At 69.3% G+C, this 57,373-nt stretch carries 47 protein-coding genes and 1 pseudogene (1 of these 48 running past the window's edge); 23 read left to right on the top strand and 25 right to left on the bottom strand.

The window, feature by feature from the left end:
* From VGZ32_RS23775 to VGZ32_RS23765, 3 genes are all read right to left on the bottom strand, one after another.
* Window positions 1-159, bottom strand: the beginning of a protein-coding gene (locus tag VGZ32_RS23775; RefSeq protein WP_326888393.1) for an ABC transporter permease. Its footprint begins 555 nt before the window's first position; only the first 159 of its 714 coding nucleotides appear in the window; its start codon is at window positions 157-159; its stop codon lies beyond the left edge, outside the window.
* Window positions 160-323: 164 nt separating this feature from the next.
* Window positions 324-1,937: an ABC transporter permease subunit gene (locus VGZ32_RS23770; RefSeq protein WP_326888392.1), complete on the bottom strand. Its 1,614-nt coding sequence runs from the start codon at window positions 1,935-1,937 to the stop codon at window positions 324-326.
* The gene (locus tag VGZ32_RS23765) at window positions 1,934-2,878 is read right to left on the bottom strand and encodes an ABC transporter ATP-binding protein (protein ID WP_326888391.1); all 945 of its coding nucleotides are present in this window, start codon (window positions 2,876-2,878) and stop codon (window positions 1,934-1,936) included. Before VGZ32_RS23765 ends, VGZ32_RS23770 begins: the two co-directional genes overlap by 4 nt.
* Before the next feature lie 281 nt (window positions 2,879-3,159).
* Here VGZ32_RS23765 and VGZ32_RS23760 point away from each other — a divergent pair, with 281 nt between their 5' ends.
* Together VGZ32_RS23760 and VGZ32_RS23755 are read left to right on the top strand one after the other, a co-directional pair.
* A complete protein-coding gene (locus VGZ32_RS23760; protein ID WP_326888390.1) occupies window positions 3,160-4,386 on the top strand; it encodes a sensor histidine kinase in 1,227 nt (408 codons plus the stop codon).
* Complete coding sequence (locus VGZ32_RS23755) at window positions 4,383-5,168, top strand: response regulator transcription factor (RefSeq protein WP_326888389.1); 786 nt, start codon at window positions 4,383-4,385, stop codon at window positions 5,166-5,168. Before VGZ32_RS23760 ends, VGZ32_RS23755 begins: the two co-directional genes overlap by 4 nt.
* A gap of 88 nt (window positions 5,169-5,256) precedes the next feature.
* Here VGZ32_RS23755 and VGZ32_RS23750 read toward each other — a convergent pair whose 3' ends face one another.
* The 3 genes from VGZ32_RS23750 to VGZ32_RS23740 form a co-directional block, all read right to left on the bottom strand.
* Window positions 5,257-5,772 (bottom strand): AAA family ATPase, encoded by a 516-nt coding sequence (locus VGZ32_RS23750; protein ID WP_326888388.1) that lies wholly within the window; start codon window positions 5,770-5,772, stop codon window positions 5,257-5,259.
* 40 nt (window positions 5,773-5,812) lie between these two features.
* The gene (locus tag VGZ32_RS23745; RefSeq protein WP_326888387.1) at window positions 5,813-6,670 is read right to left on the bottom strand and encodes a hypothetical protein; all 858 of its coding nucleotides are present in this window, start codon (window positions 6,668-6,670) and stop codon (window positions 5,813-5,815) included.
* Window positions 6,671-6,821: 151 nt separating this feature from the next.
* Entirely contained in the window at window positions 6,822-7,313 is a 492-nt protein-coding gene (locus VGZ32_RS23740; protein ID WP_326888386.1) for a MarR family winged helix-turn-helix transcriptional regulator, read from the bottom strand.
* 153 nt (window positions 7,314-7,466) lie between these two features.
* Between VGZ32_RS23740 and VGZ32_RS23735 the strand changes: the two genes are divergently transcribed.
* The gene (locus tag VGZ32_RS23735) at window positions 7,467-7,973 is read left to right on the top strand and encodes a carboxymuconolactone decarboxylase family protein (protein ID WP_326888385.1); all 507 of its coding nucleotides are present in this window, start codon (window positions 7,467-7,469) and stop codon (window positions 7,971-7,973) included.
* Between the two features lie 223 nt (window positions 7,974-8,196).
* On the opposite strand, the gene VGZ32_RS23730 is transcribed toward VGZ32_RS23735, so the two are convergent.
* From VGZ32_RS23730 to VGZ32_RS23710, 5 genes are all read right to left on the bottom strand, one after another.
* A complete protein-coding gene (locus VGZ32_RS23730; protein WP_326888384.1) occupies window positions 8,197-8,589 on the bottom strand; it encodes a type II toxin-antitoxin system VapC family toxin in 393 nt (130 codons plus the stop codon).
* An 8-nt stretch (window positions 8,590-8,597) separates the two neighbouring features.
* The gene (locus VGZ32_RS23725; RefSeq protein WP_326888383.1) at window positions 8,598-8,834 is read right to left on the bottom strand and encodes a FitA-like ribbon-helix-helix domain-containing protein; all 237 of its coding nucleotides are present in this window, start codon (window positions 8,832-8,834) and stop codon (window positions 8,598-8,600) included.
* Window positions 8,835-8,933: 99 nt separating this feature from the next.
* Window positions 8,934-10,472 (bottom strand): flavin-containing monooxygenase, encoded by a 1,539-nt coding sequence (locus VGZ32_RS23720; RefSeq protein ID WP_326888382.1) that lies wholly within the window; start codon window positions 10,470-10,472, stop codon window positions 8,934-8,936.
* Window positions 10,469-12,769 carry an MMPL family transporter gene (locus tag VGZ32_RS23715; RefSeq protein ID WP_326888381.1) on the bottom strand — a complete coding sequence of 767 codons (2,301 nt, stop codon included), beginning with the start codon at window positions 12,767-12,769 and terminating at the stop codon, window positions 10,469-10,471. Before VGZ32_RS23715 ends, VGZ32_RS23720 begins: the two co-directional genes overlap by 4 nt.
* A 27-nt stretch (window positions 12,770-12,796) precedes the next feature.
* On the bottom strand, window positions 12,797-13,018 hold the full coding sequence (locus tag VGZ32_RS23710; protein WP_326888380.1) for a hypothetical protein: 222 nt from the start codon (window positions 13,016-13,018) through the stop codon (window positions 12,797-12,799).
* A gap of 124 nt (window positions 13,019-13,142) precedes the next feature.
* On the opposite strand from VGZ32_RS23710, the gene VGZ32_RS23705 reads away from it, so the two are divergent.
* Window positions 13,143-15,464, top strand: a complete 2,322-nt coding sequence (locus VGZ32_RS23705) for a LuxR C-terminal-related transcriptional regulator (RefSeq protein WP_326888379.1) — start codon at window positions 13,143-13,145, stop codon at window positions 15,462-15,464.
* Window positions 15,465-15,525: 61 nt separating this feature from the next.
* On the opposite strand, the gene VGZ32_RS23700 is transcribed toward VGZ32_RS23705, so the two are convergent.
* Entirely contained in the window at window positions 15,526-16,020 is a 495-nt protein-coding gene (locus VGZ32_RS23700; protein WP_326888378.1) for a pyridoxamine 5'-phosphate oxidase family protein, read from the bottom strand.
* Between the two features lie 79 nt (window positions 16,021-16,099).
* Here VGZ32_RS23700 and VGZ32_RS28910 point away from each other — a divergent pair.
* From VGZ32_RS28910 to VGZ32_RS23690, 3 genes and pseudogenes are all read left to right on the top strand, one after another.
* Window positions 16,100-16,243: pseudogene (locus tag VGZ32_RS28910) on the top strand (VapC toxin family PIN domain ribonuclease); the annotation flags it as partial.
* Window positions 16,244-16,312: 69 nt separating this feature from the next.
* Window positions 16,313-16,549 (top strand): type II toxin-antitoxin system VapB family antitoxin, encoded by a 237-nt coding sequence (locus VGZ32_RS23695; RefSeq protein ID WP_326888377.1) that lies wholly within the window; start codon window positions 16,313-16,315, stop codon window positions 16,547-16,549.
* Window positions 16,546-16,989 (top strand): PIN domain-containing protein, encoded by a 444-nt coding sequence (locus tag VGZ32_RS23690; protein ID WP_326888376.1) that lies wholly within the window; start codon window positions 16,546-16,548, stop codon window positions 16,987-16,989. Before VGZ32_RS23695 ends, VGZ32_RS23690 begins: the two co-directional genes overlap by 4 nt.
* A gap of 119 nt (window positions 16,990-17,108) precedes the next feature.
* Here the strand turns inward: VGZ32_RS23690 and VGZ32_RS23685 are convergent, their stop codons facing one another.
* Window positions 17,109-18,152, bottom strand: coding sequence for a C40 family peptidase (locus VGZ32_RS23685; protein WP_326888375.1), 1,044 nt, complete (start codon window positions 18,150-18,152; stop codon window positions 17,109-17,111).
* 508 nt (window positions 18,153-18,660) lie between these two features.
* On the opposite strand from VGZ32_RS23685, the gene VGZ32_RS23680 reads away from it, so the two are divergent.
* Window positions 18,661-19,668, top strand: a complete 1,008-nt coding sequence (locus VGZ32_RS23680) for a hypothetical protein (protein WP_326888374.1) — start codon at window positions 18,661-18,663, stop codon at window positions 19,666-19,668.
* A 123-nt stretch (window positions 19,669-19,791) separates the two neighbouring features.
* On the opposite strand, the gene VGZ32_RS23675 is transcribed toward VGZ32_RS23680, so the two are convergent.
* Window positions 19,792-22,593: an ATP-binding protein gene (locus tag VGZ32_RS23675; RefSeq protein ID WP_326888373.1), complete on the bottom strand. Its 2,802-nt coding sequence runs from the start codon at window positions 22,591-22,593 to the stop codon at window positions 19,792-19,794.
* Window positions 22,594-22,983: 390 nt separating this feature from the next.
* Window positions 22,984-23,589, bottom strand: coding sequence for a hypothetical protein (locus tag VGZ32_RS23670; RefSeq protein ID WP_326888372.1), 606 nt, complete (start codon window positions 23,587-23,589; stop codon window positions 22,984-22,986).
* Between the two features lie 218 nt (window positions 23,590-23,807).
* On the opposite strand from VGZ32_RS23670, the gene VGZ32_RS23665 reads away from it, so the two are divergent.
* Window positions 23,808-24,551, top strand: coding sequence for an AfsR/SARP family transcriptional regulator (locus VGZ32_RS23665; RefSeq protein ID WP_326888371.1), 744 nt, complete (start codon window positions 23,808-23,810; stop codon window positions 24,549-24,551).
* A 137-nt stretch (window positions 24,552-24,688) separates the two neighbouring features.
* Here the strand turns inward: VGZ32_RS23665 and VGZ32_RS23660 are convergent, their stop codons facing one another.
* The 6 genes from VGZ32_RS23660 to VGZ32_RS23635 all read right to left on the bottom strand — a co-directional run bounded on the left by VGZ32_RS23660 (window position 24,689) and on the right by VGZ32_RS23635 (window position 30,706).
* Entirely contained in the window at window positions 24,689-25,789 is a 1,101-nt protein-coding gene (locus VGZ32_RS23660) for a Gfo/Idh/MocA family oxidoreductase (RefSeq protein WP_326888370.1), read from the bottom strand.
* Window positions 25,774-26,508 carry a ThuA domain-containing protein gene (locus VGZ32_RS23655; RefSeq protein ID WP_326888369.1) on the bottom strand — a complete coding sequence of 245 codons (735 nt, stop codon included), beginning with the start codon at window positions 26,506-26,508 and terminating at the stop codon, window positions 25,774-25,776. Before VGZ32_RS23655 ends, VGZ32_RS23660 begins: the two co-directional genes overlap by 16 nt.
* Window positions 26,495-27,364 (bottom strand): NAD(P)-dependent oxidoreductase, encoded by an 870-nt coding sequence (locus VGZ32_RS23650; RefSeq protein ID WP_326888368.1) that lies wholly within the window; start codon window positions 27,362-27,364, stop codon window positions 26,495-26,497. The genes VGZ32_RS23655 and VGZ32_RS23650 overlap by 14 nt, the downstream gene beginning before the upstream one ends.
* Before the next feature lie 4 nt (window positions 27,365-27,368).
* Window positions 27,369-28,274 carry a carbohydrate ABC transporter permease gene (locus VGZ32_RS23645; RefSeq protein ID WP_326888367.1) on the bottom strand — a complete coding sequence of 302 codons (906 nt, stop codon included), beginning with the start codon at window positions 28,272-28,274 and terminating at the stop codon, window positions 27,369-27,371.
* A complete protein-coding gene (locus VGZ32_RS23640) occupies window positions 28,271-29,248 on the bottom strand; it encodes a sugar ABC transporter permease (RefSeq protein WP_326888366.1) in 978 nt (325 codons plus the stop codon). Before VGZ32_RS23640 ends, VGZ32_RS23645 begins: the two co-directional genes overlap by 4 nt.
* Window positions 29,249-29,329: 81 nt before the next feature.
* Window positions 29,330-30,706 carry a hypothetical protein gene (locus tag VGZ32_RS23635; RefSeq protein ID WP_326888365.1) on the bottom strand — a complete coding sequence of 459 codons (1,377 nt, stop codon included), beginning with the start codon at window positions 30,704-30,706 and terminating at the stop codon, window positions 29,330-29,332.
* 229 nt (window positions 30,707-30,935) lie between these two features.
* Here VGZ32_RS23635 and VGZ32_RS23630 point away from each other — a divergent pair, with 229 nt between their 5' ends.
* The 3 genes from VGZ32_RS23630 to VGZ32_RS23620 all read left to right on the top strand — a co-directional run bounded on the left by VGZ32_RS23630 (window position 30,936) and on the right by VGZ32_RS23620 (window position 33,785).
* Window positions 30,936-32,096: a GntR family transcriptional regulator gene (locus VGZ32_RS23630; RefSeq protein WP_326888364.1), complete on the top strand. Its 1,161-nt coding sequence runs from the start codon at window positions 30,936-30,938 to the stop codon at window positions 32,094-32,096.
* Between the two features lie 159 nt (window positions 32,097-32,255).
* Window positions 32,256-33,494 (top strand): enolase C-terminal domain-like protein, encoded by a 1,239-nt coding sequence (locus VGZ32_RS23625; RefSeq protein WP_349263724.1) that lies wholly within the window; start codon window positions 32,256-32,258, stop codon window positions 33,492-33,494.
* 102 nt (window positions 33,495-33,596) lie between these two features.
* Window positions 33,597-33,785: a hypothetical protein gene (locus tag VGZ32_RS23620; protein ID WP_326888362.1), complete on the top strand. Its 189-nt coding sequence runs from the start codon at window positions 33,597-33,599 to the stop codon at window positions 33,783-33,785.
* A gap of 20 nt (window positions 33,786-33,805) precedes the next feature.
* Here the strand turns inward: VGZ32_RS23620 and VGZ32_RS23615 are convergent, their stop codons facing one another.
* The gene (locus tag VGZ32_RS23615; protein ID WP_326888361.1) at window positions 33,806-34,204 is read right to left on the bottom strand and encodes a hypothetical protein; all 399 of its coding nucleotides are present in this window, start codon (window positions 34,202-34,204) and stop codon (window positions 33,806-33,808) included.
* Window positions 34,205-34,496: 292 nt separating this feature from the next.
* On the opposite strand from VGZ32_RS23615, the gene VGZ32_RS23610 reads away from it, so the two are divergent.
* The 8 genes from VGZ32_RS23610 (at window position 34,497) to VGZ32_RS23575 (ending at window position 45,901) form a co-directional block, all read left to right on the top strand.
* Complete coding sequence (locus tag VGZ32_RS23610) at window positions 34,497-35,915, top strand: family 2B encapsulin nanocompartment shell protein (protein WP_326888360.1); 1,419 nt, start codon at window positions 34,497-34,499, stop codon at window positions 35,913-35,915.
* Between the two features lie 73 nt (window positions 35,916-35,988).
* Entirely contained in the window at window positions 35,989-37,224 is a 1,236-nt protein-coding gene (locus tag VGZ32_RS23605; RefSeq protein WP_326888359.1) for a family 2 encapsulin nanocompartment cargo protein terpene cyclase, read from the top strand.
* Window positions 37,221-38,126 carry a geranyl diphosphate 2-C-methyltransferase gene (locus VGZ32_RS23600; RefSeq protein WP_326888358.1) on the top strand — a complete coding sequence of 302 codons (906 nt, stop codon included), beginning with the start codon at window positions 37,221-37,223 and terminating at the stop codon, window positions 38,124-38,126. Before VGZ32_RS23605 ends, VGZ32_RS23600 begins: the two co-directional genes overlap by 4 nt.
* A 235-nt stretch (window positions 38,127-38,361) precedes the next feature.
* Complete coding sequence (locus tag VGZ32_RS23595; RefSeq protein ID WP_326888357.1) at window positions 38,362-39,807, top strand: glycosyl hydrolase family 79 C-terminal domain-containing protein; 1,446 nt, start codon at window positions 38,362-38,364, stop codon at window positions 39,805-39,807.
* Window positions 39,808-39,991: 184 nt separating this feature from the next.
* Window positions 39,992-42,046 (top strand): acyl-CoA dehydrogenase family protein, encoded by a 2,055-nt coding sequence (locus tag VGZ32_RS23590; protein ID WP_326888355.1) that lies wholly within the window; start codon window positions 39,992-39,994, stop codon window positions 42,044-42,046.
* Between the two features lie 265 nt (window positions 42,047-42,311).
* On the top strand, window positions 42,312-43,475 hold the full coding sequence (locus VGZ32_RS23585; RefSeq protein WP_326888354.1) for an alpha/beta hydrolase: 1,164 nt from the start codon (window positions 42,312-42,314) through the stop codon (window positions 43,473-43,475).
* A gap of 7 nt (window positions 43,476-43,482) precedes the next feature.
* On the top strand, window positions 43,483-44,805 hold the full coding sequence (locus tag VGZ32_RS23580) for a glycosyltransferase family 2 protein (protein WP_326888353.1): 1,323 nt from the start codon (window positions 43,483-43,485) through the stop codon (window positions 44,803-44,805).
* Window positions 44,798-45,901 (top strand): glycoside hydrolase family 26 protein, encoded by a 1,104-nt coding sequence (locus VGZ32_RS23575; protein WP_326888352.1) that lies wholly within the window; start codon window positions 44,798-44,800, stop codon window positions 45,899-45,901. Before VGZ32_RS23580 ends, VGZ32_RS23575 begins: the two co-directional genes overlap by 8 nt.
* Here VGZ32_RS23575 and VGZ32_RS23570 read toward each other — a convergent pair.
* The 3 genes from VGZ32_RS23570 to VGZ32_RS23560 all read right to left on the bottom strand — a co-directional run bounded on the left by VGZ32_RS23570 (window position 45,848) and on the right by VGZ32_RS23560 (window position 52,752).
* Window positions 45,848-47,122: a hypothetical protein gene (locus VGZ32_RS23570; protein WP_326888351.1), complete on the bottom strand. Its 1,275-nt coding sequence runs from the start codon at window positions 47,120-47,122 to the stop codon at window positions 45,848-45,850. The genes VGZ32_RS23575 and VGZ32_RS23570 overlap by 54 nt on opposite strands.
* A 175-nt stretch (window positions 47,123-47,297) precedes the next feature.
* Complete coding sequence (locus VGZ32_RS23565; RefSeq protein WP_349263723.1) at window positions 47,298-51,449, bottom strand: bifunctional nitrate reductase/sulfite reductase flavoprotein subunit alpha; 4,152 nt, start codon at window positions 51,447-51,449, stop codon at window positions 47,298-47,300.
* A gap of 88 nt (window positions 51,450-51,537) precedes the next feature.
* On the bottom strand, window positions 51,538-52,752 hold the full coding sequence (locus VGZ32_RS23560; protein WP_326888349.1) for a uroporphyrinogen-III synthase: 1,215 nt from the start codon (window positions 52,750-52,752) through the stop codon (window positions 51,538-51,540).
* A 197-nt stretch (window positions 52,753-52,949) separates the two neighbouring features.
* On the opposite strand from VGZ32_RS23560, the gene nirB reads away from it, so the two are divergent.
* Genes nirB through VGZ32_RS23545 form a run of 3 tightly spaced genes read left to right on the top strand, consistent with a single transcriptional unit; the run spans window position 52,950 to window position 57,254 of the window.
* Window positions 52,950-55,493: a nitrite reductase large subunit NirB gene (nirB, locus tag VGZ32_RS23555; protein ID WP_326888348.1), complete on the top strand. Its 2,544-nt coding sequence runs from the start codon at window positions 52,950-52,952 to the stop codon at window positions 55,491-55,493.
* Window positions 55,490-55,918, top strand: coding sequence for a nitrite reductase small subunit NirD (nirD, locus tag VGZ32_RS23550; protein WP_326888347.1), 429 nt, complete (start codon window positions 55,490-55,492; stop codon window positions 55,916-55,918). The genes nirB and nirD overlap by 4 nt, the downstream gene beginning before the upstream one ends.
* Window positions 55,869-57,254 carry an MFS transporter gene (locus tag VGZ32_RS23545; RefSeq protein WP_414642588.1) on the top strand — a complete coding sequence of 462 codons (1,386 nt, stop codon included), beginning with the start codon at window positions 55,869-55,871 and terminating at the stop codon, window positions 57,252-57,254. Before nirD ends, VGZ32_RS23545 begins: the two co-directional genes overlap by 50 nt.
* The last annotated feature ends 119 nt before the right edge of the window (window positions 57,255-57,373 follow it).

Below are 57,373 nucleotides of genomic sequence, written 5' to 3'. Positions count from 1 at the left end.
GACCGCGAGGACAGCCAGGATCGCCGCGACCGCTTGGCCGAGCTCGACGCCGGCGAGGCTGATCTTGCCAGGGTCCTGGTTGCAGTCGACGGTCGGGCAGGTGACAGAGGAGGACGCCGCCGCGCTCACTGCGAGCGTCAGCACAGTGATGGCCAGCACCAGCCAGATCGTGCCGGGCAGGGTACGCAGCTTGGTCCACTCTGCGTGCAGTGTCTCCCGCCAGCGTGTCCGTCCGGCGCACGGTTCTCGGTCAAGATCCGCGCGCCGTGTCGACGTCGTCAGTGCTCGCGGCTCGACAGACGGCGCCTGGCTCATGGCCCGGCTCACGCGTCCCGCCGACGCAATTGGTAGACCGCCAGCCCTAGAGCAAGTGCCGCATAGGCACACAGCACCGCGAAGCCTGCCCATGGGGAGAGCGGGAAGTAGCCGTTTGCGGGCGTGTAGTTTGCCGTGACCTGCGGATAGGCGACCAGGCTCTGCTGGATCGCGAACGCGGCGGCCGGGGTGAGCCGGGTAAGCCATTCCGCGACGCCTGAAGGCAGCACGGACGCGACCGCGAGTATGTAGGGCAGCACGATCGCCACGATCACGAGGGTGACCGTCGCGGCGCTGCGCCGTAGCAGGGTGCCCACGGCCACCGCGAGCACGGCGACGACGGCGAAGAGGGCCGCAGTGCCCACGATCAGCCGCGCCTTCGTGAGGGACGAGACCGGCAGGAGGTAGCTGCCGTGGTTGTAGGCCAGATGGTCGCCGAGCGGGAGCGCGACGGCGGCCGCGACGAGCCCGACCACGAAGGCGACTACGCCGATCACGACGACCTTCGCCGCCAGCACCCGGCCGCGCCTGGGGCTCGCGGCCAGGGTCAGGCGGATCAGACCCCGCCGATACTCGGCCGTGACGAACATCGCGGCCACGACGATGATCGCGATCAGCCCGGCGAACGCGCCGACCAGGCTCTGCTCGACAGGCCGTCCCGAGCCCTGGCCGGACGCGGGCGCGATGTCGCCGGTCCCGGTCAGGCTGAACGCACCGTCAGACTGCTGAACCTGTTCGGCCTGCGCCAACAACTGGCCCCGCGGGCTGTCGCTTCCGATGGCCGTGCCGGTCCAGGTCCCGGCGGCCGACGCGCCCTGGAGCGAGACGTCGTCGAACGTGCCGGTGGTCAGGGTCGGGCCGCCGACCGCGCTGGCGGTGCCGAACCCCTGGCTCGTGACCGTGTAGTTCGGCGCTGCCGCGAACATCCCGACCTGCACGGTCGAAGACGCTCCAGGCAGAACCGCGGTCCCGACCTCGGTCCAGTGAACCCCGTCCACCGAGTCGTAGCCGGTGACTGTGTCGCCGGAGCGGGTCAACCGCAGCCACTGCGGAGAGGCCGCTGAGGCCATACCAGGCTCACCGGCGATGTCGCGGGTGTAGTTGTACTGCATCCGCACACCGTTGCTACCCGTCGTCATCATCGCCGCATACGGCGAGCCCTGCGTCGTGTTCTCCTTGACGATGATCCCGGCCTTGGACCACGGCTGGGTGCCAGGGGTCATCCCCGCGGTGCCCGCGTCCACCTCGATGCCACCGTGCGTGGAGTACAGACCGGTGAGGGAGGTCACCCGGGCGGTGATGCTCCCGTCTCCGGCCAAGGTCTGGTGCGCGAAGTAGAAGCTGTCGGACACGGCCTCCCCGTCCGGTCCCAGCGGCGGAACCTGACGACAGGCTGCGCCGCTCTTCGAGCCCGACCCGTCCGGGCCGCCACCACACGAGATTTGACCGCCCACCGCGGCCAGGACCCCGAAAAGCACCGTGAGCAACGCCGCGAGGACGAGCCCGATGCTCCAACCACGGACGGTTCGAACCTTGGTCCATTCGGCTCGCAGCAACTGCGCGAACCCGTCGCGCCCGACGTGCACGGCGGAGCGGTAGGGGGTGACCGTGGTCGTGCTCACCGGGACACCTCCTCGGCGCCCTCGCCGACCGTCGCCGCGCGGAACTCGACAGCTTCGCGGGTCAGCTCCATGTAGGCCTCTTCCAGCGTCGCGCGATGTGCCGAGATCTCGGAGAAGGGCACCGCGCTCGAGTTCAGGTGCGTGACGACGTCTTGTGCGGCGAGCCCGGACACCGTCAGCGTGTCGGGTCCGGTGACCGCGACCGTCGCCCCCGCGTTCGCCAGGGCCGTCATCGCCGGTGTGCGCGCGGTGGTGCGCACGGTGACCCGGTCGCCGGACGCTGCTGCGATCAGGTCCGCGACGCCGGCATCGGCGATGACTTTGCCGCGCCCGACCACGACCAGGTGGTCCGCGGCGTCCTCCAGTTCGCTCATCAGATGGCTGGAGACCAGCACCGCCCGGCCTTGCGCGGCCAGCGATCTCAGGAAGCCGCGCACCCACACAATGCCTTCGGGATCCATGCCGTTGAACGGCTCGTCGAGCATGAGCACGGGCGGGTCGCCGAGCAGTGCCGCGGCGATGCCTAAGCGCTGACGCATGCCTAGGGAGTAGCCACCGGCCTTGCGGCGGATCACCGTGCCGAGGCCGGCCTGCTCGACGACCTCGTCCACCCTGCGCGCCGACAGACCCTGGGAGTGAGCGAGCCAGAGCAGATGGTTGCGGGCGGTACGGCTCGGCTGCAGCGCAGCGGCGTCCAAAAGCGATCCGACGTGGCTTAGCGGGTGGCGCAGATCGCGATAGGGCCGTCCGCCGATCAGCGCGGTGCCCTCGTCCGCGGCGTCGAGACCGAGGATCACCCGCATGGTGGTGGACTTGCCGGCGCCGTTCGGGCCGACGAACCCGGTGACCTGCCCCGGCTCGACGGTGAAGGACATCCCGTCCAGAGCCGTGGTCGGCCCGAACCGCTTGCGCAGGCCGCTCACTTCGATGGTTGCTTCCATGCCCGCAGGCTAGGCGCCAGGTCGTGCCCGGATCGTCACGCCACAGAGCAGTCATCGCCGTAGCTCACGCGAGGGACGGCGACGGCCGGCCCTCCCCCGCACGAGGGACGGACGCGTCGCTTCCAGCAGGGATGGCAAGGCGCCCACCAGCGCCGACAATAGCCATGGCGGATCACGGGTGAGATTTGACGGCACACGAGCTAAGGAGCCAAGTGAGCGCAGCGGGAGTTCGGCGTTCCCGATGGGAGCAGACAGGCCGCGGCCTGGTCACCGCTCCACGGATGCCTTTCCTCGCCGCAGTGCTTCTGGGGCTCGCCGCGCTGCTCGAACTCGCCACACGCACAACCGTGACGAGCACGATGCGTGCCGGGCTAAGCCCAGGCCAAGGCCCGAACACGCCGAACCAGGTGCTCCAAATCGGGAACACCGCAGTGAGTCCTCAGGGCGTGATCCTCGTCTACGTGTTCGCGCTGGCGGCAACCCTGACGCCTGCGGTCTTACCCCCGACCACGGCCGCCGTCGTCGTCTGTGCGGCGAACCTGCTCTCCGTCGGGCTCTTCCACACCCTCACCCTCGCCGGTTGCTGCGGGCAAATCATCGCGCTGTACCGGCTCGGGCTGACCGGATCGCGGCTGCTGGCACCAGGCCTCGGCCTCCCCTTCCTGGTGATCGCACTCGCCGCCCCGAACCCGCCCAGCTCCGAAGCGGGCGTGCTGACCGTCCTGATGGCGTCGTTGGCCCCCGCGGCAGCCCTCACCGGGCTGGCGCGGCGCGCGCTCAGCGAAACCCTCGCGCACAGCGCGGCGCAGGAGGCCATCGCCACCACCCTGCTCGAGCACACCGCCCGCGGCGAACGCGCCCGCATCGCCCGCGAACTGCACGACGTCGTCGCCCACCACATCTCGATGATCGCGGTCCAAGCCGAGACGGCCCGAGTGGCCACTCCCGGAATGCCCGACACCGGGGCGCGCCGGCTGCTGGAGATCGGCGACACCGCGCGCGCCGCGCTCACCGAGATGCGGCGCCTGCTCGGCGTCCTGCGTGAGGACGCCCGCGACACGGCGCCCACCCGCCAACCCATCGACGAGCCAACCGCCAAACGTCGGCCCCAGCCTGGCCTGGAGCAGCTCAATGAACTGCTCGACGAGGCCAGGAGCGCATCGGGAACCGGGGTGCGCCTGATCATCTCCGGCTCCCCCGCCGCCCTCGACCCCGGCGTCGAGCTCGCCGCCTACCGCATCATCCAGGAGGCCCTGACCAATGCACGCCGCCACGCCCCAGGCACCGCCGTCGACGTGGAACTGCACTATGACCCCGACACGCTCCGCCTGCGCGTGCGCGACAACGGACCGGGAGCCCCTGCCATGGCACCGGTAGGCGGCCACGGTCTGCTCGGAATGCGCGAGCGCGCCGCGGCCGTCGGCGGACGCCTTCGCACCGGCCCGGCAGACCTAGGCGGCTACCTCGTCGAGGCCACCCTGCCCGCTAAGGCAGAGGGCATCGCATGAGCAGCAGCACACCGACCCCGATCCGCGTCGTCATCGCAGACGACCACCAAGTGGTGCGCACCGGCTACTCCGCACTGCTCGACACCCAGCCGGACTTCACCGTCGTCGGCACGGCGAGCAACGGCGCTGAGGCGATCAAACTCTGCCGAAACGCACACCCCGACGTGATCCTCATGGACGTGCGGATGCCGGAGACCGACGGCATTGAGGCCACCAGGCAACTGCTGGAGCCCGCCCCGCGCTCGGGCACGAACACGAGCAAGGATGCGAGCCAGGACACGGACACCCACACGCACACGAGGCCGCGCGTCCTCATCCTGACGACCTTCGACCTCGACGAATACGTCTACGACGCGCTCCGCGCCGGCGCCAGCGGCTTCCTACTCAAAGACGTCACGGCAGAACGACTCTTCGATGCGGTAAGGGTGGTGGCGGCCGGAAACGCGCTGCTCGCCCCCACCGTCACGCGCCGCCTCATCAGCGAGTTCGCCCAGCTGCGCGCCAGCACCTCGACCCCCGCTCCGGGCACCACCGCCGAGATGGCGTTCGCCGCGCTCACCCCCCGCGAGACGCAGGTCCTGCGCCTGGTCGCCGAGGGCATGTCCAACCCGGAGATCGCCACCCGCCTCGTCGTCACCGAAGAGACCGTCAAGACGCACGTAAGCAGGATCCTGAGCAAACTCGGCCTGCGCGATCGAACCCAGGCAGTCATCGCCGCCTACGAATCAGGCCTCGTCATACCAGGCAACCGCCCCCGCACCCGCGACGAACGACGCAGCTGACTCGACGCCCCTGAGGAGAGTGAAGCCAAAGTCCGCGGCGCAATGCTGGACGCAGAGTCCAGCTCCGCGGTCCGATGCACTCTCCCTATTAGGACCCGTACTTCGACAGGAATTCCAGGGCCTCTGCCAGATTCGAGTCCAGGTCGGCGATCGAGTCGAGTACCAGCCGGTACTCGGTCCAGGGTTCGAACTCGGTCTGTCGCTGTTGGACGGCTTGCCAGCTCGGCTCGTCGAAGCCCTCGACGTCTCGGGAGCGATGTTCCAAGCGTTGGCGGTGCACCCGCGGGTCGGAGCAGACTACTTCGATGAACGCCACCGGTACGCCGCGCCGTTCTGCCAGGCTCCGCCATTGCCGGCGGGCCGGCTCGACTGCGTTGACCGCGTCGATGATCACGTCCTGGCCCAGCGCGAGCATGCCGTCGGCCACCGCCTCTGCCACGACATAGGCGGCTAACCCGGTGGGCTGGTCACGGGCCACGCCCGCACGCCACATCGCCGCCTCGATGGGGTCGACCGACACCACGGGCGCGGGCAGCGTCCGTCCGAGTCGTTCGGCGACGGTGCTCTTTCCGGCCCCGGGCAGGCCCGCCATCACGATCAGCATGAGAGCACTCTGGCACAATCGCGGTGGCTTAGGTTCGAGGTCAAGCTGCGGTCAGAGCGGCCTCGATCGCAGCGCCGTTGCGGTCGAGCCAGGCCTCGCGCCGCTTGATCACGTCCCCCACCCCCTCGTCCCACATGCGCTGCCACCCGCCGCCATCCACTTCGGCGCGGTGCTTCATCAGATGCCACGAGCGGCGGGTGCGCAGTACCGCGACCTCCACGAGTCTGCCCCGATCCCGGTCGGACATCCCGTAGGCATCGGCGAGGATACGGCAGCGCCTCGGTGCGTCGAGTTCGCGGAGCATGGGGTCGACGTCTCGCGGATCGTTGAGCGGCGCCCAGTAGAGCATCGCGTTGTACAACTCGTCGACACGGGCCGCCGGTCGCACCAGGTCGAAGTCGATCAGCGCGTAGGCCGCTGCGTCACGGAAGACCACGTTTTCCGGCGTGACGTCGAGGTGCCCGATCAGCTCGCTCTCGTGAGCAGGAGCCGGAGGCAACTCGGGCGGGTCCGAAGGCAGGACGAACGTCACGTCTTCGGGTTCGACGAAGCTCACCGCGGCGTCGTCGTAGCGTCGCAGCAGCCTACCGACGGAGGCGAGCCTGCGCTCGTCGGCGATCCACGCCGGGTACGGCCGTCCCGCGACCTCGCCGTCCACGAAGGTGAGCACCTCGCGCCCAGCCGCGTCCACGCCCAGATACCGTGGCGCGCCGTCGAAGCCAACCGTCTCAAGATGCTGCAACAGGGCGTGGATGAACGGCGCGTTGCGACCCATCGGCCGACGCACGGTCGTTCCCACGCGCACGACGCCCTCGGTCACGTCCCCGCCAAGCAACGGGATCTCGGGCTCGGACGAGTCCTCCACCCAGCGCTCCCCCGCGTGCGAGTTCGAGATCACCTGAGCACTCTAGCGTTCACACAACGGCGCATCAGTCCTCGCCCGCGCACCACTGGAGTTCGTCTGCCAGCCCATCCCAGCTCAGACGCTCACCCCCAAACTCCCCGCCCTTCCTGTAGACCTGTTATTGGCAGCTGCGACGCCTGGAACACTACCCGCCGAACCAACCGGCGACGTCAAGACGGAAGCCGCTCGCAGGAGCCATAACACGCAGGGCGTCCTCGACGCTTTCGAGACGTTCGGCACCGAGATTGGCAGCCCAGCGCGCACGGAGCTCATCGAAGATCGCGGCTGAGCGCATCAGGGAGTCGATACCCCGGGGCGTAAGCCGGACGAGCTTGCGCCTGGCGTCCGCGGCGTCGTCGATGCGCTCCGCATAGCCGAGGTGTTCGAGCCGGTCCACCGTCTTGCCCGCGGCTTGCTTCGACACACCAAGTCGGCGCCCGAGTTCGCTCGCCGTCGCGCCGTCGCGGCCGATGGCCTGCATGGCGAAGCCGTAGGCGGGGCGCACGTCTGGGTGTCCCTGGCGGGCCAGTTCGGCGTGCAGCTCGTCGATTATGCCGCGGAAGTTCGCGAACAGCAGCAGCGGGAGCTCGTAGCCCGGAACGGCGGCGGGCGGACGCGCTGCGCGGAGCTCAGCCATTGCGGAATCCGACAACCTGGTTTACGTTATAGACAACCACATTGTCGATTATAGGCGTGGCCGAAGGCCGACGCCTGCAGAGGGGGACGCGTGTCTCACGCTCCGTTTGTCTGTCACACGCTCGAATCGGCGCCGCAGGGGTCTCGCGGCGCCATGCGCTCCACGATCGAGCACCTGGGTTACCTGCCGTCCGGCGTGGGCCTGCTGGCCACCTCGCCGCACCTGCTCGAAGGCTTCTTGAAGGCGAGCGCGCTGTTCGAGAGGACGACGCTCGACCCGCTGTCCCGCGAGGTGCTCATCATGACGATCGCGACTCGCAACGGCTGCCACATCTGCATCGCCATGCACACCGCCAGGCTGCACGCGCTGGGTGCGACCACAGAAATCATCAATGCATTGCGAGGCCGACAAGAGCTGGACGATCCGCGCCTGGAAGCGATACGCCGCTTCACGCATCAGGTGATCGACGACGCGGGGGCGGTCAGCGCGGAAACACTCGAGACCTTCATGGGTCACGGCTACACGGCGCAGAACGCCCTCGAAGTGGTGTTGGGTATCGGTGCCTACACGATGTCCACGCTCGCCAACCGAATGACGCGCGCCCCGCTTGACGAGCCGTTGGCGGCGTACGCTCCGGAGGACAACAACGTCGTGCGGTAAAAGAAGAGCCGGACGAACGGGCGCAGCTCAGGCGTGCTGAGCCGCTCCCACAGCGCGCGCATCGCCTCCTCCGGGCCGTCGGTCGACGCCGCCAGCTCGGCCATCGCCGCCCGTTGCCGCGCCTCGATGGAGGAGACGACCCATCCAGGCATCGGCTGAGCAGGTCGCGATCGCAGACGCGGGCGTGCATCACAACAACGGCTAATCGAGTGCTGTGGACGCTTCAGCCGATCGTCTCGATCGGGCAGCGCGCGGCGCCCGCGCGGGCGAACTTCTCATCGCAGGTGACCAGCGTCGCGTCAAGTGCCTCGGCGAGAGCTACATAAGAAGCGTCGTACGCCGCGTAGTTGTGCCGCAGACTCCACACCCTGGCGATCAACGGCTGCGCGCTCTCGCGGCGGATCGGCATGGCCGCCACGTAGCGCAGATAGGCGCCGGCGGCCTGTTCGACTTCCGGGCGCTTGCGTGCAAGACCGCGCAGCGCAGATGTCACCTCGTAGTCCACCAGCGTAGGTGCGTACAGGGCCTTGCCGCGCAAGAAGGATTTAACGACCGACGCCACCTCGTCGGACGAGGTCAGGATGCGCACGATGCAGGATGCGTCGATGACGGCCAAGCCCTCACTCACGACGATTCCCGGACATCTCGAATGACCTCCACGATCTCACCCGTGGTCACGTCGGGGACCTTCGGCAGGTCGTCGAGCCCATCGAGCCATTCATCGAGGGTCGGCAACTGCATCTCCCGCTCGATCAGGTCGAGCAGGAAGGAGTTGATCGACTGCCGGTTAGCAGCGGCGCGCTGCTTGACACGATCACGTAGCTCTTCCGGCATGTCTCGGATGTAAAGGCTCACGCTCATGCGACTATTTTAGTCGCACACCGGAGCGGTGTCGAGTGACATGCGTCTTACGGCCGATCAGCTGGAGTCGCTGGCCGCATTGTCTGTGGCGGCCAGCGCTTACTGGGCGGACAGATCGCGGCTGGCGTGGACGTAGCGGTCTGCGGGGGCAGTGTCTGTAAGCGCGCGGGATGGCGGAGGGCCAGCGGTCGTCGTGGTCGACGACGCCTTCGACAACCGGAGCCATCCCGCACTTGGCGACCGGAGCCATCCCACACCCGCGGCTCGTGCGCGCTTGGCGCCCGCCATCCGCTCTCGGTGGATCTCTCGCAGGTACGGGAGGAAATCCACACGGATACCGGGTTGGGCCGCAGGGTCGTATCGGCGGGCAGCCACGGCACGATGCCTGTCGATTTCGCGGTTCATTTGCGCTGGCTGTGGCAGTGTCGCCTGGCCTTCGAGGAGATCGGCCGCCCACTGCGCCTGGGCTTCCGCGATCGGCATGATGGCGCCGAGCGGTTGGACCAGGCCGATGAAATACAGCCCGGGCAGGTGGGGCGGGATGACGCGTCGGTACAGACGCGGTTGGCCGCTGCTTCCGCCCTCGCCGAGCACCGCCGCCTCGTCGAGGAACGGATGGCGAATTCTGTACCCGGTGCAGTAGATGACCGTGTCGACCTTTTCGCAGCTGCCGTCGGTGAAATGAACGCGGTCACCGTCGAGTCGGTCGATGGTCGGCTTGACGATGATGTCGCCGTGATCGACCCGGCTGAGCAGGCTGTCCGACACCGTCGGGGGCATTGACAGCAGCTTGTGATCGGGCTTGGGCAGCCCGTACGCCGTGACGTTGCCCTGGGCGATGCGCATGAGCATCCCGGCTGCTCCGTTTTGGAGACAGCGCGGGGTCCGCGTGCCTAAGCGCATAAGTGTCAGGTGATCGATAGGGGTGCCGAAGAGGTATTTCGGCACGATGTGGGCACCGCGCCGCATCGCGATCAGGGTGCGGGCGGCGACCTGTGAGCAATCCGTCGCGATGTCGCATGCGGAGTTGCCGATGCCGAGGATCAGGACACGTTTGTCGGCGTAGGGCTCAGGTGTGCGGTAGTCGTGCGAGTGGAACTGCTCGCCGGTAAAGGTATCCGCACCGGGAAAGGTCGGCTCCGGATACTTAGGGGCCCAGTGGTGACCGTTGGCGACGATCACCGCGGCGTATCGCTCGGTGCGTTCCTCTGTGGTGTGGCGGCGCCTTATCGTGACGTCCCAGCCGCCTTCCCACCCCGGTTCGGCCCAGACGACGCTCGTCTGGAATCTGATGCTCCCGCGGAAGCCGAAGTGGTCGACGTAGTCGTCAAGGTACTTTGCGACCGCGGTGTGGCTCAGGTAATTCGGATAATCGTCTGGGATAGGGAAGGTCGCGTACTGCATGCCCTTCCGGGACGACTTCGCGTGCAGCGATCGGTAGGCGGACGACATCCCGTTGTCACTGGGGTACCGCCAGTTGCCGCCCACCTCCGTACCTGCCTCGAAGCAGTCGAACGGTATCCCACGAGCGTGGAGGGCCTGGCAGGCGGCGATTCCCGATGACCCGGCGCCGACGATGCACACGCGGCCGCGACCGCGGTCCAGAGCGGGGACCGCGGCCGCGGCGGCGCGCCTCATCGGACGGCCGTCGGCGTGGGGGCCGGGCTCCGCTCGGCCTCCACCGGTCTGCCGTGCGCCGACGGCCACCAGTTCCACCGGCCGAGGAGCGCGACCGTCGCCGGGACGAGCAGGGTGCGCACGAGGAAGGCGTCCATCAGGATGCCGATCGCGAGGGAGGCCAGGATGTCCCGGTAGACGCCCCCGCCGGGCTGCCCGTTCTCGACAAAGGCGAAGACCCCGAAGGTTCCCGCGAGGACGAGTCCGGCCGAGCTGATGGTCGAGCCGGTGTGCTCCAAGGCGTGGGGAACCGCCTCCCGCAGCGGAATGTCGCCCGCCTCCTCGCGGATCCGGGTCATGACGAGGATGTTGTAGTCCTCGCCGAGGGCCAGCAGGAACAGGAACATCAGGAACGGCACGAAGTACGGCAGCGAGCCGCCGTTCGCGTGCTGGAAGAGCAGCACGGACAGACCGAACGCGGCCAGATAGCTGACCGCCACCGACGCGATGAGGTAGAGCGGCGCGATCAGGCTGCGCAGCACGAGCGCGAGCAGGATCGCGATCGCGAGAACGGCGACCGGGAAGATGCGCAGCAGGTCCCCGTCAGAGGTCTGACCCACGTCGTAGACGCTGGCCGCCTGGCCGGTGACGCCGTTCGCGGTGGCGCCGGCCTCGCGGGCGAAGGCGGCGACGGCGGCGCGGATGGCCGGGATCTGATGGGCCGCGGCATTCGAATCCGCGGCTCCGGCGGTCAGGCCGACTTCGAACTGAACCGTACGGCCGTCTGGGCTGATGAACTGGCTTTCCGCGCGGTAGGCGGCCCACTCGGCGTCCTGGACGCCACTGCCGGGCGGCGGAACCGCGGGCAACGCCGCGGGATCGCCGAGAGTCGCGTGCAGGGACGTCAGCTGGTCGGCGGCGAGCGTGACCTGGCCGGAGTCGAAGGGGCCGACGACGCTGTTGAACTGCGGGGATGCCGCGAGCAGGCGCTGGGCCCGGGCGACGGGGGCCGGGTCGGTCCAGACCGAGTCGGGGAAGCGCAGCAGCACGCCGGTCGGGTTGCGGCTGGCGGTCGGGAAGTGGGCGGCGAGCAGCGCGTTGCCCGCGGCCGAGTCGGAGCCCGTAGGCGCGGCCGGCCCGCTGCCGAAGCCGCCCGGGACGTATGCGATCGCTGCGATCGCCAGCGCCCCGAATCCGAGCAGCCCGAGGACGAGCGTGGTGGCCGGTCGGCGCACGATGCGCCCGGCGGTGCGACCCCACCAGCCGGGGCGTCGCGCGCTGCGCGTCGTCTTCGATGGCCAGAACGCCGCCCGCCCGAAGACGGCCAGCAGAGCCGGCATCAGTGTCAGGCCTGCCAGCAGCATCAGCGCGACGGCGATCGCCAGCGGCGCGCCGAGGCTCGAATACAGCCCGAGGGAAGCCAGCAGCAGCGTGAGCAACGCGGCGATGACGGTCACGGCGGAGAAGGTGATCGATTCGCCGACCCGCGAAAGCGCGCGCACGACCGCGTCGCGCGGGGACACGCCGTCGCGCAGTTCCTCCCGGACCCGGAAGACGAGGAAGAGGCCGTAGTCCGTGCCCGCGCCGAGCGCCAGGACGATCAGCAGGATCCCGGTGAGCGACGAGACCGGGAGGCCGGCCTTGCCCGCCGCGCCGATCACCGGACCGGCGAGCTGGGTGACGAGGACCGCGGGCGCGAGCGTGAGGAGCGGGGCGAGGATGGACCGGAAGACGACGAACAGCAGCACGAGGATGAACAGGATGGACAAGTCCTCGCCGACGTTTCCGGCCTGCTGGGAGCTTTGGGCGGCGTCGGCCTGAGCGGCCAGCGGCCCGGCGAGATGGGCGGTCAGATCACCGGGCAGGCCGGCCGACCGGATTTCGGCGCGCAAACCGTTGTCGAGGTCCTCCAACGGGCCCAGGGTGCTGAGGTCCAGTGTCGCAAGGACCTGTGATTCATCGACGCGGCCGTCACGGCTGACACCGAGATCGTTGACCTTCTGCACGTTGGCGACCCGGTCGAGACCGGAGTCCAGCCGCACGATGGCGGCGCGGTCCGCGGCGGTCAACGCGCCGCCATCGCGGGCGACGAGGACCGGGATGGCCGCCTGGTTCGGGCTTTGGAAGGGGACCGCCAACTGGGCGGCCTGCCGGCTGGGACTGCCCGGCGGCAGATAGTCGCTGTTGCTGCCCTTGGCTACGCTGTTCAGCGACGGAAGGTACAGGTTGGCCAGGACGGTCGCGACGACCCAGGCCGCGATCACCGCCCAGCGGAATCGGACCGCGAACCGCCCGGCGGCGGCGAAGAACCCCGACATGTTCCCTCTCCCCCTTGTCGACCGGCCTCAGGACGATCCTTCGGCGGGTATCGACGTCGAATTCAGAACGATGACTTCGTAGCCGCGCAGCGCCTCGAGGAAGGGCTGGAAGCTGCCGCGGACGAGGCATCGCAGGACACTGCCGTCGCTCTGGACGTCGCTGACGCCCGATGCGCGTTCAACCTGCCGGGCCGGGACGGCGCCGACGAAACTGACCTCCACGCGGCGGATCGACAGCTCCTCAGGCATGTCTTCACGCTAAGAGCGGCGCTACGAGCGCCGATATCCGTGGAATTACCGAGCGGGCACCGATTCCGGTAAGCACAGCGCTTCCGGCGAGCGCAGTGGGCTGCGCATGTAATACCGTCCTGCCATGGCGAGGCCCACCCGGCGCACTGGCAGCCTTCCGGCCGAGACGACCAGCTTCGTCGGCCGCCGCCGCGAACTCGCGGAGATCAGGAAGAAACTCACGCAGGCGCGGCTGATCAGTCTGGTCGGGCCGGGCGGCGTCGGCAAGACCCGGCTGGCGGTGCGCGCCGCCGCCGATCTCGGACGCGGGTTCCGCGACGGCGCCTGGCTGGTCGAACTCGCGGACCTGCAGGACCCGGCGCTCGTCGGCAGCGCGGTCATGGCGGCCTTGGGTCTGCGCGACCAGGCCTCGACCGAGCCTCTAGCGCTGATCCTGTCTTACCTGCGGGAGAAGGAACTGCTCCTGGTCGTGGACAACTGCGAGCACTTGCTCGAAACAGCCGCGCGGGTCGTCACCGATGTGCTGAAAGCCGCACCGGACGTGCGGGTGATCGCCACCAGCCGGGAGCCGCTCGCCGCCGCGGGCGAGCACATCGTCCCCGTGACGCCTCTCGAGCTGCCTTCGCCGGACCCGACGGAGTCCCTGGTCCGGCTGCGGCAGAACGAGGCGGTGGCTCTCTTCGTCGAGCGGGCTGAGGCGGCGTCCGGGGTGTTCGAGCTGATGGCGGCCAACCGGGCGACGGTGGTAGAGCTGTGCCGACGGCTTGACGGGCTGCCCTTGGCGATCGAGCTCGCCGCGGTCCGGACGAGGGTCCTCGCGGCCGAGCAGATCCTCGACCGCCTGTCCGACCGTTTCAGCCTGCTGACAGGAGGCAGCCGCGCCGCCCTGCCGCGCCACCAGACCCTGCGGACCACGATCGAGTGGAGCCACGACCTGCTGACCGACGGCGAGCGCGCGGTCCTGCGACGGGCATGCGTGTTCGCGGGCAGATTCACGCTGGACGACGCGGAAGCGGTCTGCATGCCTGAGGGCACACCGCCCGCGCAGGCGCTGGACCTGATGTCGTCGCTCATTGACAAGTCCTTGGTGGTCCGCGAGGAAGCCCATGGCCTGCCGTGCTATCGCCTGCACGAGACGATGCGCGAGTACGCACGACTCAAGATCGACGAGGCTGGCGAGCGGGATTCAGTCGAGCTCGCCTGCACGGAGTACTTCCGGTCGAAGGTCGAGCCCGGACAGGCGGTGCGCGTCCGCCTTCTCGAGTGGCTTCCCTGGGCGGACCTCGAGATCGACAACATCCGGGCCGTGCTCAGTCGATGCCTGACACAGGGGGACACCTCCCGCGGCATCGAGCTTGCCCTGTCCCTGAGTTGGTTCTGGATCACCCGTGCGACGACCGAGGGCATGCGGTGGCTCGGCGGGTTCCTCGCGATGGAGGGCGGCGATCCGCAGCTACGTGCCTGGGCCACCTTCATCCGCGGTTTCCTGGCCGTGCTGAAGGCGGAACCGGCGGTCGCCAAACCGGAGCTCGAGGCAGCGGCGGCGGCGGCACGGCGCAACGGCCAGCAGGACCTGCTCTGCGATGCGCTGTCGATGGCGTCGGTCGCCGAGGCCATCGCCGGCGACGGCCCGGCCGCCGCGCGTCTGCTCGCCGAGGCCCAGAAGGCGGTCGCAGGCATCGACTACGTGCACGGCAGGCTCGCGGTCCTGCAGGCCCGGGTGTTCAACGCGTTCTTCGAGGCCGATCTCGCCACGATCAGGGCGGGCGCGACCGAGGGTGTGCGCCTGTCCAGGGAGATCGGCGACTTCTACACGCTCGAGATCATGCTGCTGAACCTCGGCTCCGCCGCGTTGATGGCCGGGGAGCTCGCCGAGGCGGAGCCGCTGCTCGCCGAAGCGTTGGCGACCGCGCACCGCATTGACGACCGGGTCGCGCAGTTCTACCTGCTGGCCGCGCACGCCTGCCACGCCACTCTCTCCGGCAACGCGCTGTGGGCGGCAGCCATGTTCGGCGCCGCGGAGACGGTGCGAGTCGAAGCCGGCGCGAACGTCATGCCGATCCTTTCCACGCAGTTCGCCCAGGCCGAGCAGGCGGCGGCTGCGATGCTCGGTGAAGCGCGCTTCAAGACAGAGTTCGAAGCCGGGAAGAACCTCCAGCGGGACGCGGCGATCCGCCTCGCGCTCGGCGAATCCCCGGACGAAGCCAGGGCCGGTCAGGGCGACCAAAGCGAAGCCGGTGGCGGTGGCGGTGGCGACGCCGATGTGAGCCCGCTGGGTAAGCGCGAAGCCGAGGTCGCGCGGCTGATCGCCGAAGGGCTCACCAACAAGCAGATCGCCACGCGCCTGTTCATCTCCGAGCGCACCGTCGACAGCCACGTTCGCAGCATCCTGAACAAGCTCGGTTTCCGCACCAGAACGCAGATCGCGACCTGGGTGGCCAACTAAACCGACTCAAGGCCGCTGACCCTGTTCCGTGAGTCTGAGCGCGGCCTGCATCTCATGACAGCTAGAAGACAAACCTCGTCGGCGAGCCGGTGAAGTCACGGGAATCCAAGGCGAACACCCACTCCGGCGCCAAGGCGAAGACGGTGTTCGATGCCGGATCCACCGTGTCCATGCCGTACGCGGTGCCGTACTTCGCGTTTTCGGCCTCGAGCATGGCGGCAAGCGCGTCAGGATCCGTAATCCGTCGAGCCTGTCCCTGGACGACGACAGGTTCGCGGGGATCGTCGGTGGACATGGTGCAGCGGGATTCGGCGCCCAGATTGCGCGCCTTGCGCGAGCCGTTCGAACTGCTGAACCACAGCATGCCTTCGCGCCAGACCGCCCATACCGGCATCAGATGCGGCGCTCCGCCGGGCGTGGCCGTGGCCAGCCAGAAGTCGTGCGAGCGGACCAACCTATCCTCCGCCCACGACCACGGGAGAAGCCCGCGCCCCTCGTCTGGGGGCAGCGTGCCGTAGCCAGGCATGTAGGGCCTGGAGGCGATCGGTTCGCTCACGCTCCTGAAGCTAGCAGCGGGGCCGTCTCCGAGGCTGGCTAGACGACGTTCGTGCGGCGCGCGGCGTACTTGAAGACACCAGCACCGCTCCGCAGGCTCCCCTGACCTGCTTGTATGCGCGACCGCCGTCCACCACGACCTGATCGTCCTGCACGTGGACAACGACTACGCCATCGTCGCCGCCGTTCTGCCTGAGCTGCAGCAACGGGACCTCCGCAGCTAGCCGGCGAGCGGCGGCAATGTACAATGGTCGTCGAGGTTATGTATATGGCGTTCGGGAAGGGGTGGACCGATGACGGTGACACCGATCGACCTCGACGACGAGGCCCTCGCCGGGGCGATGGCCGAACTGGGCACCACCACCAAGAAGGACACCGTCAACCAGGCGCTGCGCGAGGTCGCCGAGCGGCGCACCCGCCTGCGCGCCTTTGAACGGCTCATGCAGCTCGGCGACGCGGAGTCCGGCTACCGGACCTGGCTCGAACGCAAGGACCCCGCCCCGCGGAGTGGGCACGACACCGACGCATGATCGGGACTTACCTGCTCGACGCGAGCGCCTACTGGCGCTTTCGCCGAGAACCCGAGTCCTGGGCCGCATGGGGACAAGAGATCACCGAAGGCACGGTGTGCCTGTGCGAGGCCACTCGCGTTGAGGTACTGCGCAGCGCACGCAGCCCAGCCGAACGCCGCCAGATGCGAGAACTGCTGGACGCCGCGTTCACCCCCGCTCCGGTCAGCAAGGACCCGTGGCCGTGGATCGACGCGGCCCAGGAACGGCTGACGGCGCTCAGCCAGCATCGCGGAGCGGGCGTGGTGGACCTGCTCGTAGCGGCCACGGCTGTAGACCGAGGACTGATCGTTCTCCACGACGACCGCGACTTCGAGGCTGTCGGCCGGGTGATCGCGGAACTCGACGAACGCCGCGTCGGCGATGGGCCGTATGTCAGCACTGTGAGCGATGAGGCTTGAGAGCGTAGTGCGGCCCGATTTGCGCGAACATCGCAGCGCAAGCGTGCGGGGCGGCGGATGGTTCGCCCATCCGCCGCCCCGCGCAAGCCGCCCAGACCCTTTACAGGAGTCGGGACCTACTAGAGCTTGAAGTACCCGAGGATGTTGCCGAAGGCGCTTGAGATGGTGTCGGTCCGGACGACGTCGCCGGGGGCAGGCTCGTCGATCATCTGGTTGTTGCCGATGTAAACGCCGACGTGGACGGAGGTGCTCAGGCTGCCACCGAAGAAGACGAGGTTGCCGGGGACCGGTGAACTGACCCGCGTCATCTCCTCGTCCTGATTGACGGTGCTGCCGGAGCCGAGGACGTCGCTGCCGTAGGCCAGGGCGTAGACCCAGCGGGAGAAGCCGGAGCAGTCGAGCCCCACGCCAGGCGCGCCGTTGGAGTCGGTGACCGACGGGCCGGGGGTCGACTCGTGGCCGCCGCCCCAGATGTACGGCACGTCGCCGCCCCGCCAGCCGACCTCGGGATCGCCGTTCTCAATGGCCTGAGCGTAGGAGACGACCGACGACGCGCCGATGGCCCATCGGGGGCAGCCTGATGCCGTCTCGAGGTCGAGGGTGATGGCCCCGCCGTTCGACGCGCCGCCTGACATACACGCGGCGTTGTCGCCGAACTGGCCCTTGTTGGTCCAGAACAGGTTGATCAGGTATCCGTCGTGGTCGACGAAGATCGTGCCGTCGGCTCCGCCATCCCCGCTCGAGGTGCTGTTGCACCCGCCGAGGTACGCGCTCGAGTTCGTGGCCGATTGCGTGCCGAGGCACCGGCCGTCGGGTTCGTAGACGAGCTGGACGATCGGGTAGCCCTCATAGCGCGAATCGAAGGTCGTGTTGGCGAAGGGGCAGTTGCTGGTGACCTTCCCGCCGCCGCAGCGCCCGGGTACGTTCTCCGCCACGAAGTCCTCGTTGCCGACGCCACCCTGGTACATCTTCACGGCCTGGTTGCTGCCGTTCCAGTCGTTGAGGCAGAAGTTGCCGCTGGAGGTCTGGCAGAAGTTCGCCGTACCGAGGGAGCTTGCGGCGTTCGCCGGGGCAGCAGCGACTCCTATGCTGAGCCCGCCCGCCACAAGCAGAATCGCCGTGACGGGACGGACCCGGCGCAAGCGCTGCAGGACTGCTGACACTTCTCGTTCTCCTCCTCTAGACATGACTGAGCTCGGTTGCTGACATTCGGCGATTCACTACTGGTCACGAGCCAGCCGGCGGGACATCTCCGGTCCATGCCCCATGCCGTGCTGCAGATCTGCTGCTGGCCAGCGAGTGCGGCGTGCTCCCGGCCGACACACCGACAGCGCAGGCCAGGCCGACCACCGCCGTCAGCGCGACGAGCCTGTGTTTGTAAACCACATGCGCACACCTCCGCTCGAGATCGAGCGCCCGCGACGTCTTCGCGGGTCGCGCAGGGCAGAGAGTACGGAGCCTGTGTCGCGCCGGGACAGGAACTCCGACCGGCATTCTCTCCATGCCGATATACGCTGGTGTAGCTGGTTTCACCTGCCTGAGCAGGGAAGGAAGGTGTGCCGGGAAGAGTGCCGGTGACTCTTCCTGTCCTCGCGCGGGCGCACGATGAGAACATCCCTCCGGTCACAGCGCGTCAGACCACGAATGCACTGTGCGGAATGAGGGAGAGATATGAAAGCCATCCGGTATCGGCTGCGCCGGGCCAGACCCGCCTTCGCGGGCATTGCGGCGATCATCGGTGCGCTCGCGGTGGTCCTGGGCCTCGGCGCCGCGCCGGCCCTCGCCGCCGGAGGACCTCTGGTGGCGCAGTTCTGTCAGACGTCGAACGGCGGCTACTGCCTCAACGACTGGAACGGCAGCAATCAGGCCGTGAAGATGTACCAGGGCGGCGTCGGCAACGAGACCTTCGTGGCACAGCCCGTCGACGGGCGCTGCGGCGGGAAGGTGACCAGCACGTGTCCCTTCGCGAACACGACGTTCGACGCGCGCTATGCGGGCTTCCCGATCGTCCAGCTCGTCTATCTGCCCAACGGCAAGTGTGTCGCCACGGATTCAAGCGCTAACCCGGTGCTCGGCACGTGCAACAACACGTCGAGCGGTAACGGGGGATCCAACGGCACGATCTTCGTCGACCACGGCGGTTACCTGATCAACCTGTACTGGAGCAACCAGGACCAGCACGGCGCCGACGCCTCGTGTATGTCGGGTGCCGCGTCGAACGGCGGGACCATCACGCTGAACCTCGACACCGCCTCCGGCTGCCCGACGTGGGACTTCGGCCTGTACGAGGCCACGAACTACGACTGGGCGACGTGGGTCCTGCACGACGGCGGCTGGCCGGTCAGCGCCAACAACGTCAAGGTCCTCACCGAGTGGACCACCTCCGAGGAACCGCCCACCGACTGGTTCCACGACAACAACCCGCTGAACAACGGATACGGGTGCGGTGGGGTGCTGGGGACCTGCCCGAACCTGTTCGCGGCGGCGCAGTACGTCGTCGACACGCTCAACAACGGCCTCTACCCGGGGGTCGTCAGTGACCTGAGGGCGTCGGACTCCCCGTCCACCACCGCGCAGGCGATCTGCGCCTCGCCGTGGGACGCCAGCCACTACGGCAACTGCTCGAGGTTCTTCATGGGGACGGCTCAGACAGTCGCCGCTCCCGCCTCTGACTGGTAGGCATGCACGTTCCTGTGCCTCGCCGACCCGGCCATGCGGAAAGAGGAGTGGGGCGAGTCCACCCGGAGGGGAGGACTCGCCCCTCAGCGTTTTCGCAGCCGAGGCCGTAGCTGCGGCCGCAACTCAGGCCAATGCCATGCGGCACGTGCCTTCGCCGCCGGGTCGCCGCCCTGCCGGATCAGGCCGTGCGAGTGCGGGGAATCGGGCCCAGATCTGCGCGGCTTCCGGCACTCCGGCCTGCGCGTACCAGGCGTACGCGGCGCGGGCGTGGTCGAGGGCCGTTTGGTCGTGACCGAGCGCTGCGTGTGCTTGCGCGAGGCCGTGGTGCGCGTTCGCCCGCTCGTGCTCGGCGCCCATCGACTCGGCGAGATCGAGTGCGGCGAGGTGACGCGCGGGGGCGCGGTCGGGATGACCGCCGACGGTGAGAGCCACGCCCAGCATGTTGAGGGCGTATGCCCGTAGCGAGTCCGCACCGAGGATGTTCGTGATCTGAAGCGCCTGCTCGGCCAGGTCCGCCGCGCTCTGCGCCCGGCCGACGCTGAGCTCTGTCTGTACTGCGCGGGCCAGCGCCCATCCTTCCCCGTCCAAGTCCTCGACTTCGCGATTCATGGAGACCGCGCGCTTGTACAGGACAGCGCCTTCCTCTGGCCTGCCCGCCAGCGTCTCCGTCAGTCCCTGCTGGGAGATGACCTCCGCCTCGCCGCTGACGTTCGCCGCCTCCCGACACAGCGCCTGTGCCTGCGCGAACAGCTCGGCGGCGGCATCGAGGCGACCGTAGCGCAGTTCGATGACTCCGAGCTCTTTCACGGTCACCGAGCGGCTTGAGCGGTCCTTCGCCGCGTCCAGGAGTTCGAGCGTGCGGTGCAGGTATCCGGCGGCTTGCGAATAGCGGCCGCGCTCTATGTTCACCGCACCGAGCGCATGCGACGCGCGTGCCTCGCCGAGCCGCTCGCCGACCTGTCGGCAGAGGTCGATCACCTCCAGTGCGTGTGCTTGCGCCGCGTCGAGTTTGCCCGTGAGCCGCTCGACCAGCGACAGCCGGTGCAGCACGCGCGCCTTGCCCACCTTGTCGTCGAGCTCTGTGAAGATCGCCAGAGCCTGCTGCTGATACGCGACCGATGAGCCGTATCTGCCGAGGGTCCTCTCGATGTAGCCGAGGTGCGTGAGCGCCATAGCCTCGGCCCGTCGGTCGCCCTCGCGTCGGGCTGCCTTCAGAGCGCTCATATGCACGGAGTTCGCCTCGGCCCTGTGCTGCCCGAAGATGAGGTAGCGATCGACCGTAGATGCCAGTTCGATGGCGCGCGCGGCGAGATAGCGGTCCGCGTTCGGAGGGTACTGCGCGGACCCGCTCGTCCCGGACTCTCCTTGGGCGCCGAACGCGACGAGCGCGGTCAGATTCGCCCGCTCCGCGTCGAGCCATCCGCGGGCCGCATCAATGCCCTCGATCGGTGTGACGCGTGCCGGCGGGGCGCCAAGCCGGGGGCGGCGCCCCGCCTCGGCGGGGAACAGCACGTTCATGGCCGCCGAGGAGGTGTGCAGGTAGTACTCGAACAGGGCGGCCAGAGCTCCCCGCCTGACGCCCGGTTCGTCCTCCGTCTCGGTCAGCTCGCGCGCGAATCCACGCAGCAGGTCGTGCAACTCGAAGCGCTTCGGACCATGGGGGTGGACGAGGTAGGCCCGAGCCAGACGTTCGAGCGTCCGGTGTGCCGTCTGCAGATCCGCGCCGGTGAGCGCGGCCGCGGCGTAGAGCTCGAAGTCGGCTCCCGGGTGCAGCGACAACAGACGCAGGGCACGCCGGTCCGCGGGCGTCAGCTGCTGATACGACCAGGACAACACCGCACGCACCGCAGTGCCCGAGTCGCCGCCCGCCGACAGGACGTCGAGGCGGCCGCGCAGATCGGCCAGTTCGGCGACCAGCTCGCCGAGCACGGCGCCCGGACGCGAGGCGGCGAGTTCGGCCGCGACGCGCAACGCGAGCGGAAGCTGGCAGCACTGCGAGATGAGAGCGCTGATCGCGACCGGTTCCGCCTGCGCGCGTGTGCCGATCAGGTTGTGCAGGAGGTTCTGGGCGTCGTCTTCCGGCAGCAGCTCGAGCTCGATCCGCTCCGCGCCGTCCCGGGCGATGAGCCCGGCGAGGGCGTCCCGGCTGGTGACCAGGACTGCGCTGCCCGGCGTTCCGGGAAGCAGGGGGCGAACCTGTGCGGCGTCGCGCGCGTTGTCGAGCAGCAGGAGAACCCGGCGGGAAGCCAGGGTGCTGCGATACACGGCGGCGCGCTCGTCCTCGTCGGCCGGGATGCGGTTCGCGTCCATGCCGAGCGCGCGAAGCAGCCAAGCCAGCGCATCGCTCGCGGACCGCGGCGGGCCGGAGTCGTATCCGCGCAGGTTCACATACAGCTGACCGTCCGGAAACGACTCGGCTGACTGCCACGCCCAGCGCACGGCCAGCGCCGTCTTACCCACGCCCGCGGTGCCGCTGATCGCCGCGACTGGCACCGAGCCCCGCGGCGGCAGGAGGTGTGTGAGCTCCGCCATCGTGTCCTCGCGGCCGACAAAGCCGGGCACGGGTGCGGGCAGGTGGCAAGGCACGACGGGCCGCATCCGCAGCGGCGGGTTCGAACTCTGTTGTGGCTGCTCGATCGCGTCAGCACCAGCGTCAGGGGGAGGGTCGTCGCCCGGTGTGTCAGCCACGGCGACAGGCCGGCGGCCGGCGGCGATGAACGCCTCCCGTTCCGCACCGGCGAGGCCGAGCGAATCCGCCAGTCGCTTGAGCGAATGGCGGTACGGCCAGCGTGTGCGTCCCCGTTCCAGATTGCTGATGGCGCGGATGCTCAGCCCCGAGCGCTCCGCGAGTTCCTGCTGCGAGATCCCGGCCGCCAAGCGCAACGCGCGCAACCGGACCCCGAATCCCCCGTTGTCGTCGATCATCGCTGACCCCCGCGAGTGTGCAACGGCGAGGCGGGTCCGCCGTCGAGTTTGCCCGAGCAGCGATAGTAGTTGAGATCGCAGACATAGGCGGCAACGAGCGTGCAACGTGCACGCAGCACCGAGGGCGGTGGTTCCTCTAGCCGCGTTTGTGAAGACGGCAGGATTCATCATGCGGACAGCACGACGGGCCGGCGCCGATCGCAGTGAGCGGTTGGCGTCGGCCGTCGGTGCCGTTCGGGCCGGTGTCTCAGGTCTCGCACCCGCGAGATCCAGCGTGTGCCGCAGCAAAGTGGCTTGCGCGTTCTCAGAAGATCGAGAACGCGCAAGCCACTTTATGAGATCCGCACATTGCGACCCGGCGCGGTGACGCCAGACGCGACGCTCAGCGGATCAGACGGTGATGGTGATGGCTTCCATACGCAGGCTCTGACCGGTGGTGCCGACTTCGAGCCCGCCCCAGGCGCCGTCGTTGCAGACCACTCCCTGCCAGCCGATGTTCTGCACGTGCGCGTCCGCGCAGATCGAACCCGGGGACGTGTTGGGCGCCAGGAACAGCGCCTCCATGCGCAGGCTCTCACCGGTGGTGCCGACGAGGGCTTCGGAACCGTCGGGCTCGCAGTCCACGCCCATCCAGCCGATGTTCTGCACGTGCGCTTGTGCGCAGATGCCGCCGGTGCCGGAGGTGATGATGGCGAGCGCCTCCATGCGCAGGCTCTGACCGGTGGTGCCGGCGATCTGGCCGTCACACACCCAGCTCTGCCAGCCGATGTTCTGCACGTGCGCGGCGTAACAGATGCTCCTGCCGGCGGCGAGCTTGGCCTTGACGGCCGGAGTGACCGCGGGCGCGGTCAGGTTTCCGACATGCGCGACCGCGTGCTGCGCGGTGGGCTGCGCTGCCGAGACGCTGTCGGCGGAAGCGGCGGGGATGACGGCGAGAGACCCGGCGGCGGCGGTGACCAGTGCGGCCATCGGCGCCGCGATACGGCCCAGCTTCATGAGGAATGCCTTCCTGTTCCGTGCTTGCCTGAGTTCCTGCGGCGACCCCGACGATCGAGCGACGACCGCCGCTCGCATCCCCGGGGACCGCGTCAGAACTCTGCGGCACCGGCGTTCGATTCGCGTTCTATTCCCGTGCGATCGCGTAGCATCGGTCCAGGGCCACCTGTCATCGAGCTCTTCGACAGGTTCGGGGATGGTCCGATACGGGGTGAAACATGCGGTTTGCACTTTTGGGTCCGCTGGTTTTCGTGCGCGACGCGGGCAAACAGGTGGCCGTCGGCGGCGCGCGTCTTCGAGCGTTGCTGGCCGCGCTCCTGCTGCGCGCCAACGAACCGGTCTCGCTCGACGCGTTGGCCGACGCGGTATGGGACGGCGCACCCCCACCGGGTGCGCCGACGACGCTTCGCGGCCACGTGCTGCGCCTGCGCCGCACGCTGGAGCCCGATGCCGGGACCCGCATCACCGTGCGTGATCCGGGCTACTTGATCAAGATCGCGTCATCGGAGCTCGACGTGCTCGAGTTCCAGGCGCTGCGCCACAACTGCGGCGCCGCGATCCGCAACCAAGCCTGGCCGGACGCCGCGAGAACCGCATCCGAGGCGCTGGCCCTATGGCGCGGCACGCCGCTGGTGGACGTGCGCAGCGAAGGACTGCGGGACGCATGGATTCCACGTCTCGAACAAGAGCGGATACAAGTACTCGAATGGCTCATCGAGGCCAACCTGCAGATGCAGCGCCACGACCAGCTGGTCCCGGAACTCCGCGCCCTCGTCGGCGAGCACCCCCTGCGCGAACGCTTCCACGCCCAGCTGATGCTGGCTCTGGCCGGCACCGGCCGCCGGGCCGAGGCGTTGGCGGCCTATCACGACGCGCGCCAGGTGCTGGTCGGCCAGCTGGGCATCGAGCCGGGGCCTGAGCTACGCGATCTTCAGGAGCGCATCCTCGCCGGAGACGCGTAGCCCCAAAGACCGCTCCGGGACACATCATGCCGGACTCGCTCGGCGATGCCGGTGCCCAAGTCGAAGTCGCGGCCGGGTAGCGCGGCAGCAGGGGCCTTATTTCATTCTAGGCGTGGGCTCCGCCTGGGGGCGACGGCTTAGGCTTCGTCAGGCCGGGCACCCAGCGGTACGGGGGCTGGCCGGGCGCAGGTGCTTGCGACGTCCACGGCTAAACCGACTTGCGCCGAGACCAGCAGGGATTCCATCACGTCGAGCACGTGGTAGGCGAGTTCGCCGTTTGCGCGGTGGGCGGTGCCGTCGGCGATCGCCCGCGCCATGTCCGCCAGGCCGAAGCCGCGGGCCGCGTCTGCGTATCCGCCGTACTTGGGCAGCTCGGTCCATCCGTCGCGGCCCGGGTGCGAGATCGCCACCGTGCCGTCGAACCCGTTCGGGTCGGGGACGGAGAGGCTGCCGTGGGTGCCGTAGACCTCGATGCGGGGCAGATTCGCCTGCCAGACGTCGAAGCTCATCATCAAGGTACAGAGAACACCGTCGGCGTGTTCGAAGACGCCGGTCACGTGGGTGTCCACCTCCACGGGGAAGCGGGTTCCCGCACGCGCTCCGCTGCCGATCACGCGTGTCTTCTGCGGCGCCGCGGACATGCCGACGACCCGGCGCACCGGACCCAGCAGGGTGACGAGCGCGGTCAAGTAGTAAGGGCCCATATCCAGCAGCGGGCCGCCGCCGGACCGGTAGTAGAACTCCGGTGCCGGGTGCCAACGCTCGTGTCCCGGCGTCGTCATGAAGGCGGTCGCGGCGACGGGGCGGCCGATCTCGCCCGCATCGAGAGCGGCCCGCGCGGTCTGGATCCCAGTGCCCAGCACTGTGTCCGGCGCGCACCCGATGCGCACGCCCGCCTGACCGGCCGCGTTCAGCAGAGCCTTGGCCTGGCCGGTGTCGGCGGCGAGCGGTTTCTCGCCATACACGTGCTTGCCCTCGGCGATCGCGGCAAGTGCGACCTGTGCATGGGCCTTCGGAACCGTCAGATTGAGGACCAGGTCCACGTCGTCGGCGGCGAACAGCTCATCTGGAGTGACCGCCACGGCCTCCGGGACTCGTGCGGCGGCGGCCACGGCCCGATCTGAGTCGAGGTCGGCGACCTTCGTCAGCACGACGCCTGGGAGTCGCGGCAGGGTACTCAGATAGGCGCCGCTGATCTGACCCGCACCGACCAGGCCCACCCTCAGCGCGTCGCCCATATCAGCCCCCGCATTATTGTCTCGTGGGTTTGCGGCACTTCCAGGTCGTCCAGCTTGTGCCCAAGGGTGGTGACAAAGACACGACCGGCGCCCCACTCACGGGTCCAGACCACCGGCATCACCTTGCCCACGGCTTCCGGCATCTCGGGGTCCTCCACGAAGTCCGTGACGGCGAGCACGTCGACGGTGGGGTCGACGTGGACGTAGTACTGCTCGGTGTGCGCGCGGTATGCGGTCAGGCCGGCGACGATGGGATGCGCTTCCCGCCCGGGCGCGGGGCGGACCGTGTACTCGACGAACTCACGCGGATGGTGGACGAACTGGCCGCCGGTGATCAGCTGGTAGCGGGGCGCGGTACGGAACGAGTCCACGATCCCGCCATGCCACCCGGCGAGTCCGGTGCCCGCGCGCACGGCGGCCCAAAGCCCGGCCAGCTGCTCGTTGGTGATCGTGCCCTGGGTCCAGCACTGCACGATCAGGTCCGTTCGGGCGAGCGCTGCGGCGTCGAGGTAGCTGTCCAGGGCCTGCGACGTGGTGACCTGGTAGCCGAGCTTCTCGAGTTCGGCGGCGTAGCGGTCGCTCGCGGCGACGGGGCTGTGGCCTTCCCAGCCACCGCGCACCACGAGCGCGGTCTTGCCGCGCGGGATGGCCAATTCAGCGCCTTCGGTGTCGGGAAGAGTGTCAATGTCCGCATCCGCGACAAAGTCAGCGTCCGTCATCGCTCGCCTCCGGGCTGCGCCACGTGTGGATCGGGGTGAAGCCGAGCAACTCGGTGCTGCGGCGGGTCGAGATCGGAGTCGCGAAACCGTCCAGCGGCATGTCGATCCGGGTGCTGGGGTGGTACCGGCGCAGCAGCTCCGCGGTCGGTACCAGCGACGTCGTATCCGGGGCGGCGACGTTGAGCAGGACGTGGCCGGACAGCTCGCACGTCAGCGAGGCCTCGACGGCCCGCGCCGCGTCGCGCGAGTCAAGCCAGCCCCACAGCGACCCGCGGTCCCGGCCGGGGTCCGCGTGGATGAACGACAGGTGAGTGCGCAGCCGCTGGCCGGTTCCAAGAAAAGGGAAGCGCAGGCTCACCACCGTCATCCGCCAGCGCCTGCTCGCGGTCGCCGCGATCTGCTCGCCGACGTACTTCGACAGGCCGTAGACATCATCGCCGATGTAAGGATGCTCCTCGGTGAGCGGCACGCTGAGCGGCGATGAATCGTGCTGGGACCAGGCCAGGCCCACCGCGGAAAGGCTCGAGATGTTGACGACGCGCCCGATCCCGGCCAACCCCGCGGCGCCGAGCACCTGGTAGGAGGCTTCGACGTTGTTGGCGAACACGTCCGCCTCGGACGCCGCGTTCGGCGAGGGATAGGCCGCGGCGTGGACGACGGCGTCGACGCCCGTGAGCGCTTCCTCCAGCGCGCCGCCGTCGCGCAGGTCGCCGACGACGACCTCGCTGGCCAGGTCCGCGGCCTGCCGCGGCAGGGTGACGCGGTCGTGCGCGCGCACCGCGTGGCCGTCGGCGGCCAGTCGCGCCACCACCTCGCGCCCGAGCACCCCGCCCGCGCCGGTGACCAGTACCTTCACGCCCTCATCCCTTCACCGCGCCCTGCAGGCCGTTGACGAAGTAGCGTTGGAGTAGCACGAAAAGGATCACCACCGGGATCACGATGATCAGCGATGCCGCCATGAGCACGTTCTGCTGCGGCGAGACGGTCGAATTCAGGTTCTGCAACGCGATCGGCAGCGTGTACGTGCTCGGATCGTTCAGCGAGACCCGGGTGAGCACGTACTCGTTCCACGTCGGGATCGCCGTCAGCAGGCTGACGGCGACGAGGGCCGGGCGGCACGCGGGCAGGTAGATCGACCGGAAGGTGCGCAGTTCCCCGGCGCCGTCGCAGCGTGCCGACTCGCGCAGTTCCGTCGGCACGCTGCGGAAGGCGTTGGTGAGCAGGAGGATCGACAGCGGAGCGGTGCCGTTGATGAAGGGCAGGATGATGCCCAGGTGCGTGCCGAGGATGCCGAGCTTCTGCTGAAGGATGACCACTGGCAGCAGGACCGTGATGCCGGGGACGAACAGCAGCGAGATGAAGAGCCCGTACAGCGCTCTGCGGCCGGGGAAACGCAGCACGGCGAACGCGTAGCCGGCCAGCGAGTAGATCGCCACGACGCCGAGCGTGGTGAACCCGGTGACCTCCAAGCTGTTGCCGAAGTACCGAAGGAAGTCCAGCTCGCTCCAGGTGCGGCCGAGTGTCGAGAGCGTCGGATGGTGCGGGATCAGGTGTCCGTCGAGCAGGATCTCCTTGTCGTCCTTGAGCGCGCCGGAGACCATCAGCGCGAACGGATAAAGGCTGATCACCGCGTAGACGGCCAGCATGAGGTAGGTGATGGTGCGGGCGGTCCGGCCGGGGGCACTGCGCACAAGCGGAGCACGGCGCACGGTGCGGTCCCCCAGCGTCGCGGCCGTACCGGCGAGGGTCGAGGTCGAGGCGGTCACGTGCGGCTCCGCAGCATCCTGATGTTGACGCCCGCGAGCAGCAGCGCCACCACGAACAGCATCCAGCCCAGGGCGCTGGACAGCCCGAGCGTGGGCTTGAGGCCGTCGAAGAAGGCCAGGTTGTAGGCCTCGAGTCCGAGCACCTCGGTGTGTCCGCCGGGGCCGCCGTTCGTCATGATCAGGAAGATCTGGAAGCCCTGCAGCGCGTCGCGCATGTTCAGCAGGATCACGGCGGCGGTGATCGGGCGCAGCAGCGGCCAGACGACCGCGGTCATCGTGCGCAGTTCGCCCGCGCCGTCGGTGCGCGCCGCGTCGAGCAGTGACGGGTCGATCGCCTGGATCCCGGTCAGATAGAGGATCATCGCGACCGGGATCGCACTCCAGGCCATCACCACGATCAGCGTCGGCAGCGCGGTGGCCGGGTTGCCCAGGAATCCCTGCGGCTGGGCGAGGGATCCGAGCCCGAGGTGCCGCAGGATGTAGTTGAGCGATCCGCTCGGCTGCAGGACGTAGGTCCAGGCGTAGAACACCGCGATGCCCGCGGTCACGTTCGGCAGGAAGAACACCGTGCGGAACATCGAGCGCAGGAACCTGATGCGGTGCAGGGCGACCGCGAGCGGGAAGCCGCCGAGGATCGTCAGCGCCGGCACCGCGACCATCACCACGAGGGTGCGCACGGCGTCGTCGCGGGTCTCGGGGGCCAGGATCGGGTCGCGGTAGAGCAGGTCGAGGTAGTTGCCGACACCGACCCAGGTCCAGTTCGGGGTGAACCCGTTCCACCGGGCGAAGCTGAGCGCGAGGCCGTAGCCGACGGTGTACAGACCCATGACAGCGAACAGGGCGACGGCCGGCAGGACGAACGCGTATCCGGTCAGCGCCTCCCGCGTCCTCCGCCGCCGACGCCCTGAGGCGGCAGCGGCGGACGATTCCGGCTTGTCCTGCGGGGCGGGAGCGGTGACGGTGGCCGACGTCACCGCGCCACGTCCAACACAGGCAGGTGCAGCGCAGTCACATGCAGCGCAGTCAGATACAGCACAGCCACATGCAGCACAGCGTCACTTCCAGGTGTTGGCTGTGAACGCGCCGAGCTTCGCGTTGGTGGACGCAGGGCTCTGCTGTTTGAGCGGGGACATCTGCACGACGAGGTCGCCCGCCTGTGTGATGTCCCAGGTCGGGCCCATGAAGGTGGTGTCGCCGGGGTTGTAGGCGGTGTCGCCGGTGCCGAAGACGGCCTCCAGGGAGCTGAGATTCGGCCCGACCAGCGTGGCCGAGTTCGCGCCCAGGTCGGTGGCCGGCAGGTCGTATGAGGCCTGGGCGAACGCGCCGGCCTGGGCTTGAGTGGTCAGGAAGTCGATCCACTGCAGGTCGGCGGACTGGTTCTTGGACTGCGACGAGATCGACAGCCCGGTCAGCGCGATCGGGGCGAGTTTCAGCTCGCTGACGGCTCCGTCGCCGGGTGCCGGGATGCCGAAGGCCACGATGTTGCCCGGGCTCATGCCGTCCTGCTGGATCGCGGCCATGGTGAACGTGCCGCCGATGTCGAAGGCCGATTTGCCCTGGGCGAACGCGCGGTCCGCGTCGTCGATGCCGAGGGTCTGGCTGCCCGGCGTCCAGTACGGAGTCAGATCGTTGTAGAGCTCGAGCGCCTTCTGGCCGTTCGGGCTGCCCCAAGCGACCGAGGCGTCCTTGCCGAAGAGCGCCTGGTACGCGCTCTTGCCGAGGTAGGCGTAGGCGAGCGGTTCGAGCGCCCAGTCCAGCCCGGTGGAGGAGACGTTCAGGCCCAGCGTGATGCCGCCGGCCTGCGGGTCCTTGTCGTGCGTGGCCTTGATCCAGGAGATCAGGCCTTCCCAGGTCTTCGGGGGCGTGGTCGGGTCGATCCCGGCGGCCCGGAGTTCTGTCTTGTTGGCGTAGATGATGCCGAAGGTGCCCGCGGTGAACGGGACGCTGAACAGCTGGCCCTTCTTCACCCCGGGGTCGGTGGCCTTCGGCTTGAGCGAAGCCTGATACACGTTGTCTGTCACCAGGCCGGTGTCCGCGGTGCCGTTGAGGAAGCGGGCCTTCCACGCGGCGTCCACGCTGGAGGAGAGGTCGGTGAGGATGCCGGCTCCGCCGAAGACGAAGTCCTCGCCGCCCGCGTGGTCCTCGATCACGTCGGCGACGGTGTGGGTGGCCGCCGCGCTCTGGACCTTGCTGGTGAAGGTCGCGTCCGGGGTGAAGGCCGTGATGTTCACGGTGATCCCGGTCTTCGCCTTGAAGGCGGCCGCGGCCTCCTCCAGAGCCTTGACATGGGTCTGCTTGAACGTCCACATCGTCAGAGTCTTGTCGCTCCCCGACCCGCCGCCGCTTCCGCCGCACGCGGTGGTCCCGGCCGCCAGCGCCACCGCGGCGGCGAACGCGCACAGGTTCAGCCCTTTGCGCCGCGCTATGCCCACGCCGTCCTCCCTTGACAGCACCTTGATCACGCTCGGTCGGCCGGCCCGTCTCCCCCGGCAGTCCGGCGCTGTGAACATAGGAGCGGAGCGTTTAACATGTCAATAGAGCAAAGACTCTTTGCTCGCGGCGGATGTTTGACCCCTCAGCGCAAGCTTGTCATGTTAAGTTGGCTCATCTCTTGCCCCGAGACCGTGCCCAGCGCACCGAGTCGAGGAAGGATTTCCGTCCATGTCGGTGGAGCCCGGCGCGCCGAAGGTTCCGCTCTACCAGCAGGTCAAGCGGGACCTGCTGGCCGCCATCGCGGCCGGCGAGTACGCCCCCGGACGGCCGTTCGTCACCCAGCGGGAGATCTGCGAGCGCTTCAACGTCAGCCACGCCACCGCCGTGCGGGCGCTGAACGACCTGGCCGCCGAGGGGCACGTGGTGCGCAAGCGCGGCCAGGGCACCTTCGTCGCCGAGCGGCCGCCCGAGCAGACCGCCCGCGATGCCGACGGGACCATCGCCTGCGTGCTGCAGTATCAGGGGCCGCATGTCGGACGGCTCCTCGCCGGGATCGAGGAGGTGTGCGCGCAGCTGGGCTACCGGCTCTTCCTCAATCACTGCGAGGGCGACCCGGCGCGGGAGGAGCAAGCGCTCACGCGGGCGCTGGACCACGGCGTGGACGGCGTGATCGTGTACCCGACGGAGGGTTCCGGGGTGCTCGCCCCCTACGCCGAAGCGCGCCGACGCGGGGTGCCGCTGGTCATGGTCGACCGCTACCGACCCGACCTGGCCACTGACGCAGTCATCGCGGACAACTTCGCGGCCGGCCGGGACCTGACCACCGCGCTGATCGGCGCCGGACACCGGATCATCGCGACGCTGTGGGACGAGATCGACGTGACCAGCGTGCGCGACCGGCTCGCCGGGCATATCCAGGCGCTGCGAGAGCACGGCATCGCGGCGCGTCCGGACCTGATGGTGCTGCGCCCGTACAGCGTCCAGTCCCATGAGGCGCGCCGCGCCCTGCTCGCCGAGCTGCTGCGCGGGCCGCACCCGCCGACCGTGCTGTTGTGCGCCAACGGCTACGTACTGGCGACGGCCGCCGAGGACCTGGTCGCGCTCGGCCTGGAGATCCCCGGCGACATCGACCTGGCCGGAATGGACGACGCAGGACCCTTCGACGTGCTCCCCCTGACGGCGGCCGCGATCTCGCTGCCGTCCCGGGAGATGGGGCGCCGGGCGATGCGGCTGCTGCACCGGCGGATCACCGAGCCCGGCGCATCCGAGCCGGAGTTGGTGGTGCTGCCGATCAGCGTTCAGACACGCCAGTCGTCGGTCGGCCACCTGCGCGTGGTCGGGCGGCAGGTCGCGACTCGGGCCGAGCAGAAGGAGAGGCAGGCCCGGTGACGGGGCCGACGCCGACGAACGCGCGGGAGGTTTGACATGCCAAATGCTGGGGCGGCGTCCGCCGACGTGGCGGCCCAAGGCAGCAGGACCGTGGCGACGAACGGCGACGGCCACGATCCGAACCGCCTGCTGAACGCGACCGGCGCCCTCCCCCAAGCCATGCCCCCGTGGCCGAGCCGTGACAAGCTGCGCGTCACCAACGTCCGTACGTTCGTGACAGCACCGGAGGGCACGCCGCTGGTCGTGGTGCGGGTGGAGACGTCCGAGCTAGGGCTCTACGGTCTCGGCTGCGCGACCTTTACCCAGAGGTACGCGGCCGTGGCAGCGGCGGTGGACGAGCACGTGGGGCCGCTGGTCGTCGGCCGCCACCCGGCCGACATCGAGGACATCACAAGGCTGATCCACTACTCGGCGTACTGGCGCAACGGCCCGGTACTGAACAATGCCCTGTCAGGGATCGATCAAGCCTTGTGGGACATCGCCGGCAAGCGGGCCGGGATGCCGGTCTACGAGCTACTGGGCGGGCGCAGCAGGGCCGGAGTCGAGGTCTACACGCACGCGGCCGGGGCGACGATCGACGAAACGCTCGCCCGGGCGGAGCAGTTCATCGGCGAGGGGTACCGAAGCGTGCGCCTCCAGGTCGGCGGTCCGGGGATCGGTACCTATGGAGCACCAGGCACCCTCGGCGGCTACCCTCGCTCCCCGCACCCCGACGGCTGGGACCCCGAGCGATATCTGCGCACCACGCCCGCGCTGTTCGCGGCGGCGCGGGAACGCCTCGGGCTCGGTGTGAACCTCATGCACGACGTGCACAGCAGGCTGACACCCAAACAGGCCGTGGTGCTCGCCCGCGCTCTCGAGCCGTATCAGCTCTCGTTCCTCGAGGATGTCATCGCGCCCGAATACTACGATCGGCTGCCCGAAGTCCGTGCGGCCTCGCCGGTGCCCATCGCCATCGGCGAACAGCTGGGCTCACTGCCCGACGCCGTCCGCCTCATCCGTGACGGCGGCGTGGATCTGCTGCGGCTGCACACCTCCTCGGTCGGCGGCCTGACCCCCACCCGCAAGCTGGTCGCCCTCGCCGAACTGCTCGCCGTGCGCACCGCTTTCCACTCCCCCGGCGACATCTCGCCGATCGGCGTCGCCGCGAACCTGGCTGTCGATGTCTCGACTCCCGCCTTCGGATATCAGGAATCGCACACCTACAACGACGCCACGCACGAGGTCTTCCCTGGAACCCCGGTCGTGCGCGAGGGCCACCTCTACCCGTCCGACGCACCCGGCTGGGGCGTGGACCTCGACGAGAAGGCCGCCGCGGCCTTCCCGCCCACCAAGTTTCTGCACGAGCGCTGGTCGGCGGGGGTCCGCCGTCCCGACGGCAGTCTCGACGCCCCCTGATCGCCAGCGGACGAACGTCCCCGCGAGCGCGCCGGTCAGCTCGTCGATCGCCTGCCTCGCGAGGTCCGGGAGGCACTGCCCTGGCTCAGCCGCACGGCGCAGGTGATCGACACGAGCACGATGACGCCCGCCGAAACGGCGGCCCTGACCTCCGACGCCGTGGCCGACCGCGAAGTCGACGAAGACCGCGTACGCCAGATACGTCAGCCAGCCGCCGGTCGCCAGGTGGAGCAGGCCGAGCAGGCGTTCGCTGAGCCCATGCCGATCGAGGCGAAGAAGTCGAAGAGGTAGCTGACGAAAGGCGCGTGCGGTCAGCGCGCGAAGGCGATCATGAATGAGGCGAACAACAGGCATCCGAGCCCGATAAGGCCGATAAGCAGCGTGGCTGTGTTTTTCCGCAGCGCACCCGGCGCCTCCACCTGGCGCGCCGCCAAGCGGTCGGGCTGACGGAAACGGGCGGTGAAGCCGCTGTCTCTGGCACCGAGGCCCCGGGGCGAACGGTTGTTCAGGGTGTAGACGAGGATCGTCGTGCAGCCCGGCTGACGCTGACGGCCAGGCGGGTGAGTCGTATCCGGACGCTGACAGCCGTGCCGGGTAAGAGCCCGGAAGCACGCCGAAAACGCTGAGCCCACCGCCGACTTCGAGCAGGCGAACGACAGTGCGATACGGGTTCGCCCCGGGATATCCGTGGCCGGAGAAGCTCGCCGCATGCCTATGGAAGGTAGTAGGTGACCCCTGCTATAGTCGGCGAAGGTGATCCAAACCACGCGAAAGTGTGGTTGAGCTGGCATTTCTTTACCAATGGCATGTCAGATGCCGTATGTGCATGACACGGACTCAGTCGAGCTGATCAATCCCCCGTTAGCGTTACTCAGAGTCACTTTGTGATTACTGAGCGCCATAAGTGCTCCCTGGGCGCCATTGGCGATCGCCTGCTGCCCCGTTTTGCTTAGGAGGCAGAGGCACGATGCGCAATTCGATCCGTTTCGGAGGCGGCCTTACATGACAGCGACGATTCCCGAACCGTCCGGACTGGGGCCGGCGAGCGAGCAGACCCGGCAGAGCCTGAGCATCGCGGCGGCGCGGAATCTGGCGACGACCACCAAGTCCGCCCCCCAGATGCAGGGGATCAGCTCGCGCTGGCTGCTGCGCAAGCTGCCGTGGGTGCAGGTGTCGGGCGGCACGTACCGGGTCAACCGGAGGCTCAGCTACGCGATCGGGAGCGGCCGGGTCAGCTTCCTCCGGACGGGCACCGATCTGCGGGTCTTCGCGCCTTCCCTCGTCGAGCTGCCCGGGCTGCGCAGCGTCGACGACGCCGCGCTGCTGGAAGCGCTGGCGTCCCGCTTCACCCCGCGCGAGGTCGCCGCCGACGAGGTGATCGTCGAGGAGGGCCGGCCGGTCGACGAGGTCTACCTGGTCGGCCACGGCAAGGTGAACAAGGTCGGCACCGGCAAGTACGGACAGACCACAGTGCTCGGCTACGCCGCCGACGGTGACCACATCGGCGAGGAGGCCCTGGGCCGCTCCGATGCGCGGTGGGATTACACCGTCAAGGCGGCCACGGCGGGCACGCTGTTGGTTCTGCCCTGGCGCGCGTTCCAGGAGCTGTTCGACAGCTCCGAGGCGCTGCGCGAGTCGGTCATGCGGTACCTCACCGACACGCAGCAGGCGAACCGCCACGGCGAGCATACGGTCGAACTCGCCTCCGGCCACGACGGCGAGGTCGAGCTGCCCGGCACCTACGTGGACTACGAAGTCGAACCGCGCGAGTACGAGCTGAGCGTGGCCCAGACCGTGCTGCGGATCCACAGCCGGGTCGCGGACCTCTACAACGACCCGATGGACCAGACCGAGCACCAGCTGCGGCTGACCATCGAGGAGCTGCGCGAACGCCAGGAGTGGGAGCTGGTCAACAACCCGGACTTCGGCCTGCTGCACAACGCCGACAACGACCAGCGCATCCAGACCCACTCCGGCCCACCGACGCCGGACGACCTGGACGAGCTGCTGAGCATGCGCCGCGGCACCCGGCTCTTGCTGGCCCACCCCAAGGCGATCGCGGCGTTCGGCCGTGAGTGCAACAGCCGCGGCCTGTACTTCGGCTCCGCGGACGAGGAGGGCCACCGGATCCCCGCCTGGCGGGGCGTGCCGATCTTCCCCTGCGGCAAGATCCCGGTCGGCGACGGGCACACCACCTCGATCCTCGCCCTGCGCACCGGCGAGGACGACCAGGGCGTGGTCGGCCTGCACCAGACCGGCATCCCCGACGAGTACGAGCCCGGACTCAACGTGCGCTTCATGGGGATCAACGAGAAGGCCGTCATCTCCTACCTGGTGTCCACGTACTTCTCGGCCGCCGTGCTGGTGCCGGACGCGCTGGGTGTGCTCGAGAACGTGGAGATCTCCAGGCCGCGGTCTTGATCCAGCCGCTTGACGCAGGTTCCGATGCGCTCGCGCACGGCGTTCATCTTCAGGAGAGGAACTTCAGGTCGCCATGTCCCTGTTGAACCGTGTGGCCGCGCCTCCCGCGCGGCACGAAGCCGCCGCGCTGGCCGCCGCCCTGCTCGCCGCGCCGCCCTCGGCACCGGCCTCACTTCGGCCCGCGAAGCCGGTCCTCGGCGGGCCGCGCGGCTTGGGCACCTCGTCGCTGCGTCCCGTTCCACCTCGGGCCGACCGCGCCCCGCTCGGTCGGCCCGGCACCGGCGGCGCGCAGCCTGACCAGGCCGCGCAGAACGGAGCCAGCCAGAACGGAACAGTGCCCGAGCTCTACTCCCCGCCCGCGCTGCGCGACGACCCGGCGCTCGGCGAGCTGGTCAACGAGCGGCTCCTCGCGTGGGCCAAGGAGATCGGCCTCTACCCGGACAGCCTCGACCACGTCCGGGAGGCGAACTTCGGCCGCTTCATCATGCTCGTCCACCCCGAGAGCGAGGACCCGGACCGGCTGCTGGCCGCCGCCAAATGCGCGCTCGCCGAGTGGGCTACCGACGACGCGTACTGCGATGACGAGTCCGAGGGCGCCCGGCCCGACCTGCTGGGCGCCCGGCTCGGCTTGGCGTACGCGACTATCGATCCGCCGGTGATCGGGGCGCAGCGTCAGCCGGCGCTGGACGCGGCGTTGCGCGAGGACCCGGTTCGTGTCGCGCTGGGTTCCGCGCTCGGGCATCTCGCGCGGTACGCGACCCCTGGACAGGTCGACCGGCTGCGTCTCGAACTGGCCGCGCTGTTCAACGGCTACAACACCGAGGGGTCCTGGCGCCGCACCGACTTCGTCCCACCCGTGTGGCAGTACCTCGCCGAACGCCAGCAGAACAGCTTCATGCCAACCATCGCCGTGATCGATGTCGTCGGCGGCTATCACTTGTCAGCGACCGAGTACGGCGCTCCCCCGGTGCGCCGGGCGGTGCTGATGGCGGGCCTGGCCACCACGCTCGTCAACGACCTGTATTCGATGAGCAAGGAGCAGCGCGGCGCCCAGTACGACTACAACCTGCCCACGCTGATCGCCGCCGAGGAGCAGTGCTCGCCCGGCGAGGCAGTGCGGCGCGCCGCAGCGCTGCACGACGAGCTGGTCCGCACCTACGAGCATGAAGCCGCCGCGCTGGCCGCCGCCGGCTCGCCCGCGCTGGCTCGGTTCCTGGCCGGGGTGTGGGCCTGGCTCGGCGGCAACCACGAATGGCACCGCACCACCGCCCACTACGCGACGGCCCGCGAAAAGGAGTCGACCCGATGACGCAGTCCCCGCCCGACACGCAGCCCGTGACGCAGCCCGTGACGCAGTCCCTGTCTCAGCTCTCCCCGGTGCTGCGCACCGCGTATCAGCGGGCTGTCGCGCAGTACTGGGACACGCACACGCAGGACCCGGTCAATCTGCGGCTCGGCGAGGTGGACGGGTTCTACCACCACCATTACGGCCTCGGCGACTACGACCCGGCCGTCCTGGAAGTGTCGCCGGACGAGCGCGACCAGCGGATCATCGAGGAGCTGCACCGGCTGGAGAGCGCGCAGGCCGACGTCCTGCTCGACAACCTCGGCGTGGTGGGACCGGGCGACCGGCTGCTCGACGCGGGCTGCGGCCGCGGCGGCACCAGCCTGATGGCGCACTACCGGTTCGGCTGCCGCGTCGACGGGGTCACCATCTCCGAGTACCAGGCCGGTTTCGCCAACGACCGGGCCGTCGAGCGCGGCGTGAGCGACGTGGTGCGCTTCCACTTCCGCAACATGCTCGACACCGGATTCGAGTCCGGCTCGAAGCGCGGCATCTGGACCAACGAGACGACGATGTACGTCGACCTGAACGAGCTCTACGCGGAATTCGCCCGGCTGCTCCCCCACGGCGGCCGGTACGTCTGCATCACCGGGTGTTCCAACGACGTCACGGGCCTGCGGTCCAAGGCGGTAAGCCGGATAGACGAGCACTACACGTGCAACATCCACCCGCGCAGCGCCTACTTCCGCGCGCTGGCCGCCAACGGCCTGACGCCGATCACCGTACTGGACCTGACGCCCGCGACGATCCCCTACTGGGAGCTGCGGGCGCAGTCCTCGGTGGCCACGGGTATCGAAGAGGCCTTCTTGACCGCGTACCGCGAAGGCAGCTTCCACTATCTATTGATCGCAGCGGACCGCGTATAACTGAATTAGCTGTTCACCGTTGTGAACATTAATCGCTTATCTGAAATTTTGCCTCACACATGCTTGCGGCGGCTCGTAACACCGACGACATTGTGGACCGTGCGTGTGCGGATCTCAGGCTTCGGCGAGCGCCTTGGCCGTCCGAGACGCAGCGCATGAGCACCGTGTACGGCGGAAACACTGTGCTCCTTCCTCATCGTGCTCAGCGTCGAAGGCAGGAGTCAGAGAAACAATCATGAGAAGTTCCGTACGCGCGCGCGCCGCCGTCGCCCTCGGTGTCACCGCCGCGACATTGATCGGCGTAGGGACGGCACAGGCGACCGGTGGCCAGGCTCAGCCCGCGAAGCACGCGAGCCTGTCGATCACCGTGCACCCCGACCAGGTCGGCAATCCGCTGCATTCCGGTTTCGTCGGGTTCTCCTTCGGGGCCGCCACCGTCGCGGCCGACAACTACGCCACGACCGACTTCGCCGGCTTCCTCAAGACGCTCGGCCCGACCGGGGTGATCCGGGTCGGCGGCAACTCCGGCGACGCGACCTTCTGGACCTCGACCGGCGAGCCCGCGCCGAGCTGGGCGACCAGCGGCGTGATCACCCCGGACAAGCTGCAGCACCTCGCCACGCTCGTCCAGTCCGTCGGCTGGAAGGTCATCCTCGCGGTCAACCTCAAGCACCCGGACCCGGCCAGGGCCGCCGACGAAGCGCACTACGCACAGCAGATCTTCGGCAGCTCCCTGCTGGCGATCGAGGTCGGCAACGAGCCCAACTTCTACTTCAGCGACGTCAACGCGTACTACGCCGAGTTCGAGACTTACGCGGCGGCCATCAAGGCGGCCGTGCCGGGCATCGGCCTCACCGCGCCCGACGCCGAGACGAACCACAGTTCGTGGCTCGGCGGGTTCGCCGCCGACGACGCCGCGCACCCGGACGTCTACGAGGTGACCGACCACACCTACCCGACCAGCGCCTGCGGCAGTTCGACCGCGACCATCCCGGAGCTGCTGGGTACCGGCTCGGTGCAGTACGAGACCGCCAACGCGCAGGCGGCGCTGGCCGCGGCCGCGCAGCTGCACGTCCCGGCCGCGATGACCGAGACCAACTCGACCGTCTGCGCCGGCATGGCGGGCGTCAGCGACGTCTTCGCCGCGGCGTTGTGGTCCCTGGACTACAGCCTCCTGCTCGCGCAGGACGGAATCGCGAGCGAGAACTTCATGAGCGGTACGACCGCCTCTGGCGCCTGCGACCCCTACACGCCGCTGTGCCCGACCACCGGCGACCTGACGCCGCGTCCGCTGTACTACGGCATGCTCGCCACCGAACTCGTCGGCACCGGCAACTTCGTGGCGCTGGACAACTCCGACTCCGCCAACATACGCGCCTATGCCGTGAAGAACGGCGACCACCTGACCGTCGTGTTGGACGACGTTCAGGACCCGGCCTCGAACCGCGCGACCAAGATCAGCCTCAACCTGGGCAGCGGCCTGCGCAGCGGAAGCTCGATCGCCCTGGCGACCTCCTCCTCCGCGGGCCTCTCGGCCACGACCGGCATCACGCTCGGCGGGCAGCAGGTCGGCCCGCACGGAGCCTTCGCGCCGCCGCAGTCCACCACCGTGCACGTCCACCACGGGGTCGCCACCGTGACCGTGCAGGCGGGGAGCGCCGTGATCATCCAGTTCTCCTGACGTAGCCGCGGTCCCCCGGGCTGAAAGTCACGACGCGGAGGCCGGGTGTACGGGTGTGTGTAGTTCGCATGGATGAATGCACCCGTCTCCCGGCCTCTGCGTCTCGGCGAAGTTACCGCCCGGTAGTAGCGTGGTAAGCCGGATGCAGTCCCCCTCGAACCCACGGCCGACGTTGGGAGCCGAGATGACCGACCTGGATTCCGGCCGCACCGAGCCCACCCCTTCTTCCGACCCCACCCCATCCACCGCCGCTGCCCCTTCTCCCGAGACCTCCCCTTCCCCTGACACCATCTCTCCCTCGACCCCCACCCCGTCCGGCGCCGAACAAGCCCGGCAGGTAGCCGAAGAGGCCCGGGAGAGCCGATGGGACCGGCCGAGCTTCGGGCGGGAGTTGTTCCTCGGCCACCTGCGCCTCGACCTGATCGATCCGCTTCCGCCGGTCGACCCGGAGGAGAGCCGGCGCGGTGAGGAGTTCCTGGCCCGGCTGCGCGAGTTCTGCGAGGCCGAGGCGGACGGCCGGTTGATCGAGCGCGAGTCCCGGATCCCGGACGAGCTGATCAACGGGCTCAAGGACCTCGGCGCGTTCGGCATGAAGATCCCGCGCGAGTACGGCGGACTCGGCCTGCCCGCGGTCTACTACCACCGGGCCCTGATGCTGGTCAGCACGGTGCATCCGTCGATCGGCGCCCTGCTCTCGGCGCACCAGTCGATCGGCGTGCCGCAGCCGGTCAAGCTCTTCGGCAACGACGAGCAGCGCAAGCTGTTCCTGCCCCGGTGCGTGCGCGAGATCACCGCGTTCCTGCTGACCGAGCCCGACGTCGGAAGCGACCCGGCACGGCTGGCCACCACCGCGGTGCCCAGCGACGACGGGCAGACCTACGTACTCGACGGCGTCAAGCTGTGGACGACCAACGGCGTGCTCGCCGACCTGCTCGTGGTGATGGCCCGGGTGCCGCGCAGCGAGGGGCACCGCGGCGGCATCACCGCGTTCGTGGTCGAGGCGCGTTCGCCGGGCATCACGGTCGAGAATCGCAATGCCTTCATGGGGCTGCGCGGCATCGAGAACGGCGTGACCCGCTTGCACCAGGTGGAGGTGCCCGCGGCCAACCGGATCGGGCGCGAGGGCGAGGGCCTGAAGATCGCGCTGACCACGCTGAACACCGGCCGTCTCGCGCTGCCCGCGGTGTGCGCGGCCGCCGCCAAGTGGAGCCTGAAGATCGCCCGCGAGTGGTCCAACGCGCGGGAGCAGTGGGGCGGGCCGATCGGCGGGCACGAGGCGGTCGCCGGCAAGCTCGCCTACATCGCCTCGACGGCGTTCGCCCTGGAGGCGGTCCTCGAGGTCTCCGGCCGGCTGGCCGACGCCGACCGGCACGACATCCGCATCGAGGCCGCGCTCGCCAAACTGTACGGCTCCGAGCAGGCGTGGCTCATCGCCGACGAACTGGTGCAGATTCGCGGCGGCCGAGGCTTCGAGACGGCCGAGTCGCTGGCCGCGCGCGGGGAGCGCGGCGTGCCGGCCGAGCAGGTGCTGCGCGATGTGCGGATCAACCGCATCTTCGAGGGCTCCAGCGAGATCATGCGGCTGCTGATCGCCCGTGAAGCAGTAGACGCGCACTTGTCCGTCGCGGGCGAAATAGTGGATCCCAAGGCAGACACCAGCCAAAAGGCCCGCGCCGCCGCCCGTGCCGGAGGCTTTTACGCACGGTGGCTTCCCGGCCTGGTGGTCGGCGAGGGACTGTCGCCGACCGGCTTCGCCGCGTACGGCCCGCTGGCCGAACACCTGCGCTTCGTGGAGCGCGCGGCACGCAGGCTGGCCCGCAACACCTTCTACGGCATGGCCCGCTGGCGAGCAGGACTGGAATACCGGCAACTCTTCCTCGGCCGCATCGTGGATATCGGCGCCGAGCTGTACGCGATGTCCGCCGCCTGCGTCTACGCGAAGACCCTGAGAGCCGAGTCCAGCGAGAAAGGCGACACCGAGGCCGCCGGCGCGGCAGAACTCGCCGACAACTTCTGCCGCCAATCGCGCCTGCGGGTCGAGGAGCTGTTCGGCCGGCTCTGGAACAACACCGACGACCACGACCGCCAGATCGCCAAACAGCTCCTCGCCAACCGGTACACCTGGCTCGAGCGCGGCATCCTCGACCCGTCCATCGACGGCCCCTGGATCGCCGACGCCACCCCCGGCCCGAGCACCCGCGAAGACCAGCGCCGCATCGTGCCGCCGACAGAGGTGTAGTGGCGCGAGGAGCCGGCGGTCCTGTGGCCGCCGGCTCCCCGTGCCGCAGCCTGGGCGGCGTAACGGATACGCCGCGCGATGCGCCTCTTCCTCGTCAGTGAACGGCTGAGGGGGTCAAGGGCATGCAAGGCGAAACGCAATATACGAATCTGCTCCCGTTTTGTGCCCTGAGACGACGTGAGCGCAACATCCGTCTTCCCAGCCGACCCGTGGGGGTTCCCGCGTCTCGGTGCGCTCTGTGTCGGCGAAGGAGAGCGCACAAACGATGAACCCGGACAGCTCGGCACTGGTGGTGGTGACGATCGCCCTGGCTGCCGCGTTCTTCGCCGGCACGCTGCGGGCGTGGCCCAAGCTCGCGAAACGGTCGGCCGACCATCTCGCCGGTCGAATAGGCCTGCTGCTGGCCACGCAGCTGTCGGTGCTCGCGGCCTTCGCGGCGGTCGTCAACAAGCAGTTCGAGTTCTACACCAACTGGGACGACCTGCTCGGGACGGTCCAGGGCGGCACCGCCACCGTGGCCGATCAGGCGCCGGCCGCGGCGGCCGCGGGCGTCGTCGGGCCGCAGATCTCGGTGCACGCCACCGGCGGCTCGGCGTTGGTCGGCGGCTCCGATCCGTCGCGCTACGGCGAGATTCAGTACGTCGCCATCCATGGCCTGCGAACCGGCTTATCTGAATCCGCCCAGGTTTATCTGCCTCCTCAGTACTTTCAGAGGTCGTATGCGAAGACGCAGTTCCCCGCAGCGATCGTGATCGCCGGTTATCCCGGCACACCGGACGAACTGTCCTCGAGCCTCGGCTTCCCCAAGCAGTTGCTGGCAGAAATGCGCGCCAAGCAGGCCGGGCCGATGGTGCTGATCATGGTCTCCCCGGAGGTCGTCGGCGGCCTGGACACCGAGTGCACGGACGTTCCGGGCGGTCCGCAGACCGAGACCTTCTGGGCGCAGGATCTGCCCACCGCGGTCGACTCCACCTACCGGGTCATGACGTGGACCAAGGGGTGGGGGCTGATCGGCGTGTCCACCGGCGGCTACTGCGCGCTGAAGCTGGCCATGATGGACTCCGACCGGTTCGCCGCCGCCGCGGACATCTCCGGCTACTTCGACGCGTTGCAGGACCACACCACCGGCACGCTCTACGCCAACAGCCAGGACGTACGCGACGAGAACGACCTGATGTGGCGGATCGAGCACCTGCCGCCGCCGCCCGTCAGCGCCCTGCTGACCACCAGCAAGACCGGCGAGGCGAACTACCAGCCGACGATGCAGTTCGCGGCGCTGGCGAAGGCGCCGATGCAAGTGAGCACGCTCGCCGAGCCGGAGGGCGGGCACAACTTCGCCACCTGGAGCGTGGAGATCGGACCCGCCCTGGCGTGGCTGTCCGACCACCTGGCCACGCCCCGCGCCGCGACCCCGGCCACGACGGACTAGCGGTCCGATGCTCGCGTTCCTGCTGGAGTTGCGCCGCTGGTGGTTCGACGGCGACTTCTATCCCTTCGCAGCCTTCATGCTGCTGGTCTGGACGCTCTGGATCATCCGCGTCGTGCTCAGGCGCCGCTATCGGCCGTGGCTGCAACCGTGGTCCGGGACGACCTCGGTCATCATCCCCGTGGTCGACGAGCCGGAAGACCTGTTCAGCGACGTGCTGTCCCGCATCGTGGGGCAGGGGCCGACCGAGGTCGTCGTCGTGATCAACGGGCGGCGCAACGAGGTGCTCGAGCGGATCTGCGACGAGGTCGGCGTGACCTGGGTCTGGACCGAGATACCGGGCAAGCGCAACGCGCTGCGCATCGGCCTGGAGCGGACCCGCGGCGAGATCGCGGTCCTGGTCGACTCGGACACGATCTGGACCCCCGGCACGCTTTTCGAGCTGGTCAAACCCTTCCGCCACCCCCAGGTCGGCGGGGTGACCACGCGCCAGCGCATCCTCGATCCGGAGCGGTCGGTGCTGACCCGGTGGGCGGACTGGCTCGAGAGCGTGCGCTGCGAGTACTCGATGCCCGCGATGAGCGTGCTGGGCACCGTCGGCTGCCTGCCCGGCCGGACCATCGCGTTCCGCAGGCGGATCCTGCTCGACTGCATGGACCGGTTCCTGAGCGAGAAGTTCCTCGGCGTCTTCCTCGAGGTCAGCGACGACCGGACGCTGACCAACTACGCGCTCATGGCCGGATACAAGACCGTCTACCAGGCCAGTTCGCTGGTCTACACGGACGCGCCGCTCAAGATAAGGAAGCTGGTCAAGCAGCAGTACCGGTGGGCCCGCGGCTCGCAGTACAACACGCTGCGGATGATGCCGTGGATGCTGCGCGAAGCCCGGTTCCTCGCGGTCTTCTACGGCGTGGACATCCTCGTGCCGTTCGTGCTGCTCGGCACGCTCGCCTCGTGGGTGGCCGCGGCGCTGACCCGCAGCAGCCGCCCGCAGATCTACGGCCTGCTGCCGTTCTCCGGCGGCGGCCTCGGCTCGCTGATCTTCATCCTGACGCTCGGGGGCATCCTGTCGCTGCTGTCCGTCTCCACCCGGTTCGGCCGCCACTTCGCCCACCGGCCCGGCGACATCCTGTTCCTGCCCGTCTTCATGGCGATCAATACCCTGATCCTGCTGCCGGTCCGGCTGGTCGGCTTCTTCCGCTGCGCGCACAACGCGGGCTGGGGCACCCGCGCCGACAGCTTCGCCGGCGAACGGGCGCGCAACCCGCTGGTCGCGATCCCCTATCTGCTCGGAAGCGTCCTGCTGTTCTTGGCGGTGTACATCAGTGTCTAGGCGGCGGACCGACGGCCAGAAGCGGGTCAGGATCTGGATGTTCGTCAACGTGTTCCTGCTCGCGTCCCTCACGGCGCTGGTGATGCACACCTCGAGCCGCCTCGATACCGCCGCGGCCAACGCAGCGACCGGGCATGCCTCCACCGCCGCGGGTCCGGCGATCAACGTCCCGGGCGGTGCGGCGCTCCCGGCGAACGTTCCGTCCAAGGCGCAGATCATGGCGACGAGCGGCAAGTACTTCGGGGTCGCCGAGCCGGACATGCCGTGGTCGGCGAACGCCGGCTCGCAGATCGCGCAGACCGCGGGCACCCCGCCCGACATGGTCGAGTACTTCGTCAACTGGACGCAGGACTTCAGCGTCGTCCCGGTGCAGGACGCCTACGCTCAAGGGATGCTCCCGGTGCTGACCTGGGAGCCCTCCCCCGGCGGCAACGCCCGCACGACGCAGGTGAACTTTCCCGAGTACAAGCTGTCCACCATCATCGACGGCTCGCACGACGCGTACATCGCGAAATTCGCCGACGCGGTGCGCGACGCGAAATGGGTCGTCGCGATCCGCTTCGCCCACGAGATGAACGGCAACTGGTACCCCTGGGCCGAAGGCGTCAACGGCAACACCACCGGCCAGTACGCCCAAGCCTGGCGGCACATCCACGACATCTTCACCCGCGAACACGCCGACAACGTCATCTGGGTCTGGGCGCCGAACATCATCCGCAGCGCCAAGACGCCGCTCAAGGAGCTCTACCCCGGAGACGCCTACGTGGACTGGGTCGGCTTGTCGGCGTACGACGTGACCGAGCACACCGCCCCGCAGCTGATCGACCCCACGCTCCAGCAGATCCGCAAGTTCACCTCGAAGCCGATGCTGATCACCGAGATCGGCAGTCAGCCCGGTTCGTTCAAGGCGGCCTGGACCACCGACTTCCTGACCTGGCTGCCCAAGCAGAGCGGCGTCATCGGGTTCATCTGGTTCGAGTACACGAAGGCGGAGGGCGCGGGCACCGACTGGGGCTTCGACGCGGACACGTCTACGCTCGCGTCATTCCGCCTGGGTATTGAGCCGATGAAACTCGTCGTCCTGCCGCTGCAATAACCGCCCGCGCACCGCCGAGCAGAGCCGCCGGAGGAACACACCGGCCGCGACGGCAGCGAAGGCCGCGCTGATCGCGCAGTGCGACAGGCCGCCGTCCAGCGAGTGCCATCGCAGCTGGTTGAGAGGGGCGAGGAGTCCCGCGGCCAGGAGCGTCGCGCAAACAGCCACATCGGCACGCGCCGCGGCCCCGCGCTGTAGCCGCCAAGCCGCCGTGATCACCCCGAGCAGAGCCGGAACCAGCACCGGCCAGAGCCATTGCGCGCAGTGTGTGAGGACGATCCGCGTGGTCGAGTGGGACGCCGACCGGTCCATCACGGTCGCCGCGATCCCGGTGAAGGACGGCGCCCGGCCGATGAGAAGGGTGATCTCCGCGAGGACGCCCGCCACCAGGGCGACGCGCTGAGCGTTCCACGCCCGCGAAGTCTTCCAGGCGGAGTAGCCCGGCCCGGCGAACGCGATGAGTGCGAAGATCACCGGATCCCAGAGCACTGTGAGATACGACGTCCAGTTCGCCGCCAGCATCAGCACCGGCGCGAGCCACACGGCGTGGCGGCCGTCGGCGAAGGCGAATCTCACCGCGAAACACGCTGACCAGACCAGCAGGCACGTCGCTGGAGCGTCGTAGGTACCTGCCCCACTGAGGTGCTGCGTCGGGCTCAGCAGCGCGAACAGCAGTGCCGCGAGCGTGCCCGCTACCGGTCCGTCGAAGCGCCGCGCGGTGCAGTACACGCCGACGTTGGCGAGCACGGCAAACAAGAGGTTGACGGCGTGCACGGCGTGGGCCCCGCCGAACGCATCGAACGCCGCAGCAAGGACCGGATAGAGCACCGGGGCGCCCGGCAGCACGGTCTCGTAACGGGTGATGTGCCGGCCGTGGAGCAGGTAGGCGATCTCCTGGTGCCCCGCCTTCACCATCGCCGCCTGATCGGCGGCGGCAGTGCCGACCACACGCCAGGCCAGTGCGATTTGAAGCGCTGCGACGGCGGTCAGGACGAGGGCTTCCCGGAGCCCGAACGACTGGGCCGGGCGCCGTTCTTCCTCATCCGTGATGCGCGGCAGGACGACCGTGACGTCTTCCGCGCCTGGAGGAGGCACGCGCACCAGATCGTTCCGCGTGTCCGCCCACAGATCGTCGTTCCAGTCCAGCGGGCCGCCGTCCGGCGGCCGCAGGCCAACCAGCTCTTCGGTGGCAGCCGCGTCGAGGGATGGCCGTAGCTCCACTCCGCGGTCGCCCCCTCGCGTTCCTCCGGCCGGAGCTTGATCGCCGGCTGCCTGAAGCGGATACGGGGGATTCTTGCATGAATCCTCGGGCCTTCCGGGGCGTTTGCAGCCACGATCGGGTCACGGGCCCACCGGGTCGAAGCGCAGCCGCGCGACCGTGCCCGGCGCCGCGGCCTCAGTAGACGTCGCGGGCGTACCGGCGCTCGGAGGCGAGGGTTTTGAGGTAGACGCCCGCTTCTTCGGCGTCGAGGTTGCCGTGGGCTGTGGCGATGTCGCGCAGGGCCTGGTCGACGTCTTTGGCCATGCGGCTGGCGTCGCCGCACACGTAGACGTGGGCGCCGTCTCTGATCCAGGCCCAGAGTTGGGCGGCGTGTTCGTGCATGCGGTCCTGCACGTAGACCTTTTCGCGTTGGTCGCGCGAGAAGGCGAGGTCGAGGCGGGTGAGCGTGCCGTGGCGCCGGAGTTCTTCGAGCTCCTCGCGGTAGTAGAAGTCGGTGGCTCGGCGCTGCTCGCCGAAGAAGAGCCAGTTGGGGGCGTGGTGGTCGCGTTCGCGGCGGTCGTGGAGGAAGCCGAGGAAGGGGGCGACGCCGGTGCCGGGGCCGATCATGATCGCGGGAGTGTCGGGGTCCGCGGGCGGCTTGAAGTGCGGGGCTTGGCGGACGAAGACGGGCACCGCCTCGGCTTCGGCGTCAAGGTCGGCGAGGAAGCCTGACGCGACGCCCGTCCTCGCGCGACCTTGATATCCCGTGTAGCGCACGACCGACACGGTGACGTCGATGTGGTCCGGGTCGGTCAGCGGGCTTGAGGAGATCGAGTAAAACCTAGGTTGCAGGGGCTTGAGCAGATCGGCCCATTCCTGCGCGCTCAGGCGCGGCCCGAACTCCCGGACCACGTCGACCGCCTGCCTGCCCCAGGCCCACTTGGCCGTCTCCGCCTTGTTGCCCTGCCGCAGCAGGCGCTTGAGACCGTGGTCGCCGGTGCGGTCGAGGGCGAGGCGGAGCAGGTCCGGGGTGATGCGTGTGATGTCGAGGTGTCGGCGCAGCGCCTCGGCGAAGGGCACCGGGTTCGGAGTCGCGGTCTGGCCCATGTCCTGATTCGCGACGATCACCTCGGCGTCGGCGGCGACCGCGGTGGCGGCGAGCCATTCTTCGACCAGGTCCGGGCGGTTGGCAGGCCACACGCCGAGCGCGTCGCCCGCCTCGTACTCCAGCGATCCGCCGCCGGTGTCGAGGGTGAACTGGCGCACTTCCTTCGTCGCGCCGGGTCGGCTCAAGAGGCGGTTGGCGGTGAGGCGGGCGGCGAACGGCTCGGCGCGTGTCGGCCGGGCTGGTCTGCTCGCGACCGATGGCGTGGGCCGGGGATCGGCCAGCAGGCTGACCACACGCGTAAGCCACTGCGTGGCGGTCGGCTCGTAGTCGGGTTCGCAGTCCACCCGCGCGGTCAGGCGTTCGGCGCCGAGCTCGAAAAGCCGCTGGTCCAGGCGTCGGCCATGGCCGCAGAACTCGGCGTAGCCGGAGTCGCCGAGGGCCAGCACGGCATAGCGCAGGCTCTCCAGACGCGGCGCGTTCTCGGCCGCGAGGGCGTGCCAGAACTCGCTGCCGTTGTCCGGGGCGTCTCCGTCCCCGTACGTGCTCGTGACGACGAGTACGTCGGTCAGTTGGCGGATGTCTGCCAGAGTGATGCGTTCCATGCTGGTCAGCGAGACGCGGAAACCGCGGTCGGTCAGAGTGCTGGAGGTCTTCTGTGCAATCGCCTCGGCGTTCCCGGTCTGGGAGGCCCAGAGGACGGCGATCGTGCGCATCGGCTGCGCACCGTCGGTCGCGGGAGCCTGCGCAGGTGCGTCGACGGCGATGCGCGTACGCGAGTAGACCCCAGCGAGCAGGCCGTTGACCCATAGCGCGTTGTCGGGATGGAGCGGCGCGTTCGCCGGCAGCGTCGGTACGCAGGAGGCATCCGGTGCCGCGGCGAGCCCGGCGAGGAAGCCGGTCAGGTAGCGCTGCTCGATCGGGTTGAAGTCCGGCGGGGCCGGCGTGGAAAGGCCGAGGTGAGAGGCGAGATCGAACGCCGACGCCGGGACCGGCCGCGGTTGCCCGCCCTGCGGGACGGGTTGTGCCTCCGCAGGGGCCGGGACCTTGGTCAGCGTGACGGCGCAGTGCTTGAACTCCGGTTGGAACGAGACGGGGTCGACGGCGTCGTTCGTCACCGCGTTCACGCTCAAGTACTCTCCGAACAGGTCGTTCCAATGGAACGGGGCGAAGCAGTCCCCCGGCCGCACCCGATCCGTGATGCGCGCGGGCAGCACCGCCCGGCCGCGGCGCGAGGCCACCTCGATCTGGTCACCCTCGGCGATCCCGAGCCGCTGCGCGTCCTGCGGGTGGATCTCCACGAACGGGCCGGGATTGAGCTTCGTGAGCTTGTCGATCTTGCCGGTCTTCGTCATCGTGTGCCACTGGTGCGGCAGCCGGCCGGTGTTGAGCACGAACGGGTGGTCGTCGTCCGGCAGTTCGGCGGCGGGCAGGTGCGGGCGCGCGTGGAAGACGGCGCGGCCGCTCAAGGTCGGGAACGCCAGGCGCGGCCGGGTCCCGTCCGGTCGTTCCAGCAGCTTCTGGCTGACGCCGTCGTTCAGATACCGCACGGGATTGCGCGCCGGGCCGTCCTCGCGTGCGGCGGGCCACTGCACCGGGGTACGGCATAGTCGCTGGTAGGTGACGCCGCGCAGGTCCCAGCCGGTTTTCGGGTTCCAGGCCCGCTTGAGCTCCTCGAAAACCTCCGTAGCGCTCTCGTACGTGAACGCCTCGGCGAAGCCCATCGCGCAGGCGATGTCGGCGATGATCCGCCAGTCGGGGCGGGCCTCGCCGGGCGGATCGACCGCCTGCCGATTCAGGGTCAGGTTCCGCTCGGAGTTCACCATGACGCCCTCGGCCTCGGTCCACAGCGCCGCGGGCAGGGCGATGTCGGCGTATGCGTTGGTCTCGGTTTCCGCAAAGGCGTCCTGGGTCACCACCAGCTCGGCGGCTTCGAGCCCTTCGATCACGGTTCTGCGGTTGGCGACGGAGGCGACGGGGTTGGTGCAGATGATCCAGCAGGCCTTGATCTCCCCGGCGGCCATGCGCTCGAACATCTCGATCGTGCCGCGGCCGACGTCCGTGCGCAGCGTGCCCGGCGGCAGGTCCCAGAGCGCTTCGGTGAAGGCGCGGTCTTCGGGGTCGAGCACCGAGCGCTGCCCGGGAAGGCCCGGCCCCATGTAGCCCATCTCGCGTCCGCCCATGGCGTTCGGCTGGCCGGTCAGGGAGAACGGGCCCGCACCGGGGCGGCAGATCGCGCCGGTCGCCAGGTGCAGGTTGATCAGCGTGTTGGTGTTCCAGGTGCCGTGTGTGGACTGGTTCAGGCCCATGGTCCAGCAGCTCATCCAGCGCCGGCCCGCGTCGGCGATCCACTGCGCCGCTTGCCTGATGCCGGCCTCATCGAGCCCTGTGGTCCCGGCGACCATCGTGGGCTGATAGTCCTCCAGGAAGCCGGGCATCTGCGCCCAGCCTTCTGTGTGCTCCTCAATGAACGCCTGGTCGATCACGCCCTGCTCCACCAGCAGGTGAAGCAGGCCGTTGAGGAGGGCGAGATCCGTGCCCGGCTTTATCTGGAGGAAGAGGTCTGCCTTGGCCGCGGTCGCGGTGCGCCGCGGGTCGACGACGATGAGTTTCGCGCCCGCCTTGACCCGCTCCATCATCCGCAGGAACAGGATCGGGTGGCAGTCGGCCATGTTCGAGCCGATGACGAGGAACAGCTCCGCCTGATCGAAGTCCTCGTAGGAACCCGGCGGGCCGTCCGCGCCGAGCGAGAGCTTGTATCCGCTGCCCGCGCTGGCCATGCACAGCCGCGAGTTGGACTCGATCTGGTTGGTCCGCACGAAGCCCTTGGCCAGCTTGTTCGCGAGGTACTGGGCCTCGAGCGTCATCTGGCCGGAGACGTAGAACGCCAGCGCGTCCGGTCCGTGCTCGGCCAGGATCGCGCGCAGCCGTCGCGCGCTCTCGGCGACTGCGTCGTCCATCGAGGTCGGCGCGGGCGCCGCGCCGCGTTCCGCGCGGATCAGCGGTTCGGTGAGCCGGCCGCCAACGGCCAACATCTCCGCGCTCGTCGCTCCCTTGGTGCACAGTCGGCCGGCGTTGGCCGGGTGGGCCTTGTCTCCTGAGACCTTGACGACGCGGCGGAGTCCGTGGGCGTCTTCGGCGATGTCGAGCACGACGCCGCAGCCGACCCCGCAGTATGAGCACGCCGCGCTCGTCTGGTCGGCCCCGGTCCCAAGGCGGAGCACGGGTGATGTCTTCTCCACGGTCACGCGGCGACAATCAGCGGAAGGGCGGCCGCGGTTCGGCGGCCGACGCGCCGCGCGCCGGTCACTGCGCTCGCCATCCAGCCGGTCATTGGGCCACGTCCGGCCGGACGGCGAGGCGGTAGCCGCGCTTGGTCACGGTGCGGATCAGGTCGCCGTCGGAGCCCAGCGCCGTACGCAGCCGCGCGATCGTCGCCTCGACCACGTGCTCGTCCCGGCCGCCGGCCGTCGTCACCGCGTTCCGCGTGCCCCAGGCGCGGCGCAGCAGGTCGCTGCGCGAGACCACGAGCCCCGGCCGCCTGGCGAGTTCCCCGAACACCGCGGCCAGCACCGGCGGCAGCAGCACCGGCTCCCCTCCGGCGAGCGCGGCGGTGCCTTGGATCACCAGCGTGCGCCCGTCCTCCGTCGGGATGCTCCTGCGCACCCGCGCCGGGATCGCCGTGCACAGCTCCGCGACGAGCGCGCCGAGGCGTGCGCGGTCGGGCTGCACAGTCGGCACGTCCACCGCTTCGAACGGCCCCGCGCACACCGGACCGACGCACGCGGCGATCACGTCGGTGCGAAACGCCTCCAACACTCGGTCGAGGACGTCCTCGCCGGCCGCCGCCGCGGCCTCGAGGAGCGCCTCGGCCCCGGGCGCCGAGGTGAAGGCGACGGCGTGCACCTCGCGCGCGGCGATCGTGTTGATCAGCCGGCCGACCGCGGTCCGGTCCTCCGGCGGATTCCACCGGTATACCGGCACGGCGATCACTTCGGCACCGTCACCGCGCAGCTCGGTGGCCAGGTCGCAGTCGATGGCCGGGTCGGTGGCGCCGTACTGCTGCACGGCGATGCGCTTGCGCGCGATCTCCCGGGCGCGCAGCCATGCGAGCACCTCGCTGCACAGCTCGGAGGCGGCGGCGAAGTCTTCGCGCAGGCCGCTGGCGCGCACCGCGCCGGTGGCCTTCGGCCCGCGCGACACGACCGTCGCTCGCGCCAGCGTCGCCTGCAACTCCTCCGCCCAGCCCCAGCCCTCGGCCGCGGAGATCCAGCCGCGCCAGCCGCGCCCGGTGGTGGCCACGGCGTAGTCCAGCGGCGCCCGCAGGCACTCGGCGGTGGCGGCGCGCGCCTCGGTGTCGTCCTCCAACGGCACCAGCTTGCGGGTCGGCGCCTCGATCACCCGGGCCCCGCGCCGACGCAGCAGCGCGACCATGTCATCGCGCCGCCGGTCAGCCGTCACCGCGACGGTGCAGCCCAGCAGCGGCTGATCCCCGAAACCCGGCTCGAGCACCGGGGTCCTGGGGGTGGGCTGCGCGCTCGACATGGCGGCAGGTTGCGCGAACTGTGTTTCGCGGTTGTTGCGCGGCGGAAACGCCGCCGTAAGCCACCGTCGTACTTGGGCGATCCGCGGAAACTGATCAGCCTGTGCCGACCGGGAAACAGTCGCGACGCACCGGCGTCACGGGCATGGCCGAACGTGCTCTCGTCCCACTCTTTTCCAGCGAGGACGGTAACGCACGCATGAGGATCTTGATCGCCGGCTACGGGATGGTCGGGCACCGCTGCGCGGAGCTGCTCGCCGGCTTGGCTCCGCAGGCGGAGATCACCGTGTTCGCCCAGGAGCCGCGTCCGGCGTACGACCGGGTGCACCTGACGTCGTTGTTCGACGGCGCGAGCGCGGAGGATCTGACCTATCCCGAGCCTGCGGGCGTACGGGTGGTGCTCGGCCGGACGGTCGTGAGCATCGACCGGGCGGCCCGGGCGGTGCACACGGACTCGGGCGAGCGATACGACTATGACTTCCTCGTCCTGGCCACCGGCTCGCGCCCGTTCGTTCCGCCGGTGCCCGGCCACGACCTGCCCGGTTGCTTCGTGTACCGCACGGTCGAGGACGTTGACGCGATCAAGCGTTACGCGGCGGGGCGCCGCGTCGGCGCGGTGGTCGGCGGCGGGCTGCTCGGTCTGGAGGCCGCCGGGGCGCTGCGCTCGCTCGGTCTCGAGACGCACGTAGTGGAGTTCGCGCCGCGACTGATGCCCCTGCAGGTCGACGAGGCCGGCGGCGGGGCGCTGCGGCGGCGTATCGAGGAGCTGGGCGTCGCCGTGCACGCCGCGACCCGCACCGACGCCGTGTGCGCCGGACCTGACGGCGCGGCGGCGAGCATGGTGCTGGCCTGCGGCGACGAGAAGCGTGATCTCGGGGTCGACCTGGTCGTCTTCGCGGCGGGCGTGCGGCCGTGCGACGACCTGGCCCGCGCAAGCGGCCTCGAGGTCGGCGAGCGCGGCGGCATTCGCGTCGATGACCACTGTCGGACGACCGACCCGCGCATCTACGCGGTCGGCGAGTGCGCTCTCGCGGTCGACGGGCGGGTTTACGGACTCGTGGCCCCGGGCTACGCGATGGCGGAGACGGCCGCGCGGGACATCGTCGACCGCGACCCGAAACCGTTCACCGGCGCCGACCTGTCCACCAAGCTCAAGCTGCTCGGCGTGGACGTCGCATCGTTCGGTGACGCCTTCGCCGCCGCGCCCGGCGCCGTCATCGTCCACTATGCCGACGACACAGAGGGCGTCTACAAGAAGCTGGTCGTGGACGAGGCGGGCGCACTGCTCGGCGGAATCCTCGTCGGCGACGCCGCCGCCTACGACACACTCAAGCCGCTGGCCGGAACCGGCACCAAGCTGCCGATCGCGCCGATCCGGCTGCTGCTGCCCGCGGCGGAAGGCGGCGGCCCGGCCCTCGGCATCGGCGCACTGCCGGATTCGGCCACGATCTGCAGCTGCCACAACGTCTCCAAGGGCGACCTCACCCGAGCGATCGTCGAAGCAGGCTGCGACAGCGTAGGCGCGCTCAAGCAGTGCACGAAGGCGGCTACCGGCTGCGGCTCCTGCGTTCCGCTCCTCGGCAAGCTCCTCGCCTCGTGCGGTGTCGAAGCCTCCACCGCGCTGTGCGCGCACTTCCCGCAGACCCGCGCGGAGCTCTACGAGATCGTGTCGGTGCGCCGGATCGACAGCTTCGCCCGGCTGCTGGCCGAGCACGGCGTCAGCCAGGAGGGCTGCGAGATCTGCAAGCCGGCCGTCGCCTCGATCTTCGCCTCGCTGGCCGGGAAGCTCGGCGGCCCCACGCACATCCTCACCGGCGAGCAGGCCGCGCTGCAGGACACCAACGACCACTTCCTGGCGAACATCCAGCGCAACGGCTCGTACTCGATCGTCCCGCGGATCCCCGGCGGAGAGATCACCCCGGAGAAACTCATCGTCATCGGCGAGGTGGCCCGCGACTTCGGCCTGTACACGAAGCTCACCGGCGGGCAGCGGATCGACTTGCTCGGCGCCCGCGTCGAACAGCTCCCGGCGATCTGGCGCCGCCTGGTGGACGCGGGCTTCGAATCAGGACACGCCTATGGCAAGGCGGTGCGCACGGTCAAGTCCTGCGTCGGCTCCACTTGGTGCCGGTACGGCGTGCAGGACTCGGTCCGTCTCGCCATCGACCTCGAGCTGCGCTACCGCGGACTGCGCGCCCCGCACAAGATCAAGGCCGCCGTCTCCGGCTGCGCCCGCGAATGCGCCGAGGCGCAGGGCAAGGACATCGGCGTGATCGCCACCGAGAACGGCTGGAACCTGTACGTCGGCGGCAACGGCGGCTTCCGGCCGCGGCACGCGGACCTGTTCGCCAAGGACCTGAGCGAGCCGGAGCTGATCCAGGCGATCGACAGGTTCCTGATGTTCTACATCCGCACCGCCGAGCGGCTGGAGCGCACGGCCACCTGGATCGAGCGCATCGAGGGCGGGCTCGAGCATGTGCGCGACGTCGTGCTGGACGACAGCCTCGGGCTGTGCGCCGAGCTGGACGAGCTGATGACCGCCCACGTGGCGGGCTACGCCGACGAGTGGCGCGCGGCCATCGAGGATCCGGAGACGCTGCGCCGCTTCGCCTCCTTCGTCAACGCGCCGGACGAGCCGGACGCGTCGATCGAGTTCACCGCCGAGCGCGGACAGATCAAACCTCTGCTGGCGATCGGCAGGCCCCCGCACCGCAACGACAAGGAACTGGTGAGCACGCCGTGACCATCACTCTCGAGAGCCCGGCCGAGCATCACCCAGCCGCCATCGCCCCCGCGTGGGTCCCGATCTGCCCTGTGGACGAGCTGATCCCGGGCCGGGGCGTGGCCGCCCTGCTGAACCCCGGCACCCGCGCCGAGCCGCAGATCCAGGTCGCTGTGTTCCGCACCTCAACCGGACAGCTGTACGCGGTCGACAACCGCGACCCCTTCACCGGGGCCTGCGTCATCTCCCGCGGCCTGATCGGCACCCGCGAGGGGACCCACACGGTCGCGTCGCCGATGCTCAAGCACGTCTTCGACCTGCGCACCGGTCGGTGCATGGACGGTCCGGCCGGCCCGCAGCCCGAGGCGTTGCCTGTATACCCCGTGCGCTGCGTCGATGGGCACATCTACGTCGCCGCAGCCGAATCCACCCAGAACGGAGCGTGACCGCACCGTGCCCGCTGCCCCGCCCCTGAGCCGCACCCCGATCACCGACTGGCGACCTGAGGACTCCGAGTTCTGGGACGCGGGCGGAGACCGGGTCGCCCGGCGCAACCTGGTGTTCTCCATCCTCACCGAGCACATCGGCTTCTCCGTCTGGTCGCTGTGGTCGGTGCTCGTGCTCTTCCTCGGCCCGGCCTACCACGTGGACGCCGCGGGGAAGTTCGTGCTCACCGCCGTTCCGACGGCCATCGGCGCGGCGATGCGGGTGCCCTACAGCATCGCCGTCGTGCGCTTCGGCGGACGTACCTGGACCGTCATCAGCGCCCTGCTCCTGCTCGTACCCTGCGCCCTCGCCGCGACCCTGATCACCCCCGGCATCTCGTACAGCACCCTGATGCTGCTCGCCGCACTCGCAGGCGTCGGGGGCGGCAACTTCGCCTCCTCGATGACGAACATCAACGGCTTCTATCCGCAGCGCCTCAAGGGTTGGGCGCTGGGCCTGAACGCGGGCGGCGGAAACCTCGGGGTCGCGGTCGTGCAGCTTGCCGGGCTCGCGGTGCTCGCGTGGGCCGGGTCCGGCCACCCGCGGCTGCTGGCCGGGGTCTACCTGCCGCTCATCGTCCTCGGCTCGCTGGGTGCCGGGCTGTGGATGGACAACCTGCCCCGGCCCGCCGACCGCTTCCCGGCGGTGCGCGCCGCCTGCCGCGAGCCGCACACGTGGGTGATCTCGGCGCTCTACATCGGCACCTTCGGATCGTTCATCGGCTACAGCTTCGCCTTCGGGCAGGTGCTGCAGATCCAGTTCAAGGCGCAGTTCGCCACCCCCGTGGACGCGGCCTACCTGACCTTCCTCGGCCCGCTGATCGGCTCGTTCACCCGGCCCGTCGGCGGCAGGCTCGCGGACCGCTACGGCGGTGCTCAGGTGACCGTGTGGAGTTTCGCCGCCATGGCGGCGAGCGCGGCGCTCGTCCTCGCCGCGTCCGCACAGCACTCGCTCGCGATGTTCGTCACAGGATTCGTGCTGTTGTTCGCCCTCAGCGGCGTAGGCAACGGGTCCGTCTACAAGATGATCCCAGGGCTCTTCCATGAGCGGGTCGCCACCCTCGGCGAGGAGCGCGCGCAGAGCCTGGCGGGCGCCCTGATCGCCATCGCCGGCGCGATCGGCGCGTTCGGCGGCGTCCTGGTCAACCTGGCCTTCCGCGAATCCTTCCTGACGTACCACACCGGCACCGCCGCGTATGCGACCTTCCTCGCCGCCTATGTCGTTCTCGGCGGCCTGACGTACACGGTCTACCAGCGGCGCGCACTGCTCCGACCGGCTTCAGCCCTCGCCCGCTGAACGCACCGGTTTAACTACAACTACACCTCGCCCACCACGTCGGGCGGCCGCCAAGCCTGCGAGAACGTCGGCTCGGCGGCCGCCCGCGTGCGAATGCCGCCGCCAGGTGCTGAAATGGC

The organism is Actinocrinis sp. (genome assembly GCF_035938995.1).
GTDB lineage: Bacteria > Actinomycetota > Actinomycetes > Streptomycetales > Catenulisporaceae > DASZGI01.
This window is presented reverse-complemented; position numbering and strand designations above follow the sequence as displayed.

What these genes read in the sequence shown, in the direction of transcription:
- VGZ32_RS23725 (WP_326888383.1), bottom strand. Translation starts at nt 8,834, where the DNA reads ATGAGCGTGAGCCTTTACATCCGAGACATGCCGGAAGAGCTACGTGAT.
- VGZ32_RS23750 (WP_326888388.1), bottom strand. Translation starts at nt 5,772, where the DNA reads ATGCTGATCGTGATGGCGGGCCTGCCCGGGGCCGGAAAGAGCACCGTC.
- VGZ32_RS23675 (WP_326888373.1), bottom strand. Translation starts at nt 22,593, where the DNA reads ATGATCGACGACAACGGGGGATTCGGGGTCCGGTTGCGCGCGTTGCGC.
- VGZ32_RS23695 (WP_326888377.1), top strand. Translation starts at nt 16,313, where the DNA reads ATGACGGTGACACCGATCGACCTCGACGACGAGGCCCTCGCCGGGGCG.
- VGZ32_RS23740 (WP_326888386.1), bottom strand. Translation starts at nt 7,313, where the DNA reads ATGGCTGAGCTCCGCGCAGCGCGTCCGCCCGCCGCCGTTCCGGGCTAC.
- VGZ32_RS23665 (WP_326888371.1), top strand. Translation starts at nt 23,808, where the DNA reads ATGCGGTTTGCACTTTTGGGTCCGCTGGTTTTCGTGCGCGACGCGGGC.
- VGZ32_RS23760 (WP_326888390.1), top strand. Translation starts at nt 3,160, where the DNA reads ATGCCTTTCCTCGCCGCAGTGCTTCTGGGGCTCGCCGCGCTGCTCGAA.
- VGZ32_RS23630 (WP_326888364.1), top strand. Translation starts at nt 30,936, where the DNA reads ATGTCGGTGGAGCCCGGCGCGCCGAAGGTTCCGCTCTACCAGCAGGTC.
- VGZ32_RS23680 (WP_326888374.1), top strand. Translation starts at nt 18,661, where the DNA reads ATGAAAGCCATCCGGTATCGGCTGCGCCGGGCCAGACCCGCCTTCGCG.
- VGZ32_RS23720 (WP_326888382.1), bottom strand. Translation starts at nt 10,472, where the DNA reads ATGAGGCGCGCCGCCGCGGCCGCGGTCCCCGCTCTGGACCGCGGTCGC.
- VGZ32_RS23595 (WP_326888357.1), top strand. Translation starts at nt 38,362, where the DNA reads ATGAGAAGTTCCGTACGCGCGCGCGCCGCCGTCGCCCTCGGTGTCACC.
- VGZ32_RS23625 (WP_349263724.1), top strand. Translation starts at nt 32,256, where the DNA reads ATGCCCCCGTGGCCGAGCCGTGACAAGCTGCGCGTCACCAACGTCCGT.
- VGZ32_RS23670 (WP_326888372.1), bottom strand. Translation starts at nt 23,589, where the DNA reads ATGAAGCTGGGCCGTATCGCGGCGCCGATGGCCGCACTGGTCACCGCC.
- VGZ32_RS23655 (WP_326888369.1), bottom strand. Translation starts at nt 26,508, where the DNA reads ATGACGGACGCTGACTTTGTCGCGGATGCGGACATTGACACTCTTCCC.
- VGZ32_RS23690 (WP_326888376.1), top strand. Translation starts at nt 16,546, where the DNA reads ATGATCGGGACTTACCTGCTCGACGCGAGCGCCTACTGGCGCTTTCGC.
- VGZ32_RS23705 (WP_326888379.1), top strand. Translation starts at nt 13,143, where the DNA reads ATGGCGAGGCCCACCCGGCGCACTGGCAGCCTTCCGGCCGAGACGACC.
- VGZ32_RS23615 (WP_326888361.1), bottom strand. Translation starts at nt 34,204, where the DNA reads ATGCGGCGAGCTTCTCCGGCCACGGATATCCCGGGGCGAACCCGTATC.
- VGZ32_RS23715 (WP_326888381.1), bottom strand. Translation starts at nt 12,769, where the DNA reads ATGTCGGGGTTCTTCGCCGCCGCCGGGCGGTTCGCGGTCCGATTCCGC.
- VGZ32_RS23605 (WP_326888359.1), top strand. Translation starts at nt 35,989, where the DNA reads ATGTCCCTGTTGAACCGTGTGGCCGCGCCTCCCGCGCGGCACGAAGCC.
- VGZ32_RS23755 (WP_326888389.1), top strand. Translation starts at nt 4,383, where the DNA reads ATGAGCAGCAGCACACCGACCCCGATCCGCGTCGTCATCGCAGACGAC.
- nirB (WP_326888348.1), top strand. Translation starts at nt 52,950, where the DNA reads ATGAGGATCTTGATCGCCGGCTACGGGATGGTCGGGCACCGCTGCGCG.
- VGZ32_RS23545 (WP_414642588.1), top strand. Translation starts at nt 55,869, where the DNA reads ATGGGCACATCTACGTCGCCGCAGCCGAATCCACCCAGAACGGAGCGT.
- VGZ32_RS23600 (WP_326888358.1), top strand. Translation starts at nt 37,221, where the DNA reads ATGACGCAGTCCCCGCCCGACACGCAGCCCGTGACGCAGCCCGTGACG.
- VGZ32_RS23660 (WP_326888370.1), bottom strand. Translation starts at nt 25,789, where the DNA reads ATGGGCGACGCGCTGAGGGTGGGCCTGGTCGGTGCGGGTCAGATCAGC.
- VGZ32_RS23590 (WP_326888355.1), top strand. Translation starts at nt 39,992, where the DNA reads ATGACCGACCTGGATTCCGGCCGCACCGAGCCCACCCCTTCTTCCGAC.
- VGZ32_RS23585 (WP_326888354.1), top strand. Translation starts at nt 42,312, where the DNA reads ATGAACCCGGACAGCTCGGCACTGGTGGTGGTGACGATCGCCCTGGCT.
- VGZ32_RS23710 (WP_326888380.1), bottom strand. Translation starts at nt 13,018, where the DNA reads ATGCCTGAGGAGCTGTCGATCCGCCGCGTGGAGGTCAGTTTCGTCGGC.
- VGZ32_RS23610 (WP_326888360.1), top strand. Translation starts at nt 34,497, where the DNA reads ATGACAGCGACGATTCCCGAACCGTCCGGACTGGGGCCGGCGAGCGAG.
- VGZ32_RS23580 (WP_326888353.1), top strand. Translation starts at nt 43,483, where the DNA reads ATGCTCGCGTTCCTGCTGGAGTTGCGCCGCTGGTGGTTCGACGGCGAC.
- VGZ32_RS23735 (WP_326888385.1), top strand. Translation starts at nt 7,467, where the DNA reads ATGCGCTCCACGATCGAGCACCTGGGTTACCTGCCGTCCGGCGTGGGC.
- VGZ32_RS23560 (WP_326888349.1), bottom strand. Translation starts at nt 52,752, where the DNA reads ATGTCGAGCGCGCAGCCCACCCCCAGGACCCCGGTGCTCGAGCCGGGT.
- VGZ32_RS23765 (WP_326888391.1), bottom strand. Translation starts at nt 2,878, where the DNA reads ATGGAAGCAACCATCGAAGTGAGCGGCCTGCGCAAGCGGTTCGGGCCG.